Source organism: Streptomyces sp. NPDC047117, from assembly GCF_040643545.1.
Lineage (GTDB): Bacteria > Actinomycetota > Actinomycetes > Streptomycetales > Streptomycetaceae > Streptomyces.
This window is the reverse complement of record NZ_JBEYUN010000017.1, coordinates 57,672-114,031: the sequence shown is the minus strand read 5'-3', so window position 1 is coordinate 114,031 and position 56,360 is coordinate 57,672. Positions and strand designations below refer to the sequence as shown.

Annotated in this window: 51 protein-coding genes and 3 pseudogenes (2 of these 54 cut by a window edge); 20 read left to right on the top strand and 34 right to left on the bottom strand. The window is 73.6% G+C overall.

The window, feature by feature from the left end; translation table 11 throughout:
• Window positions 1-3,124, bottom strand: the 5' portion of a protein-coding gene (locus ABZ840_RS28635) for an ATP-dependent DNA helicase (RefSeq protein WP_361564080.1). 476 nt of this gene lie to the left of the window's left edge; 3,124 of the gene's 3,600 nt are visible here — the first part of the coding sequence; the start codon lies at window positions 3,122-3,124; the stop codon falls past the left edge of the window.
• A 361-nt stretch (window positions 3,125-3,485) separates the two neighbouring features.
• Window positions 3,486-3,959 carry an MGMT family protein gene (locus ABZ840_RS28630; protein WP_361563874.1) on the bottom strand — a complete coding sequence of 158 codons (474 nt, stop codon included), beginning with the start codon at window positions 3,957-3,959 and terminating at the stop codon, window positions 3,486-3,488.
• A gap of 173 nt (window positions 3,960-4,132) precedes the next feature.
• Here ABZ840_RS28630 and ABZ840_RS28625 point away from each other — a divergent pair, with 173 nt between their 5' ends.
• Complete coding sequence (locus ABZ840_RS28625; protein WP_361563871.1) at window positions 4,133-7,198, top strand: flippase-like domain-containing protein; 3,066 nt, start codon at window positions 4,133-4,135, stop codon at window positions 7,196-7,198.
• Window positions 7,199-7,278: 80 nt separating this feature from the next.
• Here the strand turns inward: ABZ840_RS28625 and ABZ840_RS28620 are convergent, their stop codons facing one another.
• From ABZ840_RS28620 to ABZ840_RS28580, 9 genes are all read right to left on the bottom strand, one after another.
• On the bottom strand, window positions 7,279-7,935 hold the full coding sequence (locus ABZ840_RS28620) for a hypothetical protein (protein WP_361563869.1): 657 nt from the start codon (window positions 7,933-7,935) through the stop codon (window positions 7,279-7,281).
• A gap of 132 nt (window positions 7,936-8,067) precedes the next feature.
• Window positions 8,068-9,246, bottom strand: coding sequence for an adenylyltransferase/sulfurtransferase MoeZ (moeZ, locus tag ABZ840_RS28615; protein WP_361563866.1), 1,179 nt, complete (start codon window positions 9,244-9,246; stop codon window positions 8,068-8,070).
• Between the two features lie 63 nt (window positions 9,247-9,309).
• Window positions 9,310-10,125, bottom strand: a complete 816-nt coding sequence (locus ABZ840_RS28610) for a spherulation-specific family 4 protein (protein ID WP_361563863.1) — start codon at window positions 10,123-10,125, stop codon at window positions 9,310-9,312.
• On the bottom strand, window positions 10,113-11,093 hold the full coding sequence (locus tag ABZ840_RS28605; RefSeq protein WP_361563860.1) for an NAD-dependent epimerase/dehydratase family protein: 981 nt from the start codon (window positions 11,091-11,093) through the stop codon (window positions 10,113-10,115). Before ABZ840_RS28605 ends, ABZ840_RS28610 begins: the two co-directional genes overlap by 13 nt.
• On the bottom strand, window positions 11,090-11,221 hold the full coding sequence (locus tag ABZ840_RS28600) for a hypothetical protein (RefSeq protein WP_361563857.1): 132 nt from the start codon (window positions 11,219-11,221) through the stop codon (window positions 11,090-11,092). Before ABZ840_RS28600 ends, ABZ840_RS28605 begins: the two co-directional genes overlap by 4 nt.
• Before the next feature lie 103 nt (window positions 11,222-11,324).
• Complete coding sequence (locus ABZ840_RS28595) at window positions 11,325-12,983, bottom strand: hypothetical protein (protein ID WP_361563854.1); 1,659 nt, start codon at window positions 12,981-12,983, stop codon at window positions 11,325-11,327.
• A complete protein-coding gene (locus ABZ840_RS28590; RefSeq protein WP_361563851.1) occupies window positions 12,980-14,839 on the bottom strand; it encodes a glycosyltransferase in 1,860 nt (619 codons plus the stop codon). The genes ABZ840_RS28595 and ABZ840_RS28590 overlap by 4 nt, the downstream gene beginning before the upstream one ends.
• 258 nt (window positions 14,840-15,097) lie before the next feature.
• Window positions 15,098-16,516 (bottom strand): DUF3152 domain-containing protein, encoded by a 1,419-nt coding sequence (locus ABZ840_RS28585; protein WP_361563849.1) that lies wholly within the window; start codon window positions 16,514-16,516, stop codon window positions 15,098-15,100.
• 8 nt (window positions 16,517-16,524) lie between these two features.
• A complete protein-coding gene (locus tag ABZ840_RS28580) occupies window positions 16,525-17,601 on the bottom strand; it encodes an alpha/beta hydrolase (protein ID WP_361563847.1) in 1,077 nt (358 codons plus the stop codon).
• A gap of 204 nt (window positions 17,602-17,805) precedes the next feature.
• On the opposite strand from ABZ840_RS28580, the gene ABZ840_RS28575 reads away from it, so the two are divergent.
• The 4 genes from ABZ840_RS28575 to ABZ840_RS28560 all read left to right on the top strand — a co-directional run bounded on the left by ABZ840_RS28575 (window position 17,806) and on the right by ABZ840_RS28560 (window position 19,815).
• Entirely contained in the window at window positions 17,806-18,021 is a 216-nt protein-coding gene (locus ABZ840_RS28575; protein WP_361563845.1) for a hypothetical protein, read from the top strand.
• 147 nt (window positions 18,022-18,168) lie between these two features.
• Window positions 18,169-18,810, top strand: coding sequence for a TetR/AcrR family transcriptional regulator (locus ABZ840_RS28570; protein WP_361563842.1), 642 nt, complete (start codon window positions 18,169-18,171; stop codon window positions 18,808-18,810).
• Between the two features lie 249 nt (window positions 18,811-19,059).
• Entirely contained in the window at window positions 19,060-19,287 is a 228-nt protein-coding gene (locus ABZ840_RS28565) for a DUF3107 domain-containing protein (protein ID WP_361563840.1), read from the top strand.
• A gap of 249 nt (window positions 19,288-19,536) precedes the next feature.
• Window positions 19,537-19,815, top strand: a complete 279-nt coding sequence (locus tag ABZ840_RS28560; protein ID WP_361563837.1) for a hypothetical protein — start codon at window positions 19,537-19,539, stop codon at window positions 19,813-19,815.
• A 221-nt stretch (window positions 19,816-20,036) separates the two neighbouring features.
• Here the strand turns inward: ABZ840_RS28560 and ABZ840_RS28555 are convergent, their stop codons facing one another.
• Window positions 20,037-20,780: a ferritin-like fold-containing protein gene (locus tag ABZ840_RS28555; protein ID WP_361563834.1), complete on the bottom strand. Its 744-nt coding sequence runs from the start codon at window positions 20,778-20,780 to the stop codon at window positions 20,037-20,039.
• 259 nt (window positions 20,781-21,039) lie between these two features.
• On the opposite strand from ABZ840_RS28555, the pseudogene ABZ840_RS28550 reads away from it, so the two are divergent.
• Together ABZ840_RS28550 and ABZ840_RS28545 are read left to right on the top strand one after the other, a co-directional pair.
• Window positions 21,040-23,683 (top strand): annotated as a pseudogene (locus ABZ840_RS28550) (DEAD/DEAH box helicase).
• A 129-nt stretch (window positions 23,684-23,812) separates the two neighbouring features.
• Window positions 23,813-24,688 carry an alpha/beta hydrolase gene (locus ABZ840_RS28545; RefSeq protein ID WP_361563831.1) on the top strand — a complete coding sequence of 292 codons (876 nt, stop codon included), beginning with the start codon at window positions 23,813-23,815 and terminating at the stop codon, window positions 24,686-24,688.
• Window positions 24,689-24,772: 84 nt separating this feature from the next.
• Here the strand turns inward: ABZ840_RS28545 and ABZ840_RS28540 are convergent, their stop codons facing one another.
• Window positions 24,773-25,705: an NYN domain-containing protein gene (locus tag ABZ840_RS28540; protein WP_361563829.1), complete on the bottom strand. Its 933-nt coding sequence runs from the start codon at window positions 25,703-25,705 to the stop codon at window positions 24,773-24,775.
• 227 nt (window positions 25,706-25,932) lie between these two features.
• Here ABZ840_RS28540 and ABZ840_RS28535 point away from each other — a divergent pair, with 227 nt between their 5' ends.
• A complete protein-coding gene (locus ABZ840_RS28535) occupies window positions 25,933-26,091 on the top strand; it encodes a hypothetical protein (protein ID WP_361563827.1) in 159 nt (52 codons plus the stop codon).
• A gap of 119 nt (window positions 26,092-26,210) precedes the next feature.
• On the opposite strand, the gene ABZ840_RS28530 is transcribed toward ABZ840_RS28535, so the two are convergent.
• The 4 genes from ABZ840_RS28530 to ABZ840_RS28515 form a co-directional block, all read right to left on the bottom strand.
• On the bottom strand, window positions 26,211-26,816 hold the full coding sequence (locus tag ABZ840_RS28530) for a MarC family protein (protein WP_361564077.1): 606 nt from the start codon (window positions 26,814-26,816) through the stop codon (window positions 26,211-26,213).
• A gap of 126 nt (window positions 26,817-26,942) precedes the next feature.
• On the bottom strand, window positions 26,943-27,818 hold the full coding sequence (locus ABZ840_RS28525) for a PHP domain-containing protein (protein WP_361563824.1): 876 nt from the start codon (window positions 27,816-27,818) through the stop codon (window positions 26,943-26,945).
• A 191-nt stretch (window positions 27,819-28,009) separates the two neighbouring features.
• On the bottom strand, window positions 28,010-28,648 hold the full coding sequence (locus tag ABZ840_RS28520) for a DUF6758 family protein (protein ID WP_361563822.1): 639 nt from the start codon (window positions 28,646-28,648) through the stop codon (window positions 28,010-28,012).
• A gap of 172 nt (window positions 28,649-28,820) precedes the next feature.
• Entirely contained in the window at window positions 28,821-29,405 is a 585-nt protein-coding gene (locus ABZ840_RS28515) for a suppressor of fused domain protein (protein WP_361563820.1), read from the bottom strand.
• Between the two features lie 511 nt (window positions 29,406-29,916).
• Between ABZ840_RS28515 and ABZ840_RS28510 the strand changes: the two genes are divergently transcribed.
• Window positions 29,917-31,047, top strand: a complete 1,131-nt coding sequence (locus tag ABZ840_RS28510) for a magnesium and cobalt transport protein CorA (protein ID WP_361563817.1) — start codon at window positions 29,917-29,919, stop codon at window positions 31,045-31,047.
• A 53-nt stretch (window positions 31,048-31,100) separates the two neighbouring features.
• Window positions 31,101-31,646 carry a hypothetical protein gene (locus ABZ840_RS28505; protein WP_361563814.1) on the top strand — a complete coding sequence of 182 codons (546 nt, stop codon included), beginning with the start codon at window positions 31,101-31,103 and terminating at the stop codon, window positions 31,644-31,646.
• A gap of 42 nt (window positions 31,647-31,688) precedes the next feature.
• Here ABZ840_RS28505 and ABZ840_RS28500 read toward each other — a convergent pair whose 3' ends face one another.
• Window positions 31,689-32,471: a hypothetical protein gene (locus ABZ840_RS28500; protein ID WP_361563812.1), complete on the bottom strand. Its 783-nt coding sequence runs from the start codon at window positions 32,469-32,471 to the stop codon at window positions 31,689-31,691.
• A gap of 257 nt (window positions 32,472-32,728) precedes the next feature.
• Here ABZ840_RS28500 and ABZ840_RS28495 point away from each other — a divergent pair, with 257 nt between their 5' ends.
• From ABZ840_RS28495 to ABZ840_RS28485, 3 genes are read left to right on the top strand one after another with little or no spacing between them, the layout of a single operon-like run.
• Window positions 32,729-34,126 (top strand): CBS domain-containing protein, encoded by a 1,398-nt coding sequence (locus ABZ840_RS28495; protein WP_361563809.1) that lies wholly within the window; start codon window positions 32,729-32,731, stop codon window positions 34,124-34,126.
• Window positions 34,113-34,703, top strand: coding sequence for a DUF1003 domain-containing protein (locus ABZ840_RS28490; RefSeq protein ID WP_361563806.1), 591 nt, complete (start codon window positions 34,113-34,115; stop codon window positions 34,701-34,703). The genes ABZ840_RS28495 and ABZ840_RS28490 overlap by 14 nt, the downstream gene beginning before the upstream one ends.
• 60 nt (window positions 34,704-34,763) lie before the next feature.
• Window positions 34,764-35,921 (top strand): Mrp/NBP35 family ATP-binding protein, encoded by a 1,158-nt coding sequence (locus ABZ840_RS28485; protein ID WP_361563803.1) that lies wholly within the window; start codon window positions 34,764-34,766, stop codon window positions 35,919-35,921.
• 112 nt (window positions 35,922-36,033) lie between these two features.
• Here the strand turns inward: ABZ840_RS28485 and ABZ840_RS28480 are convergent, their stop codons facing one another.
• The 5 genes from ABZ840_RS28480 to sigE all read right to left on the bottom strand — a co-directional run bounded on the left by ABZ840_RS28480 (window position 36,034) and on the right by sigE (window position 41,314).
• Window positions 36,034-36,681: a hypothetical protein gene (locus tag ABZ840_RS28480; protein ID WP_361563800.1), complete on the bottom strand. Its 648-nt coding sequence runs from the start codon at window positions 36,679-36,681 to the stop codon at window positions 36,034-36,036.
• Window positions 36,682-36,798: 117 nt separating this feature from the next.
• On the bottom strand, window positions 36,799-37,260 hold the full coding sequence (locus tag ABZ840_RS28475) for a sec-independent translocase (RefSeq protein ID WP_361563797.1): 462 nt from the start codon (window positions 37,258-37,260) through the stop codon (window positions 36,799-36,801).
• Between the two features lie 205 nt (window positions 37,261-37,465).
• Window positions 37,466-39,247 carry a trypsin-like peptidase domain-containing protein gene (locus ABZ840_RS28470; protein WP_361563794.1) on the bottom strand — a complete coding sequence of 594 codons (1,782 nt, stop codon included), beginning with the start codon at window positions 39,245-39,247 and terminating at the stop codon, window positions 37,466-37,468.
• 169 nt (window positions 39,248-39,416) lie between these two features.
• On the bottom strand, window positions 39,417-40,538 hold the full coding sequence (locus ABZ840_RS28465; protein WP_361563792.1) for a zf-HC2 domain-containing protein: 1,122 nt from the start codon (window positions 40,536-40,538) through the stop codon (window positions 39,417-39,419).
• Complete coding sequence (gene sigE / locus ABZ840_RS28460) at window positions 40,535-41,314, bottom strand: RNA polymerase sigma factor SigE (RefSeq protein ID WP_361563789.1); 780 nt, start codon at window positions 41,312-41,314, stop codon at window positions 40,535-40,537. The genes ABZ840_RS28465 and sigE overlap by 4 nt, the downstream gene beginning before the upstream one ends.
• Window positions 41,315-41,467: 153 nt before the next feature.
• Here sigE and ABZ840_RS28455 point away from each other — a divergent pair, with 153 nt between their 5' ends.
• The gene (locus ABZ840_RS28455) at window positions 41,468-42,151 is read left to right on the top strand and encodes an O-methyltransferase (protein WP_361563786.1); all 684 of its coding nucleotides are present in this window, start codon (window positions 41,468-41,470) and stop codon (window positions 42,149-42,151) included.
• Window positions 42,152-42,379: 228 nt separating this feature from the next.
• Here ABZ840_RS28455 and ABZ840_RS28450 read toward each other — a convergent pair whose 3' ends face one another.
• Window positions 42,380-42,547 (bottom strand): DUF3117 domain-containing protein, encoded by a 168-nt coding sequence (locus ABZ840_RS28450; RefSeq protein WP_107054016.1) that lies wholly within the window; start codon window positions 42,545-42,547, stop codon window positions 42,380-42,382.
• Between the two features lie 327 nt (window positions 42,548-42,874).
• Here ABZ840_RS28450 and ABZ840_RS28445 point away from each other — a divergent pair, with 327 nt between their 5' ends.
• Complete coding sequence (locus ABZ840_RS28445) at window positions 42,875-43,675, top strand: enoyl-CoA hydratase-related protein (protein ID WP_361563782.1); 801 nt, start codon at window positions 42,875-42,877, stop codon at window positions 43,673-43,675.
• A 37-nt stretch (window positions 43,676-43,712) separates the two neighbouring features.
• Here the strand turns inward: ABZ840_RS28445 and ABZ840_RS28440 are convergent, their stop codons facing one another.
• Window positions 43,713-44,321: a DNA-3-methyladenine glycosylase I gene (locus ABZ840_RS28440; protein ID WP_361563779.1), complete on the bottom strand. Its 609-nt coding sequence runs from the start codon at window positions 44,319-44,321 to the stop codon at window positions 43,713-43,715.
• The gene (locus tag ABZ840_RS28435) at window positions 44,318-44,770 is read right to left on the bottom strand and encodes a DivIVA domain-containing protein (protein ID WP_361563777.1); all 453 of its coding nucleotides are present in this window, start codon (window positions 44,768-44,770) and stop codon (window positions 44,318-44,320) included. Before ABZ840_RS28435 ends, ABZ840_RS28440 begins: the two co-directional genes overlap by 4 nt.
• Window positions 44,771-44,931: 161 nt before the next feature.
• Here ABZ840_RS28435 and folP point away from each other — a divergent pair, with 161 nt between their 5' ends.
• Entirely contained in the window at window positions 44,932-45,792 is an 861-nt protein-coding gene (folP, locus tag ABZ840_RS28430) for a dihydropteroate synthase (RefSeq protein ID WP_361563775.1), read from the top strand.
• 44 nt (window positions 45,793-45,836) lie between these two features.
• Here folP and ABZ840_RS28425 read toward each other — a convergent pair whose 3' ends face one another.
• A complete protein-coding gene (locus ABZ840_RS28425) occupies window positions 45,837-46,616 on the bottom strand; it encodes a TIGR00730 family Rossman fold protein (protein ID WP_361563773.1) in 780 nt (259 codons plus the stop codon).
• Window positions 46,617-46,826: 210 nt separating this feature from the next.
• Entirely contained in the window at window positions 46,827-47,918 is a 1,092-nt protein-coding gene (gene dapE / locus ABZ840_RS28420) for a succinyl-diaminopimelate desuccinylase (protein ID WP_361563770.1), read from the bottom strand.
• A 103-nt stretch (window positions 47,919-48,021) separates the two neighbouring features.
• Between dapE and ABZ840_RS28415 the strand changes: the two genes are divergently transcribed.
• Together ABZ840_RS28415 and ABZ840_RS28410 are read left to right on the top strand one after the other, a co-directional pair.
• Window positions 48,022-48,939 carry a heavy metal transporter gene (locus tag ABZ840_RS28415; protein WP_361563767.1) on the top strand — a complete coding sequence of 306 codons (918 nt, stop codon included), beginning with the start codon at window positions 48,022-48,024 and terminating at the stop codon, window positions 48,937-48,939.
• 323 nt (window positions 48,940-49,262) lie between these two features.
• On the top strand, window positions 49,263-49,760 hold the full coding sequence (locus ABZ840_RS28410) for an ATP-binding protein (RefSeq protein ID WP_361563764.1): 498 nt from the start codon (window positions 49,263-49,265) through the stop codon (window positions 49,758-49,760).
• Window positions 49,761-49,829: 69 nt separating this feature from the next.
• On the opposite strand, the gene dapC is transcribed toward ABZ840_RS28410, so the two are convergent.
• Complete coding sequence (gene dapC / locus ABZ840_RS28405; RefSeq protein WP_361563761.1) at window positions 49,830-50,927, bottom strand: succinyldiaminopimelate transaminase; 1,098 nt, start codon at window positions 50,925-50,927, stop codon at window positions 49,830-49,832.
• An 86-nt stretch (window positions 50,928-51,013) separates the two neighbouring features.
• Window positions 51,014-51,334: a ferredoxin gene (gene fdxA / locus ABZ840_RS28400; protein WP_361563758.1), complete on the bottom strand. Its 321-nt coding sequence runs from the start codon at window positions 51,332-51,334 to the stop codon at window positions 51,014-51,016.
• A gap of 143 nt (window positions 51,335-51,477) precedes the next feature.
• Between fdxA and ABZ840_RS28395 the strand changes: the two genes are divergently transcribed.
• Together ABZ840_RS28395 and ABZ840_RS28390 are read left to right on the top strand one after the other, a co-directional pair.
• Window positions 51,478-52,563 (top strand): GNAT family N-acetyltransferase, encoded by a 1,086-nt coding sequence (locus ABZ840_RS28395; protein ID WP_361563756.1) that lies wholly within the window; start codon window positions 51,478-51,480, stop codon window positions 52,561-52,563.
• Window positions 52,564-52,580: 17 nt separating this feature from the next.
• Window positions 52,581-53,447, top strand: coding sequence for a transglutaminase-like domain-containing protein (locus ABZ840_RS28390; protein ID WP_361563753.1), 867 nt, complete (start codon window positions 52,581-52,583; stop codon window positions 53,445-53,447).
• Here ABZ840_RS28390 and ABZ840_RS28385 read toward each other — a convergent pair.
• From ABZ840_RS28385 to ABZ840_RS28370, 4 genes and pseudogenes are all read right to left on the bottom strand, one after another.
• Entirely contained in the window at window positions 53,440-54,624 is a 1,185-nt protein-coding gene (locus ABZ840_RS28385; protein WP_361563750.1) for a PP2C family protein-serine/threonine phosphatase, read from the bottom strand. The two genes, ABZ840_RS28390 and ABZ840_RS28385, sit on opposite strands and share 8 nt — an antisense overlap.
• 99 nt (window positions 54,625-54,723) lie before the next feature.
• Window positions 54,724-54,879, bottom strand: a pseudogene (locus ABZ840_RS28380) (LuxR C-terminal-related transcriptional regulator); the annotation flags it as partial.
• A gap of 19 nt (window positions 54,880-54,898) precedes the next feature.
• A pseudogene (locus tag ABZ840_RS28375) lies at window positions 54,899-55,051 on the bottom strand (ABC transporter ATP-binding protein); the annotation flags it as partial.
• Window positions 55,052-55,202: 151 nt separating this feature from the next.
• Window positions 55,203-56,360: the 3' portion of a hypothetical protein gene (locus ABZ840_RS28370; RefSeq protein WP_361563747.1), read on the bottom strand. It continues 930 nt past the right edge of the window; 1,158 of the gene's 2,088 nt are visible here — the last part of the coding sequence; the start codon falls outside the window, past its right edge — the gene reads right to left on this strand; the stop codon is at window positions 55,203-55,205.

The following is a 56,360-nucleotide window of genomic DNA, read 5'->3' as shown; positions in this document are numbered from 1 at the left end:
TGACGTCGAAGCCGTGCTCGGTGGCGACCGTGGTGCGGCCGAGCGTCTCGCGCTCCATGACGTGCCAGCGCAGGAAGCGCTCCAGGGCGGCGCGTGCGCTGTCCTTCTCCTGACGCGACTTCCACGGCGCGTCGAAGGCGAGCGAGTCCCATACGGAGTCCAGCCGCTCCATCAGCACGGCGAGGTCGGCCGGGGTGCGACCGGAGGCGACCTCGTCGGCCAGGACGTGCACCACGTTGCCGAAGCCCTGCGCGGCGGTCGCGGGCGCGTCCGCCTTGACCTCCCGGCCCAGGAACCACTGGAGCGCGCAGGTGTTGGCCAGCTGGTCCAGCGCGCTGCCCGAGAGCGCCACAGGGGCGTCCTTGTCGCGCAGCGGTACGGAGCTGTGCGTCGGCTCGTACAGGCCCCACCAGCGGTACGGGTGCGCGGCGGGCACGAGGGGGCGGCCCTCGTCGTCCCGGAGCGCGGCGAGCCTGGCGAGCCGCTCGACGGCGGCGGTGCGCAGCGCTTCGGAGGCGGCGGGGTCGACGACGGTGGCACGCAGTTCGGCGACGAGCGCGGCCACCGAGAGGGGGCGGCGCGGCCGCCCGGTGACGTCGACCGGGTCGACGCCCAGCTCGGTGAGGAAGCGGGAGGGCTGGTCACCGTCGTCGGCCGCGGCCTTCACGGCGGTGACGACGAGGCGCTCCCGGGCACGGGTGGCCGCCACGTAGAACAGCCGGCGCTCCTCGGCGAGCAGCGCCCCCGGGGTGAGCGGTTCGGCGAGACCGTCCCGGCCGATCCGGTCGGCCTCCAGCAGCGAGCCGCGGCGGCGCAGGTCGGGCCAGAGCCCCTCCTGTACGCCGGCGACCACGACGAGGCGCCACTCCAGGCCCTTGGAGCGGTGCGCGGTCATCAGGCGGACCGCGTCGGGCCGCACCGCACGGCGGGTCAGCGTGTCGGCGGCGATGTCCTGGTTGTCCAGCTCCTCCAGGAAGTTCAGGGCGCCCCGGCCGCCGGTGCGCTCCTCGGCGCGCGCCGCGGTCTCGAACAGGGCGACCACCGCGTCCAGGTCGCGGTCGGCGTTCCGGCCCGCGGCGCCGCCACGCCGGGCGGTCCGTTCGAGCCGGCCCGGCCAGGGCGTCCCGTCCCACAGCTCCCACAGCGCCTGTTCGGCGGTGCCGCCGCCGGCGAGCAGCTCGCGGGCCTTGCGCAGCATCACCCCGAGACGCTGCGCGCTCCGTGCGTACGCCGGGTCGTGGGCCACGAGGCGCTCCGGCTCGTCCAGCGCCTCGGCGATCAGTACGTCCGAAGGGCGCGGCACGGCCTGCCCGGCGGCCCGCTCCTCCTCCCGGAGGGCGCGCCCGAGCCGCCGCAGATCGGCGGCGTCCATCCCGCCCAGCGGCGACGTCAGCAGCTCTATCGCCACTTCGGGGGCTATACGCGTGTACGCGGCGGGCGCCTCGGCCCCGGACGGCTCAGCGGACTCGGCGGGCTCGGCGGAGGCGGTGGGCTCGACAGGCTCAGCGGGCGCCGTGGGATCCTCCGGGGCCTCGTCCGGGGCTCCGGCCTCCTCCAGGGCTTCCTCCGGCGCCCGGTCCTCCCCGTCGGCCGTCAGGAGCGCGTCCAGGCCGTCCGCCGGTTCCTCCCCGGCTTCGTCCGCGCCCGGCACGCCGGTCACCGGCGCGTCCGTCGCCGCCACCCGCAGCGCCAGCAGCAGCGGCGCGACCGCGGGCTCGTGGCGCAGCGGGAGGTCGTCACCGTCGATGTCGAGGGGGACGCCCGCCGAGGTGAGGGCGCGGCGTACGGAGGGGATCGACCGGCCGCCGGCGCGCACGAGGACGGCCATGTCCTGCCAGGGAACGCCGTCCTCCAGGTGGGCCCGGCGCAGGATGTCGGCGATGTTGTCCAGCTCGGCCCCGGCCGTCGGGTACGTGTACACCTCGGCCCAGCCGCCGTCCCGTACCGGCGTGGGCTCGCGGTGCTCCCTCACCTGCCGGGCGGGCAGCCGGTTGAGCGGCATGCGGCGGGTGAGCAGCCGGGTGGCGGCGACGAGCGCGGCCCCCGAACGGCGCGCGGTGCGCAGCACCTCTACGGGCGCGGGCGCCCCGTCCGCGCGCCGGAAGGTCTCCGGGAAGTCGAGGATGCCGTTGATGTCGGCGCCGCGGAAGGCGTAGATGGACTGGTCGGGATCGCCGTAGGCGACCAGGGTGCGGCCGCCGCCGGCCCCGGGAACCGCGGGTCCGCGGTTCCCCGCCAGCGCGTGCAGCAGCCGGACCTGCGCGGCGTCGGTGTCCTGGTACTCGTCGACGAAGACCGCGTCGTACCGGCGCGCCAGCTCGGCCGCCACCTCGGGGCGCTCGGCGAGCAGCACCGCGCGGTGCACCAGTTCGGCGTAGTCCAGCACCCCCTGGGCGTCCAGGACGTCGAGGTACTCGGCGAGGAAGCCGGCGGCGGCGCCCCAGTCGGGCCGCCCCGTGCGGCGCGCGAAGTCGCCCAGCGCGTCCGGGCCGAGGCCCAGCTCGCGGCTGCGGGCGAGCACGGCGCGCACCTCGTCGGCGAAGCCCCGGGTGGTCAGGCAGGCCCGCAGCTCGTCCGGCCAGCCGACCGGCGCGCGGCCCTCCCTGGCCAGCTCCGCCTGGCCCGCCAGCAGCTCGCGCACGACGAGGTCCTGCTCGGGTCCGGACAGCAGGCGCAGCGGGTCGGCGAAGAGGTCGGCGTCCTGATGGGCGCGGACCAGCGCGTAACAGAAGGAGTGGAAGGTGGTGGCCTGCGGGCTGCCCGCCCGGCGCACGGCCGCTCCCCCGTCCCCCGCCCCGTCCTCCGGCGGGCTCTCGTGGCTCAGCCGGGCCGCCATCCGGTCGCGCAGCTCGACGGCGGCCTTGCGGCTGAAGGTCAGGACGAGGATCCGCTCGGGGTCGGTGCCCTCCCGCACCCGCCGGGTGACCGCCTCGACGAGCGTCGTGGTCTTGCCCGTACCGGGGCCGGCCAGCACGAGAAGCGGCCCGCCCGCATGGTCAACCACCGCGCGCTGACGTGCGTCCAAGGCAGGAGGGCGCACCGCGTCCGGCCGGCTGCGGACCAGGCGGTACGCGCCGGGCGCATCCCGCCGCTCCGGCCGTGGGTACGGCCGGGGCTGCGGAATCGCCGAGGAGGAGGAACTCACGTGGATCGCCTGTGCCGGGGTCTGAGGTGCGGTTGCGGTGGTACTGGGGTCCTGGTGTGCGGATGCGGTGGAGACGGGTGTCCGGTGAATGATGCCGGACGTCCGATCTGCGGTGATGCTGGTGGTACGGACAAGGCTGTCGATACGTGTGGTGCCGAAGTGCGGGGTGGTATGGGTGCTGGTGTCCGTCGTGCGAGCTGCGCCCGACGCTACGCCAGGTGGCGCACGAGCCGCAGCGCGTCCCGCGAGCGAGCGGTGTGAACCGTCGGCCGCGCACGTCCCGTACGCGCCTCCGGAGCGGGTCTCACGCGTCCCGTACGCGCCTCCGGACGCCGCGCACTCAGCCCTCGTGGTCCGGGGCGCCGCCCGCGTCCGGGGAACCGGCCGTGTCCGGCTCGCCGCCGTCCCAGCGGGCCCGCGCCATGTCCAGCCGCGGTATCCCGCGCTCCTCGCGGGAGCCGGCGGTGCGCCTGGGCTCGCGCAGCGGCGTGCCCTCGGTGCGGTAGTGCTGGAGCGCGCGCCGCTCGCTGCCCGGCAGCAGGACGCCGTCGGCGCGCACCACGCGCCACCACGGCACGGCGCCGCCGTACAGCGCCATCACGCGTCCCACCTGCCGCGGGCCCATCCGGCGCCCGCCACCGCCCGCCTCCGGGTGCGCGTCGGGGTGCACCTCTTCATTGAGGTACTCGGCGACGTCCCCGTAGGTCATCACGCGGCCCGGCGGAATCCGTTCGGCCAGGTCGAGCACGCGGTCCGCGTACTCCGGCAGTTCGCCGCCCGGGGCGTCGCTCCCGTTCTCTCCGGTCCCACTCATTCGGCCCATCCTGCCGTACGGCACCGACAACGCCCGCCGTTCCCCGCCACGGCGGTGACGCCGCGTGCACGTAGGGCCGACGCGGCGTACGCTGCGCTTCCCGCGCCCCCGAAATGCACCCTGATGCCCCCCTCCGCTCCGGGGCCGTGCCACCATCTTCCGGGCGGTGACTGGTGATACGAGATCAAGAAGAGACGGCTGAGCAGCATCAGGGCGCGGCGCCTCCTGGGGAGGCGAGCGCTCCCGACGCGCTGTCCCGGCCCGGTGGCAGCACCGCCGACCACCGCTCCACCGAGGCCGACACCAGCACCACCGAGACCAGCACCGCCGAGACCGAGAACGACGGAACGATCAAGAGGAAGCCGGAGCAGCCGGACCAGCCGGAGAAGACACCGGGACAGCCGCTACAACGGGGAAGGGCTTCCACCACCGACATGGCAAGCAAGACCGAGCAGGCCGGACGGGCCGACGTGCCCGAAGGGGCGGGCGCAGCCGCCGGCCGCAGTCCGAAGGACGAGCGTCCGCCGCCGGGTGCCACGCGTGACGACACGGGCGGGCCGGACGCCGACAGACCCGGGACGGCGCGGGGCCTCCGTACGGAGCGGACCGACCGCCCCGAGGGGGACGACCGCCTCGCCAAGGGCGACCGGATCGGCGACGAGGGCGTCGGCAGCGAGTTCCACGTCGACCACATCTCGGGCGACGAGCCCCTGCTGCCCGCGCGCGTGCACCGCCCCTTCGACCTGCTGCGCTTCCTGCTCGGCATCGTGGGGATCGCGCTGGTCCTGGGGCTGGCGACGTTCGCGCACGGGACCACGCAGGGCCTGGAGAACGACATCGGCAAGGGCGCCGGGCAGGCACCCCAGCTGCTGATCACCTTCGCCGGGCTGACCGCGAGCATCGCGGTCCTGATCGTTCCGGTGGCCTTCGCGATCGAACGGCTGATCAAACGGGACGGCCTGCGGATCGCCGACGGCGTGCTCGCGGCCGTCCTCGCCCACGGGGTGTCACTCGCGACGGACCTCTGGGTGGCCGAGGCGGCACCGGAGTCCATCCGGGACGCGCTCACCCAGCCGCTGGCCAACGGGGCGATCACCGCCCCCGTGCACAGCTACCTCGCGCCCGTCATCGCCTACATGACGGCCGTCGGCATGTCCCGTAGGCCGCGCTGGCGCGTGGCCATGTGGTGCGTACTGCTGCTCGACGCCTTCGCGGTGCTCGTCGGCCGGTACACCACCCCGTTCGCGATCGTCACGACCGTACTGATCGGCTACACGGTCGCCTTCGGCACGCTGTACGCGGTCGGCTCCCCGAACGTCCGGCCGACCGGCCAGAACCTCCTCGCCGGCCTGCGCCGGGTCGGCTTCCGGCCGGTCAGCGCGCTCCGCGCGGAGGACACCGCGTACCCGGAGCACTCCGACCGCGGCCGCCGGTACATCGTCACGCTGGAGGACGGCCCGCCCATCGACGTCACCGTCGTGGACCGGGAGCAGCAGGCGCAGGGCTTCTTCTACCGCGTGTGGCGCAGGCTCTCACTGCGCGGCATCAACCAGCGCCGCAGCCTTCAGTCGCTGCGCCAGGCGCTGGAGCAGGAGGCGCTGCTGGCGTACGCGGCGATCGCGGCCGGGGCGAACGCGCCCAAGCTGATCGCCACCTCCGAGCTGGGCCCGGACGCCGTGATGCTCGTGTACGAGCACGTCGGGGGCCGCACCCTGGACGCGCTCGCGGACGAGGAGATCACCGACGAGCTGATGGACAACGCCTGGCAGCAGGTCGCGGCGCTGCAGTCGCGGCGCATCGCGCACCGGCGGCTGGTCGGTGACGCGCTCCTGGTGGATCGTTCCGGCACGGTCGTCCTCACCGACCTTCGAGGCGGTGAGATCGCCTCCGGTGACGTGGTGCTGCGGATGGACGTCGCGCAGCTGATGACCACGCTGGGCCTGCGGGTCGGCGCGGAGCGCAGCGTGCAGGCGGCCGTGGAGGTGCTCGGCCCGGACGCGGTGGCGGACAGCCTGCCGCTGCTGCAGCCGATCGCCCTCAGCCGGACCACCAGGGCCACGCTGCGCCATCTGGCCAGGGAACGGGCCAAGCGCGAGCGTGAGGCGGTCCTGGCGGCCTCACAGGCGGCCAAGGCGGCGAAGGCCGAGGAGGGCCGTACCGACCGCAAGACGCTGCGCGCCGAGAAGAACGCCGAGAAGCGGGCGCTGGACGAGGCGATGGAGGAGGCCCGCGAGGAGGACCTGCTCTCGCAGATCCGCCGCCAGGTGCTGCTGATCCGGCCGACCGCGCCGGTGGAACCGGCCAAGCTGGAGCGGATCAGCCCGCGCACGCTGGTGAGCTGGATCGCCGGCGCGTTCGCCGCGTACTTCCTGCTCTCGCAGCTCACGCACGTGAAGTTCGACCAGGTCATCGGCGAGGCGAACTGGGGCTGGGTGGCGGCCGCGATGTTCTTCTCGGCGCTGACCTACATCGCGGCGGCGCTCAGCCTGCTGGGCTTCGTCCCCGAAAAGGTCTCCTTCGTGCGGACGGTGATCGCGCAGGTCGCGGGCAACTTCGTGAAGCTGGTCGCGCCGGCCGCGGTCGGCGGCGTGGCGCTCAACGCCCGCTTCCTGCAACGGGCCGGCATCCGGCCGGGCCTCGCGGTGGCGAGCGTAGGCGCGTCCCAGCTGTTCGGCCTCGGCAGCCACATCCTGCTGCTGCTGACCTTCGGCTACCTGACCGGCACCGAACGCACGCCCTCGCTGTCGCCGTCCCGCACGGTCATCGCGGGGCTGCTGACGGCGGCGGTACTGGCCCTGGTGGTCACGGCCATTCCGGCGCTGCGCAAGTTCGTGGTGACCCGAGTGCGGTCGCTGTTCGCCGGCGTGGTGCCGCGCATGCTCGACGTGCTGCAGCGCCCGAAGAAACTGGTCGCCGGCATCGGCGGCATGCTGCTGCTCACGGCGGCGAACGTGATGTGCCTGGACGCCTCGATCCGGGCCTTCGGGGGCGGCGACCAGATCTCCTACGCGAGCATCGCGGTCGTCTTCCTGGCGGGCAACGCGCTCGGCTCCGCCGCGCCCACACCGGGCGGCGTCGGCGCCGTGGAACTGGCCCTGACCGGTCTGCTGACGGCGGCAGGGCTGGGCAGTGACACGGCCCTGTCGGCGGTGCTGCTCTTCCGCCTGATGACGTTCTGGCTGCCGGTGCTGCCGGGCTGGATGTCCTTCACGTTCCTGACGCGCAAGGGATCGCTGTGAGGCGGCCGGAGAGCCGCTAGGCACGGCGGGACGAGCGTACGAAGGCGCGTGGCTTCTGCCGCGCGCCTTCGTACGCTCGGTCAGTCGTCCCAGAAGGGCCGGGCGCGGGCCGCGGCCGCGGCGATCTCCGCGCCGTCCAGGGGCGTGAAGGCGAGGTCCACCCCCAGCAGGGGCCACTCCACCGCCAGTTCGAAGAGCTGCGGCGGGGGCAGCGGCCAGAGCCAGAGCGCGTACTCGCTGTCGATGTCCTCGCCGGAGCTGCCGCCGCCCTCCTCGTTCAGGCTCAGTACCGGCCGCTCCGGGCGCTGCCCGGGCCAGTCGTCCTCGTCCTCGTCGTGCTCGTCGACGGTCGTCACCACGGAGCCGTCCGCGAAGCGCACCCCGAAGCGCAGCAGCCCGTCCGGGTGCCGGCCCTGCGCGGCCGCTTCCTCCGCCTCCGCCACCTGCCAGGGATCATCGTCGTACCCCCACATCCCGCGGGAGACCAGCGCCCACTCCTCACGGCCCATGCCGGGCCGGCGCCGGGCACGCAGCCGCAGCCGGATCTCCACGCCGTCCTCGTAGGCGACGGCCTGGGTCGCGACGATCGCGAGGTGGTCGTTGCGGGCCAGCACCCGCTCCAGGGGCACGATGCCGCCGATCACGTCCTCGGGCGCGCCCTCCCAGGGGACCCGCGTGAACACCGGTTCCTCGACCGGCTCTTCGTCCCTCGGCCGGGGCGGCGGAAAGAAGTCCATGCGGCAACCGTACGGCGGTGCCGTTCCGCCGCGGTACCGGTTTGCGGCGCGGTCATGACGCCGTGCGACCAGCATGCGGAAGGCCCGTCCGCGATGCGGACGGGCCTTCCTGCGCTCAGTGGGCGCGCTCGGTCAGTAGACCGGCTTGTCCGGCTCGATCTGGTTGACCCAGCCGATGACGCCGCCACCGACGTGCACCGCGTCCGAGAAGCCCGCGGACTTCAGGACCGCGAGGACCTCGGCGGAGCGGACACCCGTCTTGCAGTGCAGGACGATCTTCTTGTCCTGCGGCATGTCCTGCAGGGCGGTGCCCATCAGGAACTCGTTCTTCGGGATCAGCTTGGCGCCGGGGATCGAGACGATCTCGTACTCGTTCGGCTCGCGAACGTCGATGATCTCGATCTTCTCGTCGCCGTCGATCATCTCCTTGAGCTGCTTCGGAGTGATCGTCGAGCCGAGCGCCGCCTCCTGGGCCTCGTCCGACACGACGCCGCAGAAGGCCTCGTAGTCGATGAGCTCGGTGACGGTGGCGTTCGGGCCGCAGACCGCGCAGTCGGGGTCCTTGCGGACCTTGACCTGGCGGTAGGTCATCTCCAGCGCGTCGTAGATCATCAGACGGCCGACCAGCGGGTCGCCGATGCCGGCGAGCAGCTTGATGGCCTCGTTGACCTGGATGGAGCCGATCGAGGCGCACAGCACGCCGAGGACGCCGCCCTCGGCGCAGGAGGGCACCATGCCCGGCGGCGGGGGCTCCGGGTACAGGCAGCGGTAGCAGGGACCGTGCTCGGACCAGAAGACCGACGCCTGGCCGTCGAAGCGGTAGATCGAACCCCACACGTACGGCTTGTTCAGCAGCACGCAGGCGTCGTTGACCAGGTAACGGGTGGCGAAGTTGTCCGTACCGTCGACGATCAGGTCGTACTGCGCGAAGAGCTCCATGACGTTGGAGGAGTCGAGGCGCTCTTTGTGCAGGTTGACCGTGGTGTACGGGTTGATGCCGAGGACGGTGTCCTTCGCGGACTCCGCCTTGGAGCGGCCGATGTCCGCCTGGCTGTGGATGATCTGGCGCTGCAGGTTCGACTCGTCGACCTCGTCGAACTCCACGATGCCGAGCGTGCCCACACCCGCCGCGGCCAGGTACATCAGCGCGGGCGAGCCCAGGCCGCCGGCGCCGACACACAGCACCTTGGCGTTCTTCAGCCGCTTCTGCCCGTCCATCCCGACATCGGGGATGATCAGGTGGCGGGAGTACCTGCGGACCTCATCGACGGTGAGCTCCGAAGCGGGCTCTACCAGGGGTGGCAGCGACACGGGGACTCCGTTGGTCGGTAATTCATGACAGTTGCTCTGTCGGTAACACTGCCACGCCCTTCTTCATTCCGAGACACCAGGTCCGATGCGCGAGACGAATTCGTCCCAGTAACCGGGCAGCGTCTGCCAGGCGTCCCCGGCGCCGGTGTCCCGGCGGTCGGTGAAGAAGACGGTGCCGGCGCCCTGCCACCGGGCGATGCGCAGCGCCTCCTCCAGGTGCGTCCGCGGGATGCCGTGCACCAGGTGGCAGAACCGCTCCGGCGGATGGTCCGCGGTCCACTCCGCCACCTGTGACCAGCGGTACTCCGTCCACGGGCCGGCGAAGGTGACCAGCTGATCGGCGCTCTCCGCGTACCCGGCGCACGGATGCTCGCCGTGCCGGAAGACGAGGTACGCGTCGTCCGTCAGGGCCCGCAGCGTGGTGGCGACGCGGCGGGTCTCGGCGAGGTGCGTCCGATCCGTGGGACAGCGGTCCAGGATGAAGCCGTCCACCCCGTACCAGTCGAGGTACCGGTGCGCCTCGGACACCAGCTCGCCGAAGCTCCGGGAGCCGTACGCCGCGTTCAGGTGGCCGAGCAGCCGGGGGCCGGGCCGCCGTACGCCGGCGGACCGGTCCGGCCCCGTCGCCGCCCGCAGCCGGGCGACGGCGGCCAGGCAGTGCGGGTCGGGCCGGGAGCCGGGGCCGTCGGCAACGTTCAGCACGGCCCAGTGCAGCGGCCCGCCGCCGTACGGATGCGGGCCCTCCTGGGCCAGCCGGTGCAGCTCGCCCCACTCGGCCGGGGCGAGCAGCGGGTGCCCGTATCCGGGCACCCCCACCCCGAGCGGGCCGGCGCCGAGCGCCGCCTCAAAGCTCGGGGTCGGCGCGGTCAGATGCGACATGCGGCCTCCATCCAGATGTCCGCGAGCGATTCCTCCAGCCCGATGCGCGGGCGCCAGCCGAGCCGGTCGCGGGCGGTCCGGACGTCGGCCTGCTGCCAGCTGCCGCAGCCGTCCGGGTACGGGTAGGCGGGCAGGCCGCCGCCGGGGTGCTCGCCGCTCTGGCCCGGGATCGCGACCCGCGCGGGGGCGTGGCCGCCCGGGGCGAACCCCGGCGGCGTGTCCAGTTCGTGCAGCGCGCCGCCGAACCCGGCGACTCTGGCGAGCACGGCGGCGGCCTCACGCAGTCGTACGGCCTTGCCCGTGCCGATGTTCACCACTCCCTGGGCGGCGGAGAGCGACGCGGCGTGCACGGCGCGCGCCACGTCGCGCACATCGACGAAGTCGCGCTGCACCCCGAGCCCGCCCAGCTTCAGCTCGCCCTCGCCGGACTGGATGGTGCGGCGCATCGCCTCGGCGAGCCGGCCCAGCGGGGACCCGGCCGGCGTGCCGGGCCCGACCGGCGAGAAGACCCGCAGCACGACCGCGTCCAGGCCGGAGCCCAGCACCAGTTCGGTCGCGGCGAGCTTGCTCACGCCGTACGGGCCGCCGGGGCGCGGCACCGCGTCCTCGGCGGTGGACGACCCCGGCTGCGACGGCCCGTACTCGGAGGCGCAGCCGAGGTGCACCAGACGGGCGCCGCAGCCGCTGCGCCGCAGGGACTCGCAGATCGTGGCGACCGCGACGGTGTTGTGCCGGGTCAGGTCGCGGGCGCCGCCGCGCGTCGTGCCCGCGCAGTTGATCACGACGCCGGGGTGCACCGCGTCGAGGAAGCGGGTGAGCGCGCCCGGGCTGCCCGAGGCCAGGTCGAAGCGGACGTCGGCGTCGTCGCCGCGGCCGAGCGCGGTGAGCTGGACGGCGGGGTCGGCGAGCAGCCGGTCGGCGACGTGCCGGCCGAGGTACCCATTGGCACCGACGAGCAGAACCCTCATCGCGCGCCCCCCAGTTCCGGAACGGCCGGGCGGACGGTGGCCCGCTCGCGCAGGGCCGGGGCGGTGGCCGGCTTCCGTACGGCCGGTTCACGTACGAGTGGTTCTCGTACAGCGTGCTGGACGGTCATGGGCGAGGGCTCCTCAGAGGGGGTCGTGAAGGGGGTCGGGGTACGGAGCGGGGGGGGTGGCGGTGCGCGGGCCGGTGCCTGCGTGGCTGCGCGGCCGCGTGGGTCAGGGGGTGGCCGCCGCGGGCGGGCCGGCGGGGCCGGGCCGGAGCGCGGCGGTGCCGGGCTCCGGGGAGTGCGCCGACGCGCCGGTCAGGGCCCGCAGTCCGTACGCGAACAGGCCGAGCGCGGCGGCGGTGCAGGCGACGGCCGGTACGACGGCGGGGCCGAGCAGGCCGGCCACCGTCTCCACGGGGCGGGCCACCGCGTCCAGCCCCGGCAGCCGCCCGGCGGGCAGCGTGGCGAGGGCCACGGCCTCCAGCGCGCCGGCCGCGGCGAGTCCGGTGCCCGCGGCCGCCGGGAAGCCGTGGACGGCAAGGAGGCGGGCGAGGAACAGCAGCGCGGCGAGGGCCAGGGCGGCGACGGAGGGGGCGAGCGCGCGGAGCGGCAGCGGCCCGGGGCCGGCGCCCGGCGTATTGGTCAGGAGGCCGGCGGCGACCAGCAGCGCGGTGACCGCGGCCACGAAGAGCAGCACCGTGCCGATCAGCAGGGGCCGCATCCGGGCCGCGAACTCGCCGAGGCCGCGGCTGGCCGCGAGCCGGCGCCGCCCGCGTACCGCGAACCGGCGCACGCACCAGGCTGCGGGCACGACCGCGCAGCACAGTGCGACCGCGGTCGCCGTGCCGTGCGGGGTCAGGCCGGGCAGCCGGAGCGGCCCGCCGCCGGCCTCCGGGGCCGCGGCGAACAGCGCCTCGAAGGCGGCCCGCCACCCGCCCGAGGGCACGTCGGGGCCGCCGGACTGCAGCAGGTGGAACAGCCGGTCCCCGAAGAGCGCGTAACCGGTGAGCCAGCAGGTCCACAGGGCCGCCACGCGGCCGGTGCGGTGCCCGCCGCCCAGCGGTCCGCTCCGCAGGCACAGCCGCAGCGCCAGGAAGACGCATGCCGCGCCGGCGACAGCCAGGGCCGGGCGGACGTACGGGGCGGGCGCCGGGCCCTGGACCGAGGCGACGGCGGCGACGGTGGCCGCGGCCAGCGCGCCGGGCAGTGCCTGCAGCGCGGCGCGGACGCGGCGGGAGGGCAGCGGCGCCGGGTCCGCGGGACGCGCGGCGTCGGGGGCGTCGGCGCGCGGCACCCGGGCGTAGAGCTCCTCGGCGAGCGAGAAGACGTCACGGTGCCGGAAGCGGGCGGCCGTACGGTCGGTCACGCCGTGCGCCTCCAGTCCCGCGGCGATCTCCAGCGGGTCCACGGCCCGTTCGCACAGCTCCCGGTGGCGGTGCATCAGCTCCCGTACGGGGTCGGCGGGCCCCCTCCGGGGCGGCGCCTTCCGGGCGGGGCCCTCTTCGGGGGCGGAGTACGGGGCATTCGGGGCGGCGTGCGGCTCCTCTTCGTGGCCCGCGTCCCGCACCGCCTCGGGGGCACGTCCGCGGCCGGCACCTCTGGGGGCGTCGGCCGCGTCGCCTTCGGAGACGGTGGCACTTCCGGAGACGGCGGCGCTCCCCGATGCAGCGATGCTCCCCGATGCAGCGGCGCTCCCGGAGGCGGTGGCGCTTCCGGAAGCCGTCGTGCCGGCGGCGGGCCCGTCGGCCCCGGCCACGTCGCCCGCGGGAACGGTGCTCCCGGCGGCCCGGCCGAGCAGCGCGCTGGAGCGGGGGTCCCAGCCTCCGGGGCTGCGCGGGGTGGTGGGCAGCTCGGGCCGGTGCGCGGCCCGGGTCCGGTACGCGGTCATGCGTCGGCTCCTCCTCTCGTCCGGGCCACGCCGGCCGGCACCCGCGGCCCGGCGTGGTCCGGCCCCGCGGGCGGTCGGGCCCAGCTGGGGGTGTGGCCGCGGTCCTGCGGCCCGGACGCCGGGCGGGCGGCGGACCACCGGCCCGGAAGCTGTGATTCGGCGGTGCGCGCGAAGAGGCGCGGCGCGCCGTCCACGTCCCGCTCGGCGTGGAGCAGCGGGGTGTGCGCCATCAGCTCCAGGTAGATGCCACGAAATGCCCCGATGTTCTGCTCGACGGTGAACAGTTCGAGTGCCCGGGCGCGCGCCGCCGCGCCCAGCCGGGCCCGCCGCGCCGGGTCGCTCAGCAGCGCGGTGCACGCCTCGGCCAGCGCCCGGGGGTTGCGCGGCGGTACGACAAGGCCCGTGCCGCCGATGACCTCGCAGACCGCGCCCACGTCCGTGGACACCGTGGCCCGGCCGCAGAACATCGCCTCCACCAGCGTCCTCGGGAAACCTCCGACGACGCTGGAGAGCACCAGCACCGCACCCGCTTCGTAGGCGTCGGCGAGGCGCGCCACGCCGGGGTCGCCGATCTCCTCGAACGAGACCGGGTTCTCGCCGACCGTGACCGCGTCGGCGGCCTCGTCCGGGAAGAGCTGCGCGGCGAGCGCCCTGCAGTGCGCGAGATACGCGGCCGGCTCCGGGCCCTCGCCGGGTGCGCCGATGATCCGCAGGGTCGCCTCCGGCTCGGCGGCGCGGACCCGGGCGAACGCGTGCAGCAGGCCGATGAGGTCCTTCTCGGGCTCGACGGTCCCGACCCACACCAGGGTCTTGGAGCCGTCGGCCGCGGCGTCCGGGACGGCGGCGAACGGGGCGGCGTCCATGCCCGGGTAGACCGTGCGGAGCCGGTCGCGGGGCGCACCGCACCGCTCCTGCCAGCGGCGGATGCGGGTGTTGCCGGGGGTGATCAGGTCGGCCACGCGGTACGTCTCCGTGGCGAGCGCCGCCTCGAAGGCCGCCAGCAGGGCGTGCACGGGCGTGCTGAGCGGTGCGGCGCCGCGCGCGAGGTAGTGCTCGCGCAGCCGTACGCCGTACTCCGTGACCAGGAGCGGAGTGTTGCAGAAGCGTTTGGCCAGCAGTCCGGCGAGCGCCGCCGGGCCGCCGCTCGTGACGTGGCAGAGGTCGACTCCGCCGAGCCCCCGCTCGTCGGCGCACCCTGCGCCCCGCGCACCTTCGTGCTGCCCGCCCTCCCCGTCCCCGTACCAGTCCAGCGACAGCGGGCGCAGCGCGGTTTCGAGCGCTTCGGTGACGGCCAGCAGGTCGCTCACCTGGGCGGCGCGCGCGGCCACCGTGGCGCCGGGCGCCCGGCAGGCCGCTTCGAGCACGCGGACGGCCGTCTCGGAGCGGAGCAGTTCGGGCAGGAGGCCGTCGCTGCGGGCCAGCTCGGCGAGGCCGTACAGCCCCGCGGCGAAACGGTCCGCCTGCGGTTGCGCACCGCTGCTCACGCCGCCTTTGCCGCGCGGGTCCGCCGCCTTCGCCGGCTCGTCCGCCGGCTCTCCGGGCGCCCCGCAGAACGCCGCCGTGAGGTCCGCGAAGTGCCGGGCGAAGCGTCGGCGTACGCGGCGCCCGGCCCGGGACTTCGCGCCGGCCGGCCACCAGCGGTCCGCGTCGGGCAGCTCGCCCCCCAGCGGGGCCGTGCGTGCCACGCGGACCCGCTTCGGCAGCCCGGCCGGACCGGGCTGTGCCGCGGCGTCCCGGCCGAGCGCGTACAGCTCGAAGTCATGACCGGTGAGCCCGCGCACGAGCCGGTCGCACCAGGCGCGCGTTTCACCACACGCGTACGTATCGCCACTCTCGGTGAGCAGACCTATGCGCACAAGTGCACCCCCGTTCCTCGGATCGGCGACCTTCCGGGCGATGGCCGGATTCGGCACCGCCTGCGCCCCGACGCTACGCAGAAGCACCGGTGGCGCGACGGACGGTTGTCCATCGCGCCACCAAAAGGGGTGAAGAGGCGTAACTTTCCACCGAACCCGGCGTTCCGATGCGCTACGTGCACAGAGCGCTACATGGAGTGGCAGCCGCGCGGGCGGTGAACCGGCACCGGGGACGTGCCGCCAGGAACGTGCCGGGCGTCAGGCGGTCGGGAACGGCCAGGCGTTCGGGCGGCAGGTGACGCCGTCCGTGCTCAGGAACTTGGTCTGCTGCATCATCACGGGCGCGAGCGCCCCCTGCCGGTGGCAGCCCTCGTGGTCGTGGCCCAGCCGGTGCCCCACCTCGTGGTTGATCAGCATCTGCCGGTACGCGTACATCTTGTCGGCGCCGTACGTCTCGGCGCCGCGCGCCCACCGGTAGGCGTTGATCATGACGCGCTCGGTCGCGGCGGAGTCGCAGGAGACGCGCTCCTGGCTGGTGTCCAGGCCGGACTTGGCGCACCACTCGTCCGTGGTGCCCGGGCTCGCCAAGGTGATCACGAAGTCCGCCTTGCCCGAGGCGACGCGCTCGAACGTCCGCCGCCCTCCGTGTGCCCAACTGCGCTCGTCGTTCAGCGTCTTGTGCACCGCCTCGGCGAACAGCCCGCCGTCCAGCCCGAGTCCGTCCTCGATGTCGACGCGGTAGCGCACCACGTCACCGCGGCCCGGTGCCGCCGCCGCACCGCCGGCCGGCTCGAACGTCCCCGGCCCCTTCAGATCGGCGGCCAGCGGATAGACCTTGGCCATCCTGTCCGCGTACGTGACGGGCGCGGCGGTGGGCCCGGTGTGCGGGCTCGCGGCGTCGGCGTCCGGCGAGGCGTCCCCGCCGCTCACCGGCGCCCCCTCGGCGCCGATCTTGCGGGCGTCGGCGACCTGGCCCGCGACCACCACCGCGAGCACGGTGGTCACCGCGGCGGCGGCCACTCCGGTGAACGTGCGCCCCTTGGCACCGCGCCGCCGGGCGGGAGCGTCCTGCGACGACTCCCGCCCGGCGAACTCCGCTTCGTATGCGGCGAGTTCCTCGCCCTCCTCGGGACCGGAGGACGGTGGGTACCCGGGAGGCGCCCCCTGTGCAGCCCCCGAGGGCGGCACGGGCGCGGTGGGCGGACCGTCCTCCGGGGTCCGCGCGCCCTTCGGGGCACGCGGACCGGACACCGCGCCGGGAGCGGGCGCGGCGAAGTGACCGTCATCGGCGAAGGCGTCCAGGTACTCCTGGCGCGGCCCCGGCCGGCCGCCGCCCGGATCGACAGGCGTACCGAGCACACCGGGCCGGCCGCCGCCCGTACCGCGCTGGTGCGGCACCAGCGGGACGCCCGGCGCCTGCGGGTGGCGCGGGCCGCCGGTGTCCTCCTCGTGCGCCGGATGGCCGCCGCGCACCGGCGGGGCCTCCGCCGGGCCGTCCTCACCGCGCCGCCGGCGGCCCCTGCCGGGCCCCGTGTCCGGCCGGGGGTCCTGAGCGCCACCGCGAGCGTCCGCGGGCCGCCGGGGCGGCGGGGCGGCAGCGGCCTGCCCGCCCATGAAGACGTCGGTCTCGGTGGTGTCGGCGGTCCCGTCCTGGGCCCGGCGGCTATGGCGTCCCACTGGGCCCGTCAGCTCCTGCCCGCGTCGGCGGTCGTGTCACCCGGCGCACCGTCCGCGCCGTTCTCCGGAGCGACGGCGCCGCCACGGGTGCCCCGCGCGGCACGGCCCTTCGGGCCCTCGGCGGGCGTGCCCTCCGTGTCGTCCAGCAGCTCCCGGACCGCCCGGGCGACGGTCGGCGGGTACTCCATCATCGCGACGTGGCCCGCCTCCGGGAGCGTGAGCAGGCGCGAGCCGCGGAAGGCGGCCGCCGCCCTGCGGGCCATCCGGAAGGAGACGAGCCGGTCCCGCCCGCCGTAGATGAGCAGGGTGGGGGCGAGGACGCGTTCCGCCTGCCGCCACAGGTTGTGCTGGCCGCCGATCGTGTAGGCGCTGACGATGCCGCGCGAGGCGCGCTCCATCACCTCCCAGAAGTACGGCAGTTCCAGCCGGCGCGCGGTCTCCTCGACCGCCGCCGCCACCTCTTCGGGGGTGGCCTTCCCCGGGTCTCCGTAACAGAGGGCCAGCACCTCACGGGTGCGGCGCTCGGCCGTCCAGTCCCGCGTCAGGCGGCTGAAGAGGCCGGTCACGCCGGGGAGCGCCAGCAGGCCCGTGGGCAGCGCGCTGAGCTGCGGCCGCAGTTCGGGGAGGGCGGGCGAGACGAGCGTCAGGGTCCGTACGAGGTCGGGGCGGACCGCGGCGACCCGGGTGGAGACCGCGCCGCCCATGGAGTTGCCGATGAGGTGCACGGGGCCGCGACCGCGGTGATCCAGGTACCGGATGACCGTGCGGGCCTGGCCGCTGATGGAGTAGTTGCCGTCGTCCGGGGGCGGGGAGTCGCCGAAGCCGGGGAGGTCCAGCGCCTCGCCGTCGACCCGGTCGGCGAGCAGCGACATCAGGGCGGACCAGTTCTGCGACGAGCCGCCGAGGCCGTGGACGTACAGGGCGGGCGGCAGCCCCTCGCGCACTCCGGCGGGCGCGCGCACGCTGAGCGTCACCCCCGGCAGGCTCACGCTGCGCAGCGTCTCCTCGGCGCCCACGTACGGGCCCGGCCCCCCGGGCGGTACCGGGAGCGCGGTTCGGGTGTCCGGCGGCTCCGTGGAAGACATGCGTCGATGTTACGAGACGATCACACCCCTTCCGGTGTGTTCGCCATCACACGTCTCTCGCGTCACGGTCGGCGCACACGGGGCTGCACAGCGTGTGCGTACTTACGGAGCCGCCACCCGTTCGCGGCGCGTACCACGTCGCGCCGGACATTCCCCTCTCATAGGCTCGTGTAAAGGACGCTCGCCCAGGAAAGGGGAGCCACCATGCCTGTCGACCCCACAGATCCGGATACCTTCGACGAGGACGAGGCGGCCGAAATGGACGTGGAAGCACCGGAGGCGGACGCCCAGGAGCAGCTGGCCGAGCTCGCTCCGCACCGCGACGACGCGCTGACCGGCGGCGATCCCGACGCAGCGAATGAAGCGGACCTTGCGGAACAGGCCCGCGTCGTCGACCTCGACGAAGACGATTACCGGTGACCTGAGCCGGTATGTCGGCTTCCCGAAGGTGCCGGGCGGATAAATTCTCGGTCCGGACCGCGCACAGCCTCGTTACCCAAAAGTACGATGGCGGGCGCGGTGCACCGTGCTGTGTGCATCTCGTACGGAACGACACTGGGAGGCGGCGTGAGCGCCATCGAGCAGACAGAGGCCGCGCGCCCTCGGGGCACGCGCCTGCCGCGCCGGGCGCGGCGCAACCAGCTCCTGGGCGCTGCACAGGAAGTCTTCGTGGCACAGGGGTACCACGCTGCGGCGATGGACGACATCGCCGAGCGGGCCGGCGTCAGCAAGCCGGTGCTCTACCAGCACTTCCCCGGCAAACTCGACCTCTACCTCGCGCTGCTGGACCAGCACTGCGAGGCGCTGCTGCACTCGGTGCGGACGGCCCTGGCCTCCACCACCGACAACAAGCAGCGGGTCGCCGCGACCATGGACGCGTACTTCGCGTACGTGGAGGACCCGGGCGGCGCGTTCCGGCTGGTGTTCGAGTCCGACCTGACGAACGAGACGGCCGTCCGCGAGCGCGTGGACAAGGTCTCGCTGCAGTGCGCCGAGGCGATCAGTGACGTGATCGCGGAGGACACCGGGCTCTCCAAGGAGGAGTCCATGCTGCTGGCGGTGGGCCTGGGCGGAGTGTCCCAGGTCGTCGCGCGGTACTGGCTCTCCAGCGAGCGCACGGTGCAGCGCGACACCGCGGTGCAGCTGCTCACCTCGCTGGCCTGGAAGGGCATCGCGGGCTTCCCGCTGCACGGCACGGAAGGTCACTGAGAGCGGGCTCGGGTCCGCTCCCGAAGCGGGCGCCGAGGGCCGTCAGCGGGGCACGCCCCGGCCGCGGCCCGGCGCCCGCTCCGGGTACGGCGGCGCGACGCGCGCTTCCCGTGTTCGCTGCGGGCGTGCTCCGGGACGGCCTTTCCGTCCCCGTACCGGGCTAATGTGTGCTGCGTACGGCGCGGATCGTCGCGCACCCCGCCCCCTGGTCGGACCGGGGGGACCGAGACCGTCGGAGGGACATAAGCCGTGGAGGTCAAGATCGGCGTGCAGCACGCGCCCCGCGAGATCGTCCTGGAGAGCTCGCAGTCTGCCGAGGATGTCGAGAGCGCGGTCTCCGCTGCGCTGGGCGGCAAGTCGCAGCTGCTGAGCCTGGAGGACGAACACGGCCGCAAGATCCTGGTGCCGGCGGACCGCCTGGCGTACGTCGAGATCGGCGAGCCGGCCGGGCGCAAGGTGGGCTTCGGCGCGCTGTAGGACGCTGCCGCAGGCACAGCACGCATGACGGGCGGCGGCCCGGGGAGACGATTCCCCGGGCCGCCGCCCGTTCTGCGTGCCGCGCTCGCCCGCAGCCGTGCACTCTCGGCCGCTTTTCCCTGCTCAGGGCCGTGATCGCACCTTTGTCCGGCCCGGCACGATTGCCCGTGGCGCCCCTTGGGTACGACCGCCCACGAACGACAGTGACTCCGCCGTATCAGGACGGCGTCATCGCGCGGGAGGGGAAACATGATCTTCGAAGTGCTCGGCGCCGCAGTCCTGGGCCTCGCCATTGCCCTCGCCGCCGTGCGGCGACTGCCCGGCCGCTTCCCGACCCGGAGCCTGACGCTGGCCACGGGGCCCGGCGCGGCCGTCTTCGGGGCGCTGCTGGCCCACACGGTCCTCGGACCGGGCTGGGCGCCCGCAGTGCTGCTCGTGGCCGTGGGCGTCTGCGCCGCGCTGCTCTCGCTGCTGCTGCGTCCCGCGCCCCGGCCGGCCCGTCGGCTGCGCCGATCAGCGACGGCCTGAGGCGCCGCGGGAGGCCCGGCCGCCGTCCGCCGGGGACTCCGGCACGGACGGAGCGTGACGGGCGCTTTCCGGCCGATGTCGGGACGGAGAAACGGCGCGTTCCGCACCGTGGGCCCCGCACCGTCCCGGACGGTGCGGGGCCCACGGGGTGAGCATCCTCATACGGGCCGGGCGAAGATCCTGACCCGAGGGCGGGACAGACCGGCCCCGCCGCCAGTGCCTCAGGCGGCCAGACCCAGGGCCGCCATCCGCTTCGTGTGCGCCTCGGTGATGCGCGAGAACATCCGGCCGACCTCCGCCAGGTCGAAGCCGTCGGCCACCCCGCCGACCAGCATCGTCGACAGCGCGTCGCGCTCCGCGACCACCCGCTGCGCCTGCGAGAGCGCCTCGCCCATCAGGCGGCGCGCCCACAGCGCGAGCCGGCCGCCGACCCGCGGGTCGGCCTCGATGGCCGCGCGGACCTTCTCGACGGCGAAGGAGGCATGCCCTGTGTCATCCAGCACACCGAGCACCAGCTCCTTGGTGTCGGAGTCCAGCCGGGCCGCCACCTCGCGGTAGAAGTCGCTGGCGATGGAGTCGCCGACGTACGCCTTGACCAGGCCTTCCAGCCAGTCCGACGGGGCGGTCTGGCGGTGGAACTCGTCCAGCGCGGCGACGAACGGCTCCATCGCCGCGTTCGGCTCCGCGTCGATCTGCGCCAGCCGCTCCCGCAACCTCTCGAAGTGGTGGAATTCCGCCGAAGCCATCTTCGCCAGCTCCGCCTTGTCGTCCGTGGTGGAGGCCAGCTTGGCGTCCTCGGCCAGCCGCTCGAAGGCGGCCAGCTCGCCGTACGCGAGGGCGCCGAGCAGGTCGATGACCGCGGCGCGGTACTGCGGGTCGGCGGCCGCCTGCTCCCAGGTCTGGGCGGCGATCCCGGTGGGCTCGTCGGGCGTGGCGTCGGCGGTGGCGTTGTCGGGCGTCTCCATGAAGCGCACAATAGCCCGCCGCGCAAGCCGGGAGAGGGCCTGGTCAGCCACTCGGGTCCCACCCGACCGAACGATTGCCCGGACACACATGCGCTCATCCGGGGTATGGTGGTAATGAGCCCGCCGACTATCGGTGGGCCTGCCACGCATGCGGATGCCCGGTCGGTGGCCCGATCGGCTCCAACACCCGACCGCCCTCTGTTGTGGCGCGTACGAGACGTACGTGCGGCAGGAGGGACACCGCTCGCGGCACGAGCGCCTGAGCGAAGGCAGTGGTCCCGCGCCATCCGGCCCTAGGAGGCCGGGCCGCGCCGAGTACGAACAGTACGACGGTGAGAAGGCACGGTTGATCCCCTTCGACGCCTCGCGCCGCGACTCACAGAAGAGGCAAGATTCTGTCTACGTTCCGAGACCTCGGGATCCTCCCCGAGACCGCCGAAGCCCTCGAGGCCGTCGGCATCACGACTCCTTTCCCCATCCAGGCCATGACCCTCCCGGTCGCCCTTTCCGGCTCCGACGTCATCGGCCAGGCCAAGACCGGTACGGGCAAGACCCTCGGTTTCGGCCTCCCCCTCCTGGAGCGCGTCACCGTCCCCGCCGACGTCGAGTCCGGCCGGGCCAAGCCCGAGCAGCTGACCGACGCGCCGCAGGCACTGGTCGTCGTCCCTACCCGTGAGCTGTGCCAGCAGGTCACCAACGACCTGCTGACCGCCGGCAAGGTCCGTAACGTCCGCGTGCTCGCCATCTACGGCGGCCGGGCGTACGAGCCCCAGGTCGAGGCGCTCAACAAGGGCGTCGACATCGTCGTCGGCACCCCCGGCCGGCTGCTGGACCTCGCGGGCCAGAAGAAGCTGGACCTCTCCAAGGTCCGCGGCCTCGTCCTGGACGAGGCGGACGAGATGCTCGACCTCGGCTTCCTGCCGGACGTCGAGAAGATCATCCAGTACCTGCCGGTCAAGCGGCAGACGATGCTGTTCTCCGCGACCATGCCCGGCCAGGTCATCTCGCTGGCCCGGCGCTACATGTCGCAGCCGACCCACATCAGCGCCACCTCGCCCGACGACGAGGGCGCGACGGTCGCCAACACCACGCAGCACGTCTTCCGCGCGCACTCCATGGACAAGCCGGAGATGGTCTCGCGCATCCTGCAGGCCGAGGGCCGCGGGCTCGCGATGATCTTCTGCCGTACGAAGCGCACGGCGGCCGACATCGCCGACCAGCTCGCGCGCCGCGGCTTCGCCTCCGGCGCGGTCCACGGCGACCTCGGCCAGGGCGCCCGCGAGCAGGCGCTGCGCGCCTTCCGCAACGGCAAGGTCGACGTCCTGGTATGCACCGACGTCGCCGCCCGGGGCATCGACGTCGGCGGTGTGACGCACGTCATCAACTACCAGACGCCCGAGGACGAGAAGACCTACCTGCACCGCATCGGCCGTACGGGCCGCGCGGGCGCCAAGGGCACCGCCGTCACGCTGGTCGACTGGGACGACATCCCGCGCTGGCAGCTGATCAACAAGGCGCTGGACCTGTCGTTCAACGACCCGGAGGAGACCTACTCCACCTCCGGCCACCTCTACGAGCTGCTGAACATCCCGCAGGGCGTCACCGGCGTGCTGCCGCGCTCGGAGCGCACCCGCGCGGGCCTCGCGGCCGAAGAGGTCGAGGACCTCGGCGAGACCGGCGGCCGCGGCCGCGGTGGCCCGCGCCGGGGCGGCCGGGAGCGCGAGGAGGAGCGCCCGGAGCGTACGCGTACGCCGCGCAAGCGTCGCCGTACCCGCAACGGCGCCCCGGTCGAGGCCGGTGCCGAGGGCGGTGCCGACGCCCCGAAGGGCGGCGTGGCCGCCGAGGCCGCGGCGGACACCGCCGAGGGCACGTCCGCGCCGCGCCAGCTGCGCCGCCGCCGTCGCACCCGCAGCGGTGCCTCCGCCGCCACGTCCGCGGCCACCACGGCGCCCGCCGCCACCGCGCACGCCGTGGCGGAGCCGGAGCCCGCCCCCGCCGAGAAGGCGGCGAAGGCGGTGGACACCGCCGAGGGCACCGACGCCGCGAACGTCCCGGCGCAGGGTGCCGGCCCGGACACCGCGCAGGAGGCGCCGGCCAAGCCGCGCCGCCGTCGCAGCCGGAACGGCCGCGCCCAGGGCACGGCCGCCGAGGCCGTGGCCGCCCCCGCCGAGGACCGGGCGCCCGCCGCCAAGGCCCCGGCCCGGGCCGCCAAGACTCCGGCGCCCCGGCGCCCGGTCGTGGTCAAGGAGGACACCTCGGTGGGCTTCCAGACGGTCGAGGTCGCCGCCCGGCGCCTGGCCGCCGAGCGCCGCGCCGCCGAGGAGGCCGCCAAGAAGACCGCCGAGCGCGCCACCGCGGAGAACGTCGTCGCGGAGAGCGCTCCGGCCGAGGTCGCCGAGGAGGCGCCGGCGAAGCCGCGCCGTACCCGCAAGACCGCCGCCCAGAAGGCCACCGAGAAGGCCGAGGCCGCGGTGGACACCGCCGAGGGCAACCAGCCCGCGGAGACGGCGACCGACGAGGCACCGGCCAAGCCCCGCCGCACCCGCAAGACCGCCCCCAAGAAGACGACCGCGAAGGCCGAGGCCGCCGTCGAGGCGGCCGAGGGCGCGGACGTCGCCGAGGAGGCGCCGGCCAAGCCGCGGCGTACCCGCAAGACGGCCGCCAAGAAGGCCGAGGCCGCGGTGGACACCGCCGAGGGCAACCAGCCCGCGGAGACGGCGACCGACGAGGCACCGGCCAAGCCCCGCCGCACCCGCAAGACCGCCCCCAAGAAGACCGCCGAGAAGGCCGAAGCGGCCACCGGGGACGGCGCGACGGATGAGGTTCCGGCCAAGCCGCGCCGCACGCGCAAGACCGCGGCGAAGAAGCCGGCCGCTGCCGCCGAGGCCGCGTCCGAGGGCTGATCCGCAGGCCACCGACGGCCCCGTACCGCTCAGGCGGTGCGGGGCCGTCGTCGTACGGGCGGCGGGGCGGGCGGCGGAGGCCATCTTTCCGGCACCCGCCCGTCATCCGCCCCGGATAGCCTCTGGTGCATGAGTAGGCCTCCGTTCCTCGATCTGCCCGCGTGCGCCGGCGCGTACCGACTCGCCACCGCGCGAGGTGAGTTCGCGGTGCACGACGCGCGTCCCGACGGTCCGGTACGCGGCACCGCCCTGCTGGTACCGGGCTTCACCGGCAGCAAGGAGGACTTCCTCCCGCTGCTCGCCCCGCTGGCGGCGGCCGGGTACCGCGCCGTGGCCGTGGACGGCAGAGGCCAGTACGAGACGCCCGGTCCGCGTACGGAACAGGCTTACGCGCAGGGCGAGTTGGCCCGGGACATCGCCGCGCAGGCGGCCGCGCTGGACGCCGGCCCGGTGCATCTGCTGGGCCACTCGCTCGGCGGGCTGCTGGCGCGCGCCGCGGTGCTCGACGACGCGGCGCCGTACCGCTCGCTGACCCTGATGAGCTCGGGCCCCGCCGCGGTCGCCCCCGAGCAGCGGGTCCGCGCCAAGATGCTCATCGACGCGCTGACCACGATGACGATGGAGGCCGTCTGGCAGGCGATGCGGGACCTGGACCCGCCGGAGGCGGCGGGCGAGACCACGCCGCCGGAGATCGCCGAGTTCCTGCACCGCCGCTGGCTGGGCACCGTGCCGGAGCAGCTGATCGGCACGGCGCGGCAGATAGCGGGCGAGCCGGACCGGGTGGCCGCGCTGGCCGCCGTACCGCTGCCCAAGCACGTACTGTCCGGTGCCGTCGACTACGCCTGGCCGGTGCCGCTGATGGACGAGATGGCCGAGCGGCTCGGCGCGCGCCGTACCGTCATCGCGGGCGCCGAGCACTCCCCCAACGCCGAGCGGCCGGCGGAGACGGCGGCGGCGCTGGTGTCCTTCTGGGACGAGGCGGGGGACGACAGCCCCGAGCTGTAGGCGCACGCCGGGCTGCAGGGCGTACGCGGGGCCGTGCGCGCACGCAGGGCGGTAGGGCTGTAGGGCGTACGCGGGGCTGGCGGCTCAGAACTGCGCCCGTACGTGCTCCCAGAAGCCGTCCCGCAGCACGCGCCGGAGGTCGGCGTACGGGCGCAGGGAGTGGCGCAGCAGGCCCTCGGCGGTGGTCAGCAGGTCCTGGTCGACGGCGCCCGGCAGGTAGGGGTGGCCGGGCAGCAGGTCGGCGGTCCAGTCGCGGCCGCGGGAGGCCAGCCACTGGGCGGCGACCTGCGCGCCGACGAAGCGGACGTCCTCGCGGCTGGGCGCCGGCCCGTCGTCGGCCGCGCCCGCCGCGCCGCCGTCCTGCAGCGTGCGCTCGGTGACGTACGGCTTGCAGAACTCCAGGTCGAAGGTGCGCTGGCTGTCGACCTCCCAGAGCAGCGGCTCGGCCTGGTTCCGCCCGTCCACGGCCTCGACGCCCCACAGGTGCACCCGCGCGCCGTAGCCCTGCGCCGCCTCGACCGCGGAGACCAGGTCCTCGTCGCCGCCGATGAGGACGGCGTCGCTGATGGCGCGGTGCCGGGCGAGCGACTCCAGGTCGGAGCGGATCAGGGAGTCGACGCCCTTCTGCTGGTTGTTGGCGTTGAGGTTGCCGAGCCGCACCTTGACGTCGGGGAGCTCGGCGATGGACTGCTGCTCCAGGGTGTGGATGCGGCGGCGCGCGCCGTCGTACCAGTAGACCCGCAGCAGCCGGCTGTCCGGGAAGACGACGCGGGTCACCTCGATGAAGGCGTCGATGATCCCTTCGGCGTCCAGATCGAAGGAGCGGCGGTCCTCCGTACCGGCGACGAGCCGGCCGGCCGCCGCGTAGAGGTAGCCCGCGTCGACGAAGACCGCGTGCGTGGACGGTGTCGTGGCGACCTCGGCCAGGACACGGTTGAGCAGCTCGTTGGTGCGCTCGATGCCCGCCACGACAGCGGTGAGGTCGGTGGGGCCCGCGGGCCGGACGTCGTCGTTCATACCGGTTCGATTCTCGTGGCGGGCACGGGGGAGACACAACCGGCCGGGTGGCGAGGGACGAGTGAACTTACCTGTGAGTAATTAGACACTCGAAAATTTTCTTTAGCGTAGGGAATTATTGCTCAGAGCACTTCGTTGTCCCCATTGGCACGCCTGACACCGATGACAGGCATCCGCGCCACCCAGCAGTTCTCCTCAGGAGGATCAGACGAAGGGAGAAGCCCTTTATGCGCTTCGAGATCATGCGTCTTGACGACGTCAACGGCACCGCCGTGGACAGCACCGTCGTGGACGCCGCCTCCGTCAACCGGATCGTGCAGCAGGCCGCCGCAATCGGCCAGCGCATCTACATCCGCCCCGCCGATGCCGCGACGGCCGCTTCGTAACGCGGTCCCCGGCTCCCCCGGCCCGCCGGCTCACCGGCCCGCCGACAGCAGCGCCCCCGTACGGACGGTCCGTACGGGGGCGGCGTGTTTTCCGGGGCAGGGCTGCCGGGCCGGCCGGCTCAGGCCCCGTTGACCACCTGGGTCACGCCGTTGATGATCTGCTGCACGGCCAGCGCGGAGAGCATCATCCCGGCCAGCCGGGTCACCAGGACCACTCCGCCGTCCTTGATCACTCGAATGATCACCAGCGAGAAGCGCATCACCAGCCAGAGGACCACGTGGATCGCGGCGATCGCCGCCCACACCGAGACCTGGCCCGTGGCACCGTCCGCGTGCTGCACCGCGAGGATCACCGACACGATGGCCCCCGGCCCGGCCAGCAGCGGCATGCCCAGCGGCACCAGCGCCACGTTGACGTCCTTGGTCTGCGTCGGCTCCTCCGACTTCCCCGTCAGCAGGTCGAGCGCGACGAGCAGGAGCAGCAGCCCGCCCGCGATCATCAACGCGGGCGTGGAGATGTGCAGGTAGGCGAGGATCTGGCGGCCGCAGAGGCCGAAGACGGCGATGACCCCGAACGCGACGGTCGCCGCCTGCCAGGCCATCCGGCGCTGCACCTTGGCCGGGCGGCCCGAGGTCAGGGCGAGGAAGATCGGAGTGATTCCAGGGGGATCCATAATCACAAAAAGCGTGAGAAAGAGGGATCCGAAGACGGCGAGGTCGAACACGATGATGGCCTTGCGGTGGTACGGGAGCACGCGCGCACAAGGGCGCGTGTGCAGCGGGAAAAGGGCGGCGGGAAGCGCCGGAGGAGCCCGGAAGGGGCGGGAAGGTGTCAGGCCCGGCGGGCCGGATCAGCCGCCGGCGCCGGGGACGGGGAACGCGCCGGTCGCACGGCGCACGATCTCCCCGTAGATCTCGGGGTCGGTGGTGTACTCGCCGAGCCGGCAGGTCTTGCGGCTGCCGTGGTAGTCGCTGGAGCCGGTGGTGAGCACGCCGAGGTCGGCGGCGAGCGCGCGCAGCCGGTCACGGGTCGGCGCGTCGTGGTCCATGTGGTCGACCTCGATGCCGTCCAGCCCGGCGGCGGCCAGCTCGGCGATCGCGCTCTCCGGGACGCAGACGCCACGCTTGAGGGCCAGCGGGTGCGCGAAGACGGTGACCCCGCCCGCGGCCTTGACCAGCCGGACCGCCTCGAAGGGGTCCAGCTCGTGCTTCTCGACGTACGCCCGGCCGTCGTTGGCCAGCCACTCGGGGGTGAAGGCGTCGGAGACGGTCGGCACGACGCCCAGCTCGACCATGGCGGTGGCGATGTGCGGGCGCCCGACGGCGCCGTCGCCGGCGATCCGCGCCACCTGCTCCCAAGCAATGGGCACGCCCAGCTCCTGGAGCTTGGCGACCATGCCGCGGGCGCGCGGGATCCGGTCGTCCCGTACGAGCTCCCGCTCGCGGGCGAGCTCCGGCTCGTCGGGGTCGAAGAGGTAGGCCAGCATGTGCAGGCTGATGCCGTCGCCGCTGCCGTCCCGCGCGGGCAGCCGGCAGGACAGCTCGGCGCCGGTGACGAGCGTCAGCCCGGCCGGCAGCGCGGCCTTGGCCTCGGCATATCCGCCGACGGTGTCGTGATCGGTGAGCGCGACGACGTCCAGACCGGCCTCGGCGGCGTTGCGTACCAGCTCGGCCGGGGTGTCCGTGCCGTCGGACGCGGTGGAGTGGGTGTGCAGGTCGATACGCACGACACGGACTCCAGACACGGACGGGACGGCGGACCGGGCGATGGCCGGACAGCGCGCCGGACGACAGGGGACGTCCAAAGGATAACCGCCGACCGCCCGTCCACCCTCGGGCCGAGCGTGACACCGCTCTCACTGCCGGACGTGCGCGGACACCATCGCCGCAGGACAGGACGTACGGGAAGTCCGCCGCCTCAGGACAGGATGCGTGGGGACAGCGCGCCGCACGGCAGCAGGTCGACCTCGGAGCCCGCGTCCCGCAGGTCGGTGAGGACCAGCTCGTCGTACATCAGCATCCCGGACTGCTCGGGCCAGACGACCGCCCACAGCCACAGCCCGCGCGCCTCGCCCGCGAAGACCGCACGGTCCGCGGGCACGCCCTCGACGTGCCACAGCGGGGTCGGCCGGCCCGCGGCCATCACCTTGGCGTGCGGCGGCCGCTCCACGCGCATGCCCGGTCCCGGGTCCGGTCCGTCGATGCCGGCGTACCGGGCGCCGAGCCCGACGCCGAGCTCCTCGGCGACCAGCACCAGCTCACCCGGGCCGCCCAGCGGTCCGGGGCCCGAGCAGGCCACCGCGGTGGCACGGCCGCCGCTGCGGTCGTCCCCCGCGCAGGCCACGCCCGTGAACAGCCAGCCCACCGGGAGCGGCCACGGCATCCACACCGGGACGCGCGCGCGATTGACCACGACGGCCAGCGCTTCGACGCTCGGCGGCACGACCGGTTGCAGCGGGTGCACGGTGCCGTGCACGTCGCACTGCCAGGAGTCGGCAAAGAGACCGGGCGCGCGCACCCGGCCACCGCACTTCGGGCAACTGGGTTCGCCCCTCATAGGGCTCAACGGTCCTCCAGGGCCGCCCGCGCGTCAAGGACGATCACCCGTCCGGGGTGCGCTGCGCCGCTGCGTCATCTGTATGCCCCATGCAGCGAAGTCGGTCGCATTCGAGCCACCAGGACGCCGACTTCACGCCAACTTCGTACCGTGGCGTTTCGATCTCGGTGCGTCAGTCCAAAGAGACGCCGCCGCGCAGCGGATCGCGCAGGTCGGTGCCCTGCTGGAGCCAGCGCTCCTCCAGCGCCGTGGCACCGTGCACCCGCTTCCAGGCCGCCTCGTTCGGCGTCATGGGCAGCAGCGGAAGAAAGCGCACCGGCTCCATGGGCTCGTCGAGCGCGAGGTCTTCCACCTGTCCCCCGCCCTCGCTCACCAGGACCGAGGTGAAGGGCGCGTCCGGCCACAGCGGGTCGCCGACGTCCAGGGAGGCGCCCGGGGCCACGACGACGCCTTCGACCTGCGGGGAAGCGGCCAGTACGGCGAGCGGCCTGAGCACCTTGTCGGTGTCGGCGCGGCCGTTCCGCACGGTCAGGATCAGCTCAGCGCGGGGGCCTTTCAGGGGGTCGGCGAGCACTTCCGAGGGATCCGTCATGGGGTTCGCCGACATGCCCAGCGTGACGTACCGCACCAGCTCGCCGTCGGCGTAGCGCAGCACTTCGATGCGGTCCGTACCGAGGAACGTCACCGCCGCGCGCGCGTCCGGCTCCCCCAGCGCCATCAGCAACCGGGCTTCGACCAGCTCAAGAACGTCAGACATGCGGCGAGCATACGGGCGGCTCCGGGACCGGCCGGCCGCCCCTCCGACGGGGTACGGCTGCGTATGGAACAGGCAAAGCGGCGGCGCAGCGGGAACGTAACGGTTCAGTCGGCTGATAGCCTTGCCGTCTGGTCAGCGAAAGACGTCCGTCCCCCAGCGGGGACCGGCCGGAGGAGGTGGGACTGGCATGGATCCTAGTCGACCGTGCAGTACCGGCAGTTCTCCCGTCGTCCCGCTGATGATGCGACTCTCCTGATTCCGAGAGCTTCCGTACCCGGCATTGTCCCGCCGAAACACGTGAAGTCCCTTCGCACCCGCAGCTTCTGACGGAAGAACGCCTGCACCTCGGTTTTCCCTGTTCTTTCCGCACTGCGAACCGCCGTCAGTACCGACGCACGGAGCGCCGCCCGCTTTGCGGACGTACGGCCGACGATGCCGCGTACGTCCACGTTCCGGGTTGCGCTACGCACCGCGCCCCGCGCCTGACGGCCGGCCCGTGAAGGAGCCTGCCATGTCGATGATCCGCGACCTGCGCGCCGCCGTCCGCCCCTCCCGGCGTCGCGGCGACTCCCCGTACGAGTACGAGACCACCCGCACCGCCGCCACCAACAGCGCCATCGTCGACTGCGGTGTCTACCGCGACGGCCGGCGCGTCAGCGGCCACGTCTCCCCCGGCGAGGCCATCGCCGACGTCCGCGAGAACGGCGGCTTCACCTGGATCGGCCTGCACGAGCCGAACGAGCGCGAGTTCGCCGGCATCGCCAGCGAGTTCGGGCTGCACCCGCTGGCCGTCGAGGACGCCGTCCACGCCCACCAGCGGCCCAAGCTGGAGCGGTACGACGACACCCTCTTCACCGTCTTCAAGACGATCCACTACGTCGAGCACGCCGAGCTGACCGCCACCAGCGAGGTCGTGGAGACCGGCGAGGTGATGTGCTTCACCGGCCGGGACTTCATCGTGACCGTCCGGCACGGCGGCCAGGGCTCGCTGCGCGCGCTGCGGCACCGCCTCCAGGACGACCCCGAGCTGCTCGGCAAGGGCCCCTCGGCCGTGCTGCACGCCATCGCCGACCAGGTCGTGGACGGCTACATCGCGGTCGCCGACGCGGTGCAGGACGACATCGACGAGGTCGAGATCGACGTCTTCAGCTCCGGCACCAACGGCAAGGCCCAGGGCAAGGCCGGGGCCACCGCCAAGGGCGGCGACGCCGGGCGGATCTACCAGCTCAAGCGCGAGGTGCTGGAGTTCAAGCGGGCGGTCTCGCCGCTGCTGCGCCCGATGCAGCAGCTCAGCGAGCGGCCGATGCGGCTGGTCGACTCCGACATCCAGAAGTACTTCCGGGACGTCGCGGACCACCTGGCGCGCGTCAACGAGCAGGTGCTCAACTTCGACGACCTGCTGAACTCCATCCTGCAGGCCAATCTGGCGCAGGCGACGGTGGCGCAGAACGAGGACATGCGCAAGATCACCTCGTGGGCCGCGATCTTCGCGGTGCCGACGATGATCGCCGGGATCTACGGCATGAACTTCAAGTACATGCCCGAGCTCCAGTGGAAGTTCGGCTACCCGGCGGTCCTGGTCGTCACGGTCGCCATCTGCTTCGGCATCCACCGCGGCTTCAAGCGCAACGGCTGGCTGTAGCGGCCGCGGGGCGGCGGCACGGTCCCCCGGAGCGCCTGACTAGGCTTACGGGCATGACGGAGACCGTGCCCCAGCCGCTGCTCGACCAGGCGCTCATCGAGGAGGCCACCAAGAAGTCCGGCCTCATCTGGGTCCAGGGGACCGAGGGCCCGTCCCGCGCGCTCTGGCACGTCTGGCACGACGGTGCCGCGTGCCTGGTCGGCGACGGCGCCCTGGAGCAGCCGCTGGCCGACCTCGGGCTCGCCGACGGCGCCACCGCCACCGTCACCGTCCGCAGCAAGGACAAGGGCGGCCGGCTGGTCGCCTGGACGGCCCGGGTCACCGAGGCAGCGCCGCACAGCGAGCTCTGGGAGGCCGCCGTCGGCGAGCTGAAGGGCAAGCGGCTGAACGCGCCGGACGCGGACACCATGCCGGAGCGCTGGGCCCGCGAGAGCCGGGTGCTGCGGCTGACCCCGCTCACCGGGGACGGATCGCCCGAGGCGCGTACGGACTTCGGCGACGACGCGGGGGCCGCCCGGCCGCTGCCGTCCGCCGCCACCACCCGCGGGCCGCTCCCCGCCGCGCTGCCGAAGCTGCTCCGCCGGGGGCGGCGCGGCTGACCCGCCCCCGGTACCGCGGAGGCGGGCGCCGCGCGCCGGCGCTCAGTGCCCGCTGCCGAGGCTCTCCCCGTAGTCCACGACCTGGTCGTCGTCCGGGCGCTCCAGCCCGATCCGCTTGCCCCAGTCGGTGAAGCGGATCACGCCCGCGCCGCCGGCCCGCTGGAGGCGCAGCGGGTAGGGCTCGCCGTCCAGGGAGACGTCCAGCGTGCCCCCGTTGCCCTGCGCCGCCGCGACGCGGATGGTGCGGGTGCCGTCGACGTCCCCGTGGGCGCCGCGGGAGAGGCTGCCGTGCAGCGTGAGCAGCGTCTCCAGCAGCGGCTCCTTCTCGGTGAAGCCGCTGAACTGCTTGTACGTGCGGTCCTCGGCGGGCACCTTCACGTACTTGCCGTCGAGCTTGGCGGCGGCCGCGGTGTCGCTCTTGCTCGGCGCGGCGTCCTTCTGGTGCGCCCAGAAGTCGGCGTCGGCCTTCACCCACAGCGACCGGTCGATGCGCAGCAGGGAGAACTCGGTGTCCTTGGTGCCGACCGTGCCCTTGCCGCCGTTCTGCGCCAGCTGCATGTCCAGTTCGTACGTGCTGCGGCCGCTGACGAGCTTGCCGGTGACGTGCACGGTGTTCGTGCTCTCCGCCGCGGCCACCGTCTTCTTCCGAATCTTGGCGGCGGACAGCTTGCCGACGCCGTTGGTACCCGCGTCCGGGTCCTCCGAGCCCCCGCAGGCCGTCAGCGCCAGCGCCAGGCCCGCGCACACCGTGACGGCGGCCGTCGCCCGGCCGGCGCGGCGGACGGAGCGGGGCCGGCGACTCGTTCCTGGCGAAGTTGCGGTCACGGCTGGCTGCCTCCTGGTGCGCTGGTCGGTCGCGGGTGCCTCGACGGCGTACGGCAGCGTACCGGTGCACCGCACGGCGTCCGGCGGAGAGGGAGGCGGACGGCGGTCGGACAGCCGTACGGTGGTGCCTGCCGGGGCACCCGTCAGCGGAGCGCGCTAGCCTGAAGCCGACCGAAGCGCGATATCACCGGATTTTTCGGGAGTCGGCTGCCCCCGGTCCGCCGGGAGCCGGAGGAGAAGGAGCGGAGGCGCACGGCATGGCGGTGGTCACCCCCCGGGTGTTCGTCTCGCATCTCTCCGGCATCGCCGTGTTCGATCCCAACGGCGACCAGGTCGGCCGGGTACGGGACCTCGTGGCCGTGCTGCGGGTGGCCGGCCGGCCGCCGCGGCTCCTCGGGCTCGTCGTCGAGGTGATCAGCCGGCGCCGGATCTTCCTGCCGATGACCCGGGTGACCGGCGTGGAGTCCGGCCAGGTCATCACGACCGGCGTGGTGAACATGCGGCGCTTCGAGCAGCGCGCCTCGGAGACCCTCGTCCTCGGCGAGCTGCTGGACCGCCGGGTGAGCATCGTGGAGACCGGCGAGGACGCCACCGTCCTGGACATCGGCATCACCCAGCTGCCCGCCCGCCGGGACTGGGAGATCGAGAAGGTCTTCGTACGGAAGGGGAAGGGCGGGGCGCTGAGGCGCCGCGGAGAAACGTTGACCCTCGACTGGTCGCAGGTCACCGGCTTCTCCCTGGAGGAGCACGGACAGGGCGCCGAGAGCCTGCTCGCCACCTTCGAGCAGCTGCACCCCGCCGACCTCGCGAGCGTCCTGCACCACCTCAACCCCAAGCGCCGCGTCGAGGTCGCCGCCGCGCTGGACGACGACCGGCTCGCCGACGTCCTGGAGGAGCTGCCCGAGGACGACCAGGTCGAGATCCTCGGCAAGCTGAAGGACGAGCGGGCCGCCGACGTCCTGGAGGCGATGGACCCCGACGACGCCGCCGACCTTCTCTCCGAGCTTCCGGAGGACGAGAAGGAGCGGCTGCTGACGCTGATGCGGCCCGCCGACGCGGCCGACGTCCGGCGCCTGATGTCGTACGAGGAGCGGACGGCGGGCGGCCTGATGACCACCGAGCCGATCGTGCTGGGCGCGGACGACACGGTCGCCGACGCGCTCGCCCGGGTGCGCGACCCCGACCTCTCCCCCGCGCTCGCCGCCCAGGTGTACGTCTGCCGGCCGCCGGACCAGACGCCGACCGGCAAGTACCTCGGCGTGGTCCACTTCCAGCGGCTGCTGCGCGACCCGCCCTTCACCCTCGTCGGCGCGATCGTGGAGAGCGACCTGCCGCCGCTGCCGCCGGACACCCCGCTGCCCGCCGTGACCAGCTACCTGGCCACGTACAACATGGTCGCGGCGCCCGTCGTGGACGAGAGCGGGTCCCTGCTGGGCGCGGTGACCGTGGACGACGTGCTGGACCACCTGCTGCCCGAGGACTGGCGCGAGACGGACCTGCACGGCGCGCCCGGCGTGGACGCCACGGACCACATGGGCGGGCACGGCGACCGCCCGAACGGCCACGGGGGCGAGCGGACGAACGGACACTCGGGCAGCGCTTCGGGGAGCAGCGCCGCCGGCACCGCGGGCGGGGGCACGCATGGGCGTCGATGACCGGGAGAGCACCAAGGAGCGGGCGCGGGCCGCCGCGGTCTCCGGCGAGCGGTCGCGGGCCCGGCTGGACGTGCCGCGGGCGCCGCGCCGCAGCCTGCTGCCGGAGTACGACCCGGAGGCGTTCGGGCGGCTGTCGGAGAAGATCGCCCGCTTCCTGGGGACCGGCCGGTTCATCGTCTGGATGACCGTCCTGATCATCGTGTGGGTCGCCTGGAACGTCACGGCACCCGCGCCGCTCCGCTTCGACGAGTACCCCTTCATCTTTCTGACCCTCGCGCTGTCCCTCCAGGCGTCGTACGCCGCGCCCCTGATCCTGCTCGCCCAGAACCGGCAGGACGACCGGGACCGGGTCAGCCGCGAGCAGGACCGCAAACAGAACGAGCGGTCGATCGCGGACACGGAGTACCTGACGCGGGAGATCGCGGCGCTCCGGCTCGGCCTCGGCGAGGTCGCCACCCGCGACTGGATCCGCTCCGAACTCCAGGACATGATCAAGGAGCTGGAGGGTCGGCGGGACGCGGAGTACGAGGACGGCGAGTACGAGGAACGGCCGTCCCGCCGCCGTCACCGGGAGTGACGCACACGACGGGGGACGGGCCTTTCCGGAGGCCCCCACCCGAGCCGTACCATGCAGTACATGGCTACCGACACGCCCACGACGGCCGTTCCGAGCGAGGACGCGATCCGCGACGCACTCGCGACGGTCAACGACCCCGAGATCCACCGCCCCATCACCGAGCTGGGGATGGTCAAGTCCGTGGACATCGCGGCCGACGGTGCCGTGTCGGTCGTGGTCTACCTCACCGTCTCCGGCTGCCCGATGCGCGAGACGATCACCAGTAACGTGCGCGACGCGGTCGCCGGGGTCGCGGGCGTCACCTCCGTCGCCGTCGACCTGGACGTGATGAGCGACGAGCAGCGCAAGGAGCTGGCGTCGGCGCTGCGCGGCGGCACGGCCGAGCGCGAGGTGCCCTTCGCCCAGCCCGGTTCGCTCACCCGCGTGTACGCGGTCGCCTCCGGCAAGGGCGGCGTCGGCAAGTCCTCCGTGACGGTGAACCTCGCCGCGGCCATGGCCGCCGACGGCCTGAAGGTCGGCGTCGTGGACGCGGACATCTACGGCCACAGCGTGCCGCGCATGCTGGGCGCCGAGGGCCGTCCCACCCAGGTCGAGAACATGATCATGCCGCCGTCGGCGAACGGCGTGAAGGTCATCTCGATCGGCATGTTCACCCCGGGCAACGCGCCGGTCGTCTGGCGCGGCCCGATGCTGCACCGCGCGCTCCAGCAGTTCCTCGCGGACGTGTACTGGGGCGACCTGGACGTCCTGCTGCTGGACCTGCCGCCCGGCACGGGCGACATCGCGATCTCCGTCGCCCAGCTGGTGCCGAACGCCGAGATCCTGGTCGTCACCACCCCGCAGCAGGCCGCCGCCGAGGTCGCCGAGCGGGCCGGCTCCATCGCCGTGCAGACCCACCAGAAGATCGTCGGCGTGGTCGAGAACATGGCCGGCCTGGAACTGCCCAACGGCGAGATCGTCGACGTCTTCGGCACGGGCGGCGGCCAGCAGGTCGCCGAGGGCCTGACGAAGACGACCGGTACGCAGGTACCGGTGCTCGGCTCGATCCCGATCGACGTCCGGCTGCGGGAGGGCGGCGACGCGGGCAAGCCCGTCGTGCTCACCGACCCGGACTCCGGCGCGGGCGCGGCGATCCGTGCGGTCGCCGGCAAGCTGGGCGGCCGTCAGCGCGGCCTGTCGGGCATGTCCCTGGGAATCACCCCGCGCAACAAGTTCTGAGCCCTCACCGGGCCGTTCCCGGACGCCACGAGGGGCGGACCACTGGGTCCGCCCCTTTGTCGTGCGCGGGCCGCCCGCTTCGGCGGGCCGTCAGCCCTCGTACGTCGGGTCGTCAGCCCTCGTACGTGCTGAGGTCCTTGACGACGGCGAAGCCGAGGCCGTAGGCGCTCATGCCGCGCCCGTACGCGCCGATGTGCGCGCCGTCCGGGCCGTCGCCCGTCGACCCGGCGAGCACCCAGCCGTACTCCGACTCGCGGTAGTGGAACGGCGTCGGCACGCCGTCCACCGGGAGGGTCAGCTCGGTCCAGGCCTCACCGGTCAGGTCGTCCGCCAGCTCCCACGCGATCATGGTCTGCTGGTCCAGCCAGTCCTGCCGCAGCGCCCGCTCCATCTGCACCGGCCAGGTGCAGTTCAGCAGCCCGGAGCCGGCCAGCCAGGCCGCCGAGGAGACCGAGGTGGCTTCCAGGACGCCCGTGCCGTCCTCGCTGCGCCGTACGGGGCGGCAGGGCACCGTGACCACGACCGCGAAGCGCTCGGCATCCGGCACGGTCTCCACCCGAATGGTGGGCTCTTCCCCGTGCGCGAGCGAACCGTGTTCGACCGTGCCTTGGGGGGTGACGCCCGCGTGCATCAGCCGGCGCGGGCCCGTGAAGGCCTCGTCCAGGCCGTACCACGGGAAATCGGCCATCAGATAGCCGTCGACCTTTTCCCCGGCGTCAGCGGGCACCGCGTGTGCGCCGGCCCGACTCTTCGTCTCCATGTGCGCGGAGCCTCCTCGTTGCCCTGCGTCGTGGGCGGCCCGCCCCCCTCAGGCGACCTCACCCCGGACACCGGGAGCATAGCCATACGAGTCAACACAGCCGGACATACGGGCGTATCAGGTGGCGTCCGCGTCGAACGGGGGACGGTCGGCGGGGGCGGGGGTCTCGCGCTTGGTCAGGTCGGGCGTGCCGCCGCCGGCGGCCGGGGTCTCCTTGGTGAGGCTGTGGCGGACACCGCCGCCGTCGTCGCTCCCGTTGCCCCGGACGGCCTCGGTGACCTCGGCCATCTCCTGCTTCACGTCGAAGCCGTTACGGATCTCCTGGAGGCCGTACTCCTCCTTCTCCAGGACGTGCTTCCGTACGAAGTTCTTGGGGTTCAGGTCCTCGAACTCGAAGTCCTTGAACTCGGGGCCCAGCTCGGAACGGATGTCCTCCTTGGCGCTGTCGGAGAACTGCCGCACCTTGCGGATGAATCCCGTCACATCCTGGATGACCTTGGGCAGCTTGTCGGGGCCGAAGATCAGGATGGCCAGAACCACGAGCGCCACCAGCTCTAGGGGTCCTATGTCGAAGAACACCTTGCAGCTCCTTGATCCGTCCGTGGCCCTGTCCTGCGGCCTTCCGGCCCAGGCCGCCTATCACGGTACCTGGCCCCGGCCGTCCAACGGGAGTCACCCGCCCCAACACAGTGCAAACGATCGTGACACCGGCATCCCGCCCGTGACTGCGCGCGAGCGCGGGGACACGGGGCGATACGCGGGCGGCCGGGCCGGCGCCTTCCGGTCAGTTCTGGTCCGTGGACGAGCCGAGGGTGATCCCGACCGTGCGCGGGTGGCCGTTCCGCTCGACCGTGAGCTTCAGCCGGTCCCCCGGGCGGTGACTGCGGATCTTGACGATCAGCTCCTCGCCGCTGTGCACCGCGCCCCCGTCCACCTGCGTGATCAGATCGCCCGCCTTGATCCCGGCCCGCGCGCCGGGTCCGCCCGGCGTGACCGCGGCGCCGCCGCCCCGGCTCTTGGCGCTCACCCGCGCGCCGTCCCCGCTGTACCCCATGTCCAACGTCACGCCGATCACCGGATGCGTCGCCCGGCCGGTGTTGATCAGCTCCTCGGCGACGCGCTTGCCCTGGTTGATCGGTATCGCGAAGCCCAGCCCTATGCTGCCGCCCTGCTCGCCGCCGAGGCTGTCGCCGTTGCCGGCCGCGCGGATGGCGCTGTTGATGCCGATGACGTGCGCCCGGCCGTCGACAAGCGGGCCGCCGGAGTTGCCCGGGTTGATCGGCGCGTCGGTCTGCAGCGCGTCCACGTAGCTGACGTCGCTGCCGTTGCCGCTCTCGCCGCCCGCGGTGATCGGGCGCTGCTTGGCGCTGATGATCCCGGAGGTCACGGTGTTGGCCAGGTCGAAGGGCGCGCCGATCGCCACGACGGGGTCGCCGACCTGTACGTCGTCGGAGTTGCCGAGGGTGAGCGGCTTCAGGTCACCGGCGCCGTCGACCTTGACCACGGCGAGGTCGTAGCCGCTGTCCCGGCCCACGACGCGGCCGGTGGCGGTCTCGCCGCCGCTGAAGGTGACGGTGATCTCGGCGTCGCCCCCGCCGGCCTCGACGACGTGATTGTTGGTCAGCAGGTGGCCCCGGCGGTCCAGTACGAAGCCGGTGCCGGTGCCCTCCTCGTCGCCGCCGCGTACGTGCAGGGTCACGACGCCGGGGAGCGCGCTGCGCGCGATGCCGGCCACGCTGTCGGGAGCACGGCCGGACTGCTCGCCGGAGACCTGCGGCAGCCGGACGTCACCGACGCCGCCGCTGCGCTCGATGTACGCGCCGACGCCGCCGCCCACGCCGCCCGCCACCAGTGCGAGCACGATCGCGCCGGCGATGATCCGCCCGCGCCCCCACTTGCGCTCCGCGGGCGGCGCCGGCTCCCCCGCGCCGTCCCGCGCCGCCCAGGGGTCGTACCGCTCCCACGGCCCCCCACCGCCCCCGCCGTACCCGGCAAGAGGCACCTGAGGCATCGGGAGCGGCTGCCCGCCCTGAGGCTGGGGCTGTGGCTGTCCGCCCTGCGGGGGCGGCTGCTGTCCGCCCTGAGGCTGGGGCTGAGGCCCGCCCTGCGGGTACGGCTGCGGCTGAGGGGGTGTGCCCGGTGCGGCCGGTGCCGGGGACCCGGCATACGGCAGTGGGGCCGCGGGCGGGAAGTCCTGCGTCGGCGGCTGCGCGGCGGCAGGCGGGACGCTCTGCGTCTGCTGAGGCGGGACGGCGACGCCGTGGGGCGGTGTCGGTACCGGGCGCTGTACGGGCGGCGCCGGAGCCCACGGGCCGGGCCCGCCGTACGGCGGAGTGCCGTACGGGTCCTCAGGATGCAGCGGCCGCGCGGCCTGCTCCGGGTGCTCGGCCCGCGACTGTTCCGGGCCCGGCGCCGGGGTCTCCTCCGGAGCGGGCTCCGGGGGCCGCTGCCGGGCCGGTCCGGCCGTCGTCTCCAGGGCCGTCTCGGGGGCCGGCTCCGGCCGTCCCTCCGTGGCCCGGTCGGAACGGTCCTCGTGGTGGGGCCCGGAGGCCGTGCCCTCGTTCATGTTCTCCCCACAGTTCGCCCGCGTGCGGGGCCGCACGCCCCCCTGGGTGCGCTGGTGGCGCGATGCGCGGCCCACCGGCGATTCAACCAGGTTCGGGTCCGCCGCGTGCAGGGCCCGGCGACTGCCGGGCCCCGGTGACGGCGGAAGCGACCGCCTGCCTGACGGTGGGTCAGGGGGCGGCGGAGGCGCTGCGCGTCAGCACGGGCCGCTTGGGCTCCAGCGGGGGCAGCGGCGGGGCCGGGTAGGTGGTGGCCCGCGAGGACGGCGAGGCGAGCGCCGAGGGCAGCGGTCCGCGGCTCCCGGACGGGGCCGAGCCGCCCGTGCCGGCCACCGTCACGCCGGAGAGCCAGTGGGACGCGCCCACCGACGCACCGGAAGCGGCACCCGTGCCCGCCGCCGTGTCCAGCCCGGAGGCCGGACCGGAGACGCCGGGGCGGCCCGGGGCCGCGAGCGGGCTCAGCCGCGCGCTGCCGTCGCCGGTCAAGGGGGTGGCGTACCGCACCGGGACGGAGGCGGCCGCGGGGTAGAACTCGGCGGAGGGGGCGGCCGGCGTCGCCCGGCCCTGCAGGACGCCGAGCAGCGCGTCCCGGTCACGCGAACCACGCGCAGCGGCCGGCCGCTGCCCGCGCTCGGTGGCACTCTCCGCCTGGGCGGCCGGGGAGGCCGACAGCGGGCTGTTCGCCCCTTCGCCGCGCCCCGAAGCGGTGTCGACCGCGGCCTCCAGCGGCAGCGCGCCGCTCAGCGCGAAGGCCGCCAGGGAGACGGCGCCCGCGGCGGCGAATGCGAAGCGGCGCCGCGGCGAACCGTGGGGAGCCGTGCCGGCGGGACCGGCCGTCGCGGCCCCCGACCGCTCGCCGCCGCGCTCATGTATCCGGAAGCCGCGCCCGCCCGGCTGCGCGAGCAGCCCGGGGGCCGCATGCGTACCCGAGGTGGGGGCGTACGCGAAGGACATGCCGCCGCGGCCGAAGCCGCCGCCGTCCAAGCCGCCACGGCCGAAGGACCCACGCCCGAGACCGCCCTCACCGAGCCGGCCCGCGGGCGCGCCGGGATCCCCCCCGGGCAACCCCTGCAGACGGGCGAGCAGCCCGTCGGAGGGCCCGGGCGGGGCCATCTCGGCGAAGACGTTCTTCAGCTCCCGCTGGGCATCGGCCTCGGCCTTGCACTTGCCGCAGGTCGCGAGATGCGCCAGCACCCGCTCACGCTGATCGTGCCCCAGCTCCCCGTCGACCAGAGCCGCGAGGCGGTCGCCGAGATGCTGCTCAGCGGGGGACTGACCGCCGCTACCGCTCACGCGATTCCGACCTCCCCTGTCGCCAGGGGCGCGAAGGCGCGCTGCTGCCGCTCGCGCTCCCGCTCCTCGGCGCGCGCCGCCGGCGAGCGGTGCTTGAGCGCCTTGCGCAGGTGGGAACGGCCTCGGTGGATACGGCTGCGGACCGTGCCGAGCTTCACGCCGAGGGTCGCGGCGATCTCCTCGTACGACAGGCCCTCGATGTCGCACAGGACGACGGCGGCGCGGAACTCCGGCGCCAGGGTGTCCAGCGCCTGCTGCACATCGGCGTCGAAGTGGGTGTCGTTGAAGTGCTGCTGCGGCGACGGCTCGCGGCTGGGCAGCCGCTCGGCGGCGTCGTCGCCCAGCGCGTCGAAGCGGATCCGCTGCCGGCGGCGCACCATGTCCAGGAAGAGGTTGGTGGTGATGCGGTGCAGCCAGCCCTCGAACGTACCGGGGGTGTACGTCGAGAGCGAACGGAAGACGCGGACGAAGACTTCCTGGGTGAGGTCCTCGGCATCGTGCTGGTTTCCCGTCAGGCGGTAGGCGAGACGGTAGACACGAGCGCTGTGGGTGCTGACGATCTCCTCCCAGCTGGGCGGAGTCCACGCCTGCGATTCCGCATCGGCGGCGAAGGTCGCGGTGGGTGCGGAGTCGTTCGCGCGGGCACGGTCAGCATTGTTGGTCACGGATTTCGGCTCGCCGGCCGACCTTCGAAAACGCAGCAGCGTTCTTCGGTCACCCGCCGCAGCCGCACCTCCCCTGGTGGCTCTGGTGGTGTCCAGTAGAGCCCCTACCATATCCACCTCACCCGTTAGCTCCGGATAAGCAGTTTTGACCTGCTTTTGGTCTGGCTTGCGGTTCTCTTCCGTCTTCACCTGCGCATCCCCCCTGTTTCTCTCTAACGCCCGGTCCCATCTGCGGGTTCCCGCACTCAGCGGATACAGTCACGGTTGCGTCAACTACGGGGACAGGAGAGGGCCATTACCGGCAACCGGCAGACGAGCTTGGCATTCGCCGAGGCCTACGGCGCCGGGACCATCGACGACACGGCCGACGCCGCCCTGCACTGGTCCCGCGACCGGGCCCGGGAAGCCGGCATCCGCACGGTCTCGACCGGCACCGGATCGGCCCTCAGCCTGCTCGCCGCCACCGCGGACGCCAAGGCCGTCGCGGAGATCGGCACCGGTACCGGCGTCTCCGGCATCTACCTCCTGCACGGCATGCGCCCCGACGGCGTCCTGACCACCGTCGACCTGGAACCGGAGCGGCAGCAGTTCGCCCGGCAGGCGTTCCGCGCCGCGGGCTTCGCCGGCAACCGGGCCCGCTTCATCCCCGGCGGCGCCCTGGAGGTCCTCCCCCGGCTCGCCGACGGCGGCTACGACCTGGTCTTCTGCGACGGCGACCGCATGGAGTACGCCGACTATCTCGCTGAATCGTTGCGCCTGCTGCGCCCGGGCGGGGTGGTCTGTTTCGAAGGCGTCTTCGCCGACGGCCGGACCGTCGACTCCGGCGAGCAGCCTGCGGAGATACAACGGCTGCGGGAGCTGCTGCGGTCCATCCGCGAGAGCACGCACCTGGTCCCGTCGCTGCTGCCGGTGGGCGACGGCCTGCTCTGTGCGGTCAAGCGCGCCTGAGGGGCGCCGGTGGGGCCCCGCGCACGCCGGGCGTGCAGGGGTGCGTAGGGTGCGAGGGGCGAGAGCGCGTACGCCGGGGCTGAAACCCTCTACGTCCGTACGCGTACGCACACACGCGTATTTATGAATCCGGGTACTGGGCCGGGGGTACGACACGGCCCCGGGAGTCGGTGCGTAGCGTGTACGCGCCGTCCGCCGGGGCCGGACAGATCGTGAGGCTCGGCCGCGTCAGACGCAGACCTTGTCCAGAGCCTCGCCGAGAGCCTTGGCTTCGTCGGGAGTCAGCTCGACGACAAGCCGACCGCCGCCTTCGAGCGGAACGCGCATGACGATGCCCCGCCCCTCCTTGGTCACCTCGAGCGGGCCGTCGCCCGTCCGCGGCTTCATGGCCGCCATGCTCGTTCCCCTTCCTGAAACCAGCTCATCGTCAGCCGACGGCCCTCTGGAGAGGGGCACGCGTCACCGGCATCGAACACATTGCTTCCATGTCATTATCCCGCATCGCAGGACCCGATGACCAACATCAGCGGGCATCCCTTCGGCAACGTACATTCGCAAAACCACCCAATTCGGGGAGTCACCTGCGATACTGCGCCACCTGCCATTGCCCGGCACGCCACCATTCTTTGATGTACGTCACACGACAGCACGGATGATCTCCGGCATCCTGATCGCCGGCTGCACTTCTCCCGCAGCCCGAGCCGCGACGGAGGGGATCCCACCATGGCCGACACCGTGCTCTACGACGTCACCGACGGAGTTGCCACGATCACGCTCAACCGCCCTGATGCCATGAACGCGCTCGACACGGAGACCAAGGTCGCCCTCCGTGACGCCGCGCGCGAGGCGGCCGCCGACCCAGCGGTACGCGCCGTCCTCCTGACGGCCGCGGGCCGCGCCTTCTGTGTAGGGCAGGACCTCAAGGAGCACATCGGCTCGCTGGAGAAGGACCGGGCGAGCGGCGAGGGCAGCACCATGAGCACGGTGCGCGAGCACTACAACCCGATCGTCGAGGCGCTGGCCGGCATGGCGAAGCCGGTGGTCGCGGCCGTGAACGGGGTCGCGGCCGGGGCCGGCGCGGGCTTCGCGATGGCGGCGGACTACCGCCTCGTCGCCGACTCCGCGTCCTTCAACACCTCCTTCGCGGGCGTCGCGCTGACCGCCGACTCCGGCGTGTCCTGGACGCTGCCGCGCCTGGTCGGCCACGGCCGCGCCGCCGATCTGCTGCTCTTCCCGCGCAGCATCAGCGCCCAGGAGGCGTACGAGCTGGGCATCGCGAACAAGGTCGTGCCCGCGGCGGAGCTGGCCTCGGAGGCCCGGGCGCTCGCGCTGCGGCTGGCGCAGGGGCCGACCGCCGCGTACGCCGCGATCAAGGAGTCGCTGGCCTACGGCACCGACCACTCGCTGACCGAGACGCTCGCCAAGGAGGACGAGCTGCAGACGCGGGCCGGCGCGTCGGAGGACCACATGATCGCGGTGGAGGCGTTCGTGAAGAAGGAGAAGCCGCGGTTCGTCGGGCGGTGAGCGGGCGTGCGGGGCCCGGTCCGGCCCCGCACGGGGCTCACGCCGCCGCTGCCGCCTCCGTGGCCGCACGGGCGTGGCAGTCGGCGAGGTGGTCGTTGACCAGCCCGCACGCCTGCATCATGGCGTACGCCGTCGTCGGGCCGACGAACCGGAAACCGCGCTTCTTGAGGTCCTTGGCGAGGGCGGTCGACTCCGGGGTGACCGGCGGGACGTCGGCGCCGCTGCGGGGCGCCGGGCGGCCCGCACGGTCCGGGGCGTAGGACCAGATCAGGGCGTCCAGCTCGCCCGGCGCGAGCTGCGCCGCGAGCCGGGCGTTGGCGAGCGTGGCGGAGATCTTCAGGCGGTTGCGGATGATGCCGGGGTCGGCCAGGAGGCGGGCCGCGTCCTCGTCGGTGAACCGCGCGACCTCGGCGATCCGGAAATTCGCGAAGGCGGCGCGGAACCCCTCGCGGCGGCGCAGGATGGTGATCCACGACAGCCCCGACTGGAACGCCTCCAGGGACATCCGCTCGAAGAGGGCGTCGTCCCCGTGCACGGGGCGGCCCCACTCGGTGTCGTGGTACGCGCGGTAGTCCGCCATCGACTCGGCCGTCATGCCCCAGGGGCAGCGCGGCAGGCCGTCCTGCGCGGTCTCGACGCCGCTCATGCGGTCTCACCGTCCTCGGGGGTCTCGTTCGGGCCCGCGGGCTTCCGCAGGCCGGGGGCCTCGTCCGGCACCGGGCCCGGTGCCGCGGGGTGCACGTCGGGCGTCCCGGGGCGCGCGTCCGTCACCATTCCCCGGCCGCCGCCCATGGCCGCGGCGTTCGCCCCCGCCAGGGCGGCCTCCAGCTCGGCGATCCGGGCGTCCCGCTCGGCCAGCTCGGCGCCGAGGCGGTCCAGGACGTCGTCCACGTCGTTCATGCGGTAGCCGCGGAGCGCCGGCGGCAGCCGTACCTCCTCCACGTCCGCCCTGGTGCACGGACGGTCGGCGGGCAGCGGATCGTACAGCCGCTCGGGCTCGGCCTCCCGCAGCGCGCCGCCGTCACCGCCGCCGACCACGGCGAGCGTGACCACGGCGACCACCGCGACCAACGCGATGAGCAAGAACCAGAACACGACCATCTCCCCACGCTCTCCGTCGTCCATTGATCGTGCCATGCGCCGCTGACAGTTAAGGTCGCTTGGTCCTGTCGTCGAAGGGGGCGCCCGGCCGCGAGCGGCATGAGCGGGGCGCCCCCTTCGACGACCGGCCCGGAACCACGAAGAGGGAGTAGGTAATGCTGCGGCTGGGGAATCGCGAGTTCGGCGCGCACGAGCCGGTGATCATGGCGATCGTGAACCGGACGCCGGACTCCTTCTACGACCAGGGCGCCACGTTCCGGGACGAGCCGGCGCTCGCCCGCGTGGAGCAGGCGGTCGCGGAGGGCGCGGCGATCATCGACATCGGCGGGGTCAAGGCCGGTCCGGGCGAGGAGGTCACCGCCGAGGAGGAGGCGCGGCGCACGGTCGGCTTCGTGGCCGAGGTGCGCAGGCGCCACCCGGACGTGGTGATCAGCGTGGACACCTGGCGGCACGAGGTCGGCGAGGCGGTCTGCGAGGCCGGTGCCGACGTGCTCAACGACGCCTGGGGCGGCGTGGACCCGAAGCTCGCCGAGGTCGCGGCCCAGTACGGCGCGGGGCTGGTGTGCACGCACGCGGGCGGCGTCGAGCCGCGCACCCGGCCGCACCGGACCACGTACGAGGACGTGATGGCCGACATCCTGGACGTCACGCTCGGGCTCGCGGAGCGCGCCGTGGAGCTGGGCGTGCGGCGGGACGGGATCATGATCGACCCGGGGCACGACTTCGGGAAGAACACCCGGCACAGCCTGGAGGCCACCCGCCGGCTCGGCGAGATGACCGACACCGGGTGGCCGGTGCTGGTGTCGCTGTCCAACAAGGACTTCGTGGGCGAGACGCTGGACAAGCCGGTCAAGGAGCGGGTGCTGGGCACCCTCGCCACGACCGCCGTCTCGGCGTGGCTGGGCGCCCGGGTCTACCGCGTCCACGAGGTCGCCGAGACCCGGCAGGTGCTGGACATGGTCGCCTCGATCGCCGGGCACCGGCCCCCGGCGGCGACCCGCCGCGGCCTGGCCTGAGCCGGGCCGGGCGGCCCCCGTTCCTCCGGGGGCCGCGAGGTGCCTCACCGGGAGGGGCCGGGGCCCACTTCCTTCGTGACGAGGGCGACCGCCTCGTCCACGTCGTCGCTGAGGTGGAAGAGGTCCAGGTCGCGGGTCGAGGCCTTGCCCTGGGCGATGAGGGTGTGGCGCAGCCAGTCCACCAGGCCGCCCCAGTACTCCGTGCCGAAGAGCACGATGGGGAAGCGGGTGACCTTACGTGTCTGCACGAGGGTGAGCGCCTCGAAGAGCTCGTCGAGCGTGCCGAGACCGCCGGGCAGGACCACAAAGCCCCGGGCGTACTTCACAAAACACGTCTTGCGGACGAAGAAGTACCGGAAGTCCACGCCGAGGTTGACGTACTCGTTCATGCCCTGTTCGAAGGGCAGCTCGATGCCGAGCCCGACGGACGTGCCGCCCGCTTCGTGGGCGCCCTTGTTCGCCGCCTCCATGGCGCCGGGCCCGCCGCCGGTGATGACCGAGAAGCCCGCTTCCACGAGCGCCCGCCCCAGGCCGACGCCCGCCTGGTACTCGGACGAGTCGCGGGGCGTACGGGCCGAGCCGAAGACGCTGATCGCCGGACCCAGTTCCGCCAGCGCGCCGAAGCCCTCGACGAACTCCGACTGGATGCGCATCACGCGCCAGGGGTCGGTGTGGACCCACTCGGAGGGGCCCTCGGAGTCCAGCAGTCGCTGGTCGGTGGTGCCGGGACGCACCTGGTCACGGCGGCGCAGTACCGGGCCGAGTCGCTGCTGATCGCGCTCGGCTGCCATGGTCTCGCGCTCGGCTGCCTCAGGATCGGCCATGGTGTGCTCCCTCCGCAGGGTCCTCCGCCGGGGACGGAAGACAGATCGTTGCCGGTAAAGCGTATGTGCACAAAGGTGACGAGCAACGGAATTCGGTCTGACGGCGGCCCCGGCCGCCGCGCAGCGCTCCGGTGAACCTCTACCCGCGCAGACCACCCGAGATCACCGGAACCCCGGTCACCACATTTCCGCTGCCCGCAGGGGGCCGTTTCAGGCGTCCAGCCAGGCCCGCAGCCGCTCCTCGCAGCGGACGACGTCGGCGGCGACGACGTTCTCGTCCCGCTTGTGGGCCAGCAGCGCGTTCCCCGGGCCGTAGTTGACCGCCGGGACGCCGAGCGCGGAGAAGCGCGAGACGTCGGTCCAGCCGAACTTGGGCATCGGCGTGCCGCCGACCGCCTCGATGAACGCCTTGGCCGCGGGGTGCGAGAGGCCGGGCAGCGCCGCGGTGGAGTGGTCGTCGACCGTCCACGCGTCGATCTCGCAGCCGGCGAAGACCTCGCGCACGTGGGCGAGCGCCTCCTCGCCGCTGCGGTCGGGCGCGTACCGGAAGTTGACGGTGACCGTGCACTCGTCGGGAATGACGTTGCCCGCGACGCCGCCCTCGATGCGTACGGCGTTCAGGCCCTCTCGGTACTCCAGGCCGTCGATGACGACGCGGCGCGGCTCGTACGCGGCCAGCCGCTCCAGGATCGGGGCCGCGGTGTGGATGGCGTTGGACCCCATCCAGCTGCGTGCGGAGTGCGCCCGCTCACCCGTGGTGCGCAGCAGGACGCGCAGGGTGCCCTGGCAGCCGCCCTCGACCTGGTTGCCGGACGGCTCCAGCAGGACGGCGAAGTCGCCGGCCAGCCAGTCGGGGTGCTCCTCCGCGATCCGCTTCAGGCCGTTGTACTCGGCGGCGATCTCCTCGGCCTCGTAGAAGACGAAGGTGAGGTCGCGGTTGGGCTCGGGCACGGTGGCCGCGATGCGCAGCTGCACGGCGACGCCGGACTTCATGTCGGAGGTGCCGCAGCCCCACAGGACGCCGTTCTCGTCCAGCCGGGAGGGCACGTTGTCGGCGATCGGCACGGTGTCGAGGTGGCCGGCGAGGACGACCCGCTCCGCGTGCCCGAAGTCGGTGCGCGCCACGATGGTGTCGCCGTCGCGGTCCACGGTCAGGTGCGGGAGCGCGCGCAGGGCCGTCTCGACGGCGTCCGCGAGGACTTTCTCGTCCCGGCTGACGGACGGGATGTCCACCAGCGCCGCGGTCAGCTGTGCGGCGTCGAGCGACAGGTCGAGTGCGGGAGTCTGCGCGGGGCGTTCCATGGTCCCGACCCTACCGGTCGCCGAATGCCCCTCTTCTGCCCGACGCTGTCCGTTCACCGAGGTCCGGCGGGGCGCGTCACCGCACTCCAGTACCGTATGGCGCGTGCTTCGCCGTCCCCAGCGTGCCTCCGTCCGCCGCAAGCGCCTCATACGCGTGTTCGCGGCCCTCGCCGTGCTGCTCGGACTCGCGGGCTACCTCGTCGTGCAGTACGTGACCGGTGGCCCCGGGGCCCCGCGCTGCACGGTGCAGCCCGAGGGCGGCGGCGAGCCGTACGAGCTCTCCCCGGAGCAGGCGGCGAACGCCGCGACGATCTCCGCGGTGGGCGCCTCGCGCGAGCTGCCCGAGCGGGCGGTGACCATCGCGCTGGCGACCGCCATGCAGGAGTCCGGGCTGCGCAACATCGAGTACGGCGACCGGGACTCGGTGGGCCTCTTCCAGCAGCGGCCCTCCCAGGACTGGGGCACGGCCGAGGAGATCATGGACCCGGTCTACGCGTCCGGGGAGTTCTACAAGCACCTGGTGCAGGTTCCCGGGTACTCCCGGCTGCCGCTGACCGTCGCGGCCCAGAAGGTGCAGCGCAGCGCCTATCCGCAGGCGTACGCCAAGCACGAGGCGAACGCGGCGGTGCTGACCGGCGCGCTGACCGGGCGGGCGCCGGCGGCACTCAGCTGCGCGGAGAGCCGGCCCGCGGAGAACGCGCCGGGCGGCACGGCGCAGGTGCGCGAGAAGCTGGTGCGGGAGTTCGGGCCCGGGGTGCTGCCGCGGACCACGGCGGCCGCGCGTACGGCCGGGCGGACGCTCAGGGTGCCGGTGACGGCCGTCGCGGGCGTGGCGGCGGACCAGCGCGGCTGGCAGCTGGCGAGCTGGGCGGTGGCACACGCGTCGGAGTTGCGCATCGAACGCATCTCTTACGGCGATCGCCGGTGGACCGCCGAGGATTCCGGGAATGGCTGGCAGAAGGTGACCGGCGATTCCGGCGGCACGCGCCCGACGGATGTTCGGATCACGACCGCGCGTTAGTCCGGACATTCCCTCGGCAGTGGGAATGGCGTCAATCCACGTCGACAATTCACGGCGCTTTCTCACCCCTGCCGCACCCCCATAACTTCCTTGGCGCACATGGGGTGTGACGTTCTTTCACCTCCTCCGGACGTACGAATTTCACCCACTTTCATCCGAAGCAGATAATGCGACGCGTTACCAATTCTTTACCGGGGCGCACCGCAACCTTCGGGGCTCTGGCGCGGTATTCACTGCGTCCGCCCGGCAGTCGACTGCCGCTGCCCGGCGGACACCGTACGTCTGCACAGAAGAAACAAGTCCCTCTCCGTCAAAGGAGCACCATGTCCCTCCCCCTTACGCGTCGGATCGCCCGGGCCGCGCTGCTGGTCGCAGCGGGCGCAGCTCCCGTGGTCGGTGCCGCCGGCTCCGCGAGCGCCGTTGACCTGCCCAAGGCCGCCGACCTGGGTGGACTGACCAAGGTGGACCCGTCGAGCGTCACCGAGACCGCCGGCAACGCCCTGGAGAACACCAGCGCGGTGGCCGGCCCGGTCGCCGGTGAGGCCGTGAAGGAGGCCGTCCCGGAGGCCGGCCGCACCGGCAACGAGACGCTGCAGAAGCTTGCCCCCACCGCCAAGAAGACCACCGGTCACGTCACGGGTGACACCAAGGACGCCGTCGGCGACACCACCCGTGCGCTGCCCACCGAGGGACTCACCAAGGACCTGCCGCTGGCCAAGGAGCTCCCCGCCGGCCAGCTGCTCGCGGGCCTGCCCGTGACCAAGGGCCTGCCGACGGACGGCCTGCCGGTCGCCGGCGTGCTCGGCGCTCTGGGCGGCTGACGCCACCACCGGACACACGAAGGGCCCCGGGAGCATCGGCTCCCGGGGCCCTTCGGCCGTGTCCGGCGGTCAGTCGGCGAGCCGGCGGACCGCCGCGTCCACCCGCTCGTCGGTGGCCGTGAAGGCGATCCGTACGAACCGCTCCCCCGCCGTGCCGTAGAAGTCGCCCGGCGCGACGAGGATGCCGCGCTTGGAGAGGTCGCCGACGGTGTCCCAGCAGGGCTCGTCGCGGGTCGCCCAGAGGTACAGCGACGCCTCGCTGTGCTCGATGCGGAAGCCCGCCGCCTCGAAGGCGGTGCGCAGGGCCGTACGCCGGCGGGCGTAGCGCTCCCGCTGCTCGGCGACGTGCGCGTCGTCACCCAGCGCCGCGACGGTGGCGGCCTGGACGGGCGCGGGGATCATCATGCCGCCGTGCTTGCGGATCTGGAGCAGCTCGCCGAGCACCGCGGCGTCACCCGCGATGAAGGCCGCGCGGTAGCCGGCCAGGTTGGAGCGCTTGGAGAGCGAGTGGACGGCGACGATCCCGTCGTACGAACCGCCGTTGACCTCCGGGTGCAGGACGGAGACCGGGTCGGCCTCCCAGCCCAGCTCCAGGTAGCACTCGTCGCTGAACACCAGGATGCCGTGCTCACGGGCCCAGGCGACCGTACGGCGCAGGTCCTCGGCGCTCAGCACGCGGCCGGTGGGGTTGGACGGCGAGTTGAGCCACAGCAGCTTCAGGCCTGCCGGGTCCAGCTCCCAGGGGGTGTCGTAGACGACCGGCTCGGCGCCCGCGAGCCGCGCGCCGACCTCGTACGTCGGGTAGGCCAGGCGCGGGTAGGCCACCTTGTCACCGGCGCCGAGGCCGAGCTGGGTCGGCAGCCAGGCGACCAGTTCCTTGGAGCCGACGACCGGCAGCACGTTCTCGTGGGCGAGGTCCGTGGCGCCGAGGCGGTGGCCCGCCCAGCCGGTGAGCGCGTCGCGCAGCGCGGGCGTGCCCCACACGGTCGGATAGCCCGGGCTGTCCGACGCGTCGGCGAGCGCCTTCTGGATCAGCGCCGGCACCGGGTCGACCGGGGTCCCCACGGACAGGTCCACGATGCCGTCGGCATGCGCGGCGGCCGTCGCCTTGTAGGGCTCCAGCCGGTCCCAGGGAAAGACAGGGAGGCGTGCGGATACTGCGCCCACGTTGCTCTTCTTTCGTGCGTGTCGGGAAACGCCGCGGTCCCGTACGGCGGTGGCGGCCGTACGGGACCGGAGGCTGTGGCCTGCCGTTACTGGTTCTGCGGCGGCAGGGCGGCGATGAAGGAGTGGTCCTTCTCGATCAGGCCCAGCTTCGACGCACCACCGGGCGAACCGAGCTCGTCGAAGAACTCGACGTTCGCCTTGTAGTAGTCCTTCCACTCCTCAGGGGTGTCATCTTCGTAGAAGATGGCCTCGACCGGGCAGACCGGCTCACAGGCACCACAGTCGACGCATTCGTCCGGGTGGATGTACAAGGACCGGGAGCCCTCGTAGATGCAGTCGACCGGGCACTCCTCGATGCACGCCTTGTCCTTGACGTCGACACAAGGCTGCGCGATGACGTAGGTCACGCTGTCGTTCCTCCTCGTTAGGGCCGGCGGACCGTCTCGTTCGGGCGGCCGCCAAAGGGCGCGCGGGAGCGCGGCGTCGTCGATGCCCGCACCTAGTATCTCCGGTCCCGGGCACGAGACGAACAAGAGGGGCGGGCACAGCTGTGGAATTCACCACGGGCGGACGACTGGAGGTCGCCATCACCCCTGCTGACGTGGGGAAAAGGGTATCGGTCCGCAGGCTGGCCGGGCCGGGTGAGTCCACGGAGCGATTCACTGACACGGTCGGCGTTCTCACATCGTGGGACGATGGTGTGCTGAGCATCACACGACGGACCGGTGAAGAGGTACGGATCATGGCAAGCTCGCTGGTCGCGGGCAAGGTCGTACCGGCCGCACCGGCCCGCAGGAGAGGCCCGGCGACGAGCGTGCGGGAGCTCACGGAGGTGGCCGCGCGCGGCTGGCCGGCCGTCGAGACGGAGCGGCTCGGGGAGTGGACACTGCGGGCCAGTGTCGGCGAGCTGCGCGACGGGGGCACCTCCGGACGGAGCCCGGGGGAACATCCTCTGAAGGGTGGTGGTGGGCGACGGGTGGGCTTCACCCGGCGGGCCAATTCGGCGTTGCCGGTCGGCGACCCCGGGGTGTCGCTGGACGACGCGCTGGACCGCGTCCGTGACTGGTACGCAGCGCGCGGTCTGCCCCCCTACGTCGTCGTCTCCACCGGCGCGGCCGGCAGCGACGAGGTCCTGGCCGCCGAGCTGGAGCGGCGCGGCTGGACGGCCGAGGGGACCACCGTCGTACGCGTCGGCGCCCTGGCCCCGCTCGCCGACACCGACGCGGACACCGGCCGGGTGCGGCTGTCCCGGGAGCCGGACGACGGCTGGACGGCGCTGTACCACCGGAGCGCCGAGGCGCCGCCCGAGGCGGTGAAGGTCCTGGCCGGTGGGCCGTCCGTGTGGTTCGCGACCGTGCCGGGCGAGGACGGGCCCGCCGCCATCGGGCGAGTGGTGATCGACGGCCGCTGGGCGGGGTTCGCGGCGCTGGAGGTCGCTCCGGCGCACCGCCGGCAGGGGCTGGCCACGCTGGTGATGGCCGCGCTCGCCCAGCGGGCGCTGGAGGAGGGCGCCTCGGCGGCGTACCTGCAGGTCGAGACGGAAAACGACGCCGCCCGGGCGCTCTACGACGGCCTCGGCTTCACCGATCACCACCACTACCACTACCGGCGCGCCCCGCAGGACGGCCCCCGCTGAACGGGTACGGACCAGACATGCATCCCGAGCCCGATTCCGGCCGCGCCGCCCGGCGGCGGCAGTTCGCCGAGGCCGCCCGCGAGGAGCGGCCCGACCTCACGCTGCTGTGCCTGCTGCTGGCCGCCGAGGCCGACCCGGAGCTGACCGAGCACGGCATCGACGCCGCGCAGATCGAGCTGGACCGGCTGGCCGGCCTGCTGCCGTTCCGCCCGGCGCGCGCCCACGGCGGCACCGACGACGCGCACGCCTGGGCCCGCAGCGTCTCCGGGCTGCTCGGCGCCCGCTGCGGCTTCCACGGCCTCCCCGCCGACTACCGGCGGCTGGAGTCCTCGCTGCTCCACGAGGTGCTGCGGCGCCGTCGCGGGCTGCCGATCCTGCTGTCGGTGGTGTGGACGGAGGTCGCGCGGCGGGCCGGGGCTCCGGTGTACGGCGTGGCGCTGCCCGGGCACTACGTCGTCGGGTTCGGCGACCCGTACGGCGCGCACGTCCTGGTGGACCCGTTCGACGGCGGCCGGATCCTGTCCGACGAGGACGCCGGGCTGCTGGTGGCGGGCGCGACCGGGGAGCCGCTGACGCCGCAGATGCTGGCGCCCGCCGACCCCCTGGAGACCGTGCTGCGCATCCTGAACAACATCCGGGCCTGGGCGACGGCCCGCCCGGAGCGCAGCGACGTACGGCTGTGGGCGGTGGAGCTGTCGCTGCTGCTGCCCAGCCATCCGGCGCGGCTGCGGCACGAGCACGCCGAGGTGCTGGTCGAGCGGGGCGACTTCGTGCGCGGCGCCGCGGAGCTGGAGGAGTACGCGACGGTGCTGGAGGCGGTGGACCCGGAGGCCGCGGAAACGGTCCGCCGGCAGGCCGCGGCGGCCCGCGCGATGCTCAACTGACGGTACGGGGCCGGCTCGGGGCGGCGTCCGGCTCCGCCGGCGCGCGGTCCCCGGCGTGACTGCCCGCGGGCAACCCGGCGGCGGGCCGCAGCGGGGCGCTGTCCGGGCTGCGGCGGACGATCAGCACGGTCGCGTCGTCCTTGAGCCGGCCGCCGGTGAACTCCGTGAGGTCGGCGCGGAGGGCCGCGGCCAGCTCGTCCGGCGCCAGCCCGGTCCAGCCCTTCAGCCGCTCGCCGAGCGGGTAGAACGTGCCGTCCCGGCGCCGGGCCTCGGTCACGCCGTCCGTGCACAGCACGGCCCAGTCCTCGTCCAGCGGCCACGCGTCGAAGGCCCGGCGCCGCTCGCCGGTCAGCTCGCCCAGGCCCAGCGGCAGCCACTGCCCCTCGTCGCGCTCGGTGATCCGGTCGCCGCGGACGACGTAGTAGGGAATGTGGCCGCAGGACAGCGAGCGGCCGTGGCCGTCGGGGCCGATCTCGATGAGCAGCGCGGTCACGAAGCGCTCCGTGCCGCCCTGCGCGACGGCGCGCGCGTTGTGGCGCTTGAGGGAGGCCTCCATGCGCATCGCCACACCCTCCAGCGTCGCCTCGTAGTGCGCGGCCTCCCGGAAGGACGCCAGCGCCTCGTGGCCGGCGCCGATGGCGGGCATGCCCTTGCCCTGGACGTCGCCGATCACCAGGCGGGTGCCGTACGGCGTCTCGACCGCTTCGTAGATGTCGCCGCCGACCCGGGCGCCTTCCAGCGCCGAGACGTAGAAGCCGGCCACGGCGTACGCACCGGCGCGCAGCGGCAGCTCGTGCAGCATGGCCCGCTGGACCTCGTCGGCGACGAGCCGGGTGCGGTCGAACGCGTCGTCGCGCCGGCGCCGGTTGTGGCACAGCAGCTGGGCGAAGGCGGCGACCACGAAGGTGCCGAGGAGCCCCACCAGCGAGCCCGAAACCGTCCAGTCGGAGAAGTTCACGGAGTAGATGACGGCGCTGGCCACGACGAAGGAGGCCGTCACCACCCCGGTCCAGCGCGCCGAGCAGCGCAGCGCGGCGAACATCGGCGCGACCCCGGCGAAGGAGATGAGACGCACCTCGGGGCCGGTGACCACATCGGCCAACGCGATCAGCACGACAAGGGCGCTCAGCAGCAGCGCGCGCCGGCGGCCCGAATCCTGCAGTCGCGTGAAAGGCATGGCACTTCCAGCATGCGCACAGGTGCCGCAGTCCTGCAGGGGCGAAGGTCCCGTACGCGCCCGCCGGGGGCCCGGTACGGCGGCGGTACCTCCGGCCCGCTACAGCCGGCCCTTGTCGCGGGCGGTGCGGGCGGCCTCGGCGCGGTTGCGGGCGCCGGTCTTCTGGATGGCGGTGGAGAGGTCATTGCGGCCGGTGCCCCGGGAGAAGTGCAGGGCCTGCGCGATCTCGGCGTTGGTGGCGCCACCGGCCACGGCGCAGCACGCCCCCCTCGCGGAGGGCGACGGTCTCGCCCGGGTGCAGCTCCAGGGAGAGGTCGGAGACGGCGCGTACCGTGCCGTAGCTCTTGCTGACCCCCGTGAAACCGACCACGGGCCGCCGGCCGGCGCGGTGACCGGTGTCGGCCGCGGTGGTTTCTGTGGTCGTCATGGCATCGAGCGTCGCCGTTCGGGGCCCCGCGGCGGCAGTGCCGTGCGTCGTGAGAACGGGATGACAGATGTCATGGGAGACGTACGGACAGCCGTGCGAAGCCCCGGCGGCCGGTGCCGCCGGGGCTTCCCCTCGCTTCGTACGCCGCGGGTCAGTTCGGGTTCGTCGGGATGGTGACGACCCGCTGCGCCGGGGTGGTGCCGCGGAGCGCCTGGCCGACCGCGCTCGCGACCTCCTCGACGCTGACCGGCTTCTTGGAGCCGTCGCCCTTGGTGACCATGACGCCCTCGAACGTCTCGCCGTACAGGGCCTTCAGCGCCGGCCGGTCGTAGTACTCGACCAGCTTGCCGTCGACGGGCCGCATCGAAACGAACTTCGGGATGGACTTCTCGGGGCTGAAGGACACCGTGTGCTGCGCGTCCGTCCGTACCGTGATCAGTCCGGACATCGCCGGTTTGGCGAAGGACTTCAGCGCCCGGTTCACCTCGGAGTCCGGGACCGTCGGCTGCTGCATGCTGGTCTTCAGCGCCACCGGCTGCCCGGCGCCGCCGGCGAGCCGGTCCTTGTACGCCTGCGTGACCTTCTGCTTGGCCGCGTCGACGTCGATCGACTTGTACGGCTTGCCGTAGTGCGGGACGGCCTTGCCGGCGACGAAGTTTATGCCGCCGTCCTTGGCCGCGCCCTGCTCGCCGGCCACCGACTTCAGCGCGATGTCCAGCTTCTCGTCGTCGACGATCATCGAGGGCTCGGCCGTACGGGCACCGCCGAACAGCGAGCCGATCACGGAGACCGGGTTGTAGTCGCGGCCCGCCGCGCCCCGGACGGTGGCCTGGGTGTCGATGTCCAGGCCCGCCTTGCCGGGGAGCAGGGTCTGCGGCTGCCCGTCGACGGTCAGCTTCAGCGGCGCGGTCCTGGTGTCCTTCAGCGCCGCGTCGAGCTTCTCGGTGGCCTGTTCCTTGGTCGTGCCGCCGATGTCGACGCCGAGCGCCGTGGTGCCGCCCGGTACGTCGGAGTGGTCCAGCAGCAGGCCGGCGCCGTAGGCCACGCCCGCGAGCACGACGACGCCGCCGAGCACGAGGACGAGCTTGTTCCGGCCCTTCTTGGGCGGGTTGATCGGCTCGGGGATCTTCGTGCGCGGCTTGGGCTTCGGCGCGGCGGGCGCGTCCGGCGCCTCGGCCTCCGCCGGGCCGGCCGCGTGCTGCGGGGCGGCCTGCCACGGCGCCGGGCCGTCGGCGGAGACCGTGGGAATGCCGCTGACGAGGGTGTCGCTGGAGGTGCGGCCGTCCGCACCGGCGACCGGGCCCACCGC

Coding starts and splice junctions, on each gene's coding strand:
- ABZ840_RS28630 (WP_361563874.1), bottom strand. CDS start 3,959: ATGAGTGGGACCGGAGAGAACGGGAGCGACGCCCCGGGCGGCGAACTG.
- ABZ840_RS28620 (WP_361563869.1), bottom strand. CDS start 7,935: ATGGACTTCTTTCCGCCGCCCCGGCCGAGGGACGAAGAGCCGGTCGAG.
- ABZ840_RS28610 (WP_361563863.1), bottom strand. CDS start 10,125: ATGTCGCATCTGACCGCGCCGACCCCGAGCTTTGAGGCGGCGCTCGGC.
- ABZ840_RS28605 (WP_361563860.1), bottom strand. CDS start 11,093: ATGAGGGTTCTGCTCGTCGGTGCCAATGGGTACCTCGGCCGGCACGTC.
- ABZ840_RS28600 (WP_361563857.1), bottom strand. CDS start 11,221: ATGACCGTCCAGCACGCTGTACGAGAACCACTCGTACGTGAACCGGCC.
- ABZ840_RS28595 (WP_361563854.1), bottom strand. CDS start 12,983: ATGACCGCGTACCGGACCCGGGCCGCGCACCGGCCCGAGCTGCCCACC.
- ABZ840_RS28580 (WP_361563847.1), bottom strand. CDS start 17,601: ATGTCTTCCACGGAGCCGCCGGACACCCGAACCGCGCTCCCGGTACCG.
- ABZ840_RS28575 (WP_361563845.1), top strand. CDS start 17,806: ATGCCTGTCGACCCCACAGATCCGGATACCTTCGACGAGGACGAGGCG.
- ABZ840_RS28560 (WP_361563837.1), top strand. CDS start 19,537: ATGATCTTCGAAGTGCTCGGCGCCGCAGTCCTGGGCCTCGCCATTGCC.
- ABZ840_RS28555 (WP_361563834.1), bottom strand. CDS start 20,780: ATGGAGACGCCCGACAACGCCACCGCCGACGCCACGCCCGACGAGCCC.
- ABZ840_RS28545 (WP_361563831.1), top strand. CDS start 23,813: ATGAGTAGGCCTCCGTTCCTCGATCTGCCCGCGTGCGCCGGCGCGTAC.
- ABZ840_RS28540 (WP_361563829.1), bottom strand. CDS start 25,705: ATGAACGACGACGTCCGGCCCGCGGGCCCCACCGACCTCACCGCTGTC.
- ABZ840_RS28535 (WP_361563827.1), top strand. CDS start 25,933: ATGCGCTTCGAGATCATGCGTCTTGACGACGTCAACGGCACCGCCGTG.
- ABZ840_RS28520 (WP_361563822.1), bottom strand. CDS start 28,648: ATGAGGGGCGAACCCAGTTGCCCGAAGTGCGGTGGCCGGGTGCGCGCG.
- ABZ840_RS28515 (WP_361563820.1), bottom strand. CDS start 29,405: ATGTCTGACGTTCTTGAGCTGGTCGAAGCCCGGTTGCTGATGGCGCTG.
- ABZ840_RS28510 (WP_361563817.1), top strand. CDS start 29,917: ATGTCGATGATCCGCGACCTGCGCGCCGCCGTCCGCCCCTCCCGGCGT.
- ABZ840_RS28505 (WP_361563814.1), top strand. CDS start 31,101: ATGACGGAGACCGTGCCCCAGCCGCTGCTCGACCAGGCGCTCATCGAG.
- ABZ840_RS28495 (WP_361563809.1), top strand. CDS start 32,729: ATGGCGGTGGTCACCCCCCGGGTGTTCGTCTCGCATCTCTCCGGCATC.
- ABZ840_RS28490 (WP_361563806.1), top strand. CDS start 34,113: ATGGGCGTCGATGACCGGGAGAGCACCAAGGAGCGGGCGCGGGCCGCC.
- ABZ840_RS28485 (WP_361563803.1), top strand. CDS start 34,764: ATGGCTACCGACACGCCCACGACGGCCGTTCCGAGCGAGGACGCGATC.
- ABZ840_RS28480 (WP_361563800.1), bottom strand. CDS start 36,681: ATGGAGACGAAGAGTCGGGCCGGCGCACACGCGGTGCCCGCTGACGCC.
- ABZ840_RS28470 (WP_361563794.1), bottom strand. CDS start 39,247: ATGAACGAGGGCACGGCCTCCGGGCCCCACCACGAGGACCGTTCCGAC.
- sigE (WP_361563789.1), bottom strand. CDS start 41,314: ATGGTAGGGGCTCTACTGGACACCACCAGAGCCACCAGGGGAGGTGCG.
- ABZ840_RS28450 (WP_107054016.1), bottom strand. CDS start 42,547: ATGGCGGCCATGAAGCCGCGGACGGGCGACGGCCCGCTCGAGGTGACC.
- ABZ840_RS28445 (WP_361563782.1), top strand. CDS start 42,875: ATGGCCGACACCGTGCTCTACGACGTCACCGACGGAGTTGCCACGATC.
- ABZ840_RS28440 (WP_361563779.1), bottom strand. CDS start 44,321: ATGAGCGGCGTCGAGACCGCGCAGGACGGCCTGCCGCGCTGCCCCTGG.
- folP (WP_361563775.1), top strand. CDS start 44,932: ATGCTGCGGCTGGGGAATCGCGAGTTCGGCGCGCACGAGCCGGTGATC.
- ABZ840_RS28425 (WP_361563773.1), bottom strand. CDS start 46,616: ATGGCCGATCCTGAGGCAGCCGAGCGCGAGACCATGGCAGCCGAGCGC.
- dapE (WP_361563770.1), bottom strand. CDS start 47,918: ATGGAACGCCCCGCGCAGACTCCCGCACTCGACCTGTCGCTCGACGCC.
- ABZ840_RS28410 (WP_361563764.1), top strand. CDS start 49,263: ATGTCCCTCCCCCTTACGCGTCGGATCGCCCGGGCCGCGCTGCTGGTC.
- ABZ840_RS28390 (WP_361563753.1), top strand. CDS start 52,581: ATGCATCCCGAGCCCGATTCCGGCCGCGCCGCCCGGCGGCGGCAGTTC.
- ABZ840_RS28385 (WP_361563750.1), bottom strand. CDS start 54,624: ATGCCTTTCACGCGACTGCAGGATTCGGGCCGCCGGCGCGCGCTGCTG.